The organism is Brotocaccenecus cirricatena, from assembly GCF_020687045.1.
GTDB classification, from domain to species: domain Bacteria; phylum Bacillota; class Clostridia; order Oscillospirales; family Oscillospiraceae; genus Vescimonas; species Vescimonas cirricatena.
Genome location: NZ_JAJEPW010000025.1, coordinates 1 through 43,699 on the forward strand (window position 1 = coordinate 1; position 43,699 = coordinate 43,699).

Consider the following 43,699-nt stretch of genomic DNA (forward strand, 5'->3'; position numbering starts at 1 on the left):
GACAGCGCCATGGCGGCGCTGTCCCACTTTTTAGCCTATCGCACGCTGCTGACCAGAATGATGATCAGTGCCATATATGCTGCGCTGACGGCGGCCAGAAGGCCGCACGCGATCATGCACGCCGCCCGCAGGCCCCGGCGCTGCCGCAGCCGCAGCGCACCGATGACGAACCCGGCCACAGCCAGGACGAATATCACTGCCGCACCCCAGAAGGGCATACCATCACCCCTTCAGCGCGTCCAGCAGGTCCGTGAACACACGGAGCTGGTCCACAAAGCGCTGGGTCAGACCCTCCGGGCGGCCCTTTCTGGCGTCAAACAGCAGGTCGTCCGTCTGAATGGCCGCAAACACGCGGCCGTCGGCCTTGACGCTGAGAGAGACGCTGCCCATTTTCAGCAGCTGGTCCATGACCCGGGGGGACAGCAGGGACTGCCCGGCGGTGGGATTTTCGCATCGGACATTGAACCGCCGGTCAAACTCCGGATTTTCCGAGGTGAAGCCCTCCCGGCCCAGCAGGCGGGCCAGCTTGCCCTTGGGCGCTGCCTGCACATCGCAAGGGAGAGTGCGCCCCAGGTCCGCCGCCATCCACTGGCCCTTGAAAACGGGAAGCTCCCGGTCCTCCCAGACCTCCGTCTCGGGATTCTGGTACGCCTGGGTGTTGGAAAGCTCCAGATTGCTGATCTCCAGGGGCCGGCCGTGGTACTTGCCGCAGACCAGGCCGCTGCCGCCTACGTTGTCGGCACTGGGCAGGCCCAGACCGGATTCCGCGAATTTTCCGCCGTCGATGCAGGAACCGGGGCGGTACTCCGCCTCCTCCAGCACCTGCTCCATAGCCGCCTGAGCCAGACCGCCCTGGGCCGCGCCCTGCAGCTTCTTGCCGCCGGCGGAGCTCATCAGTCCGCCGATGATCAGAAGGACGACGCCCACGACGATGACGGGCACCGCGCCGCCCAATATCGCGCCGATGGCCGCAATAACCAGGCCCAGACCGGACAGGACCTTTCCGAAGCCCTTCAGCGCCCGGCCGCTGCGTATATTCTGCACATTGTTATCCATTTGTCTGCTCCTTTTCATGCTCCGCGAACAACGCGCCGCACCGGCGCAGCGCCTCGATGATCCCCTGCAGATACCGCAGGGACACCAGATAGCTGCGGCGCAGGGCGTTCAGGTCCCGCACGTTGATATCCACCGGCAGGTCCATCACCGGCAGCGTGGATTCCAGCGCCAATTCCAGGCGGTTTTCCTCCCAGCGGACAGCCGCCGGACGGCCCAGGGTTTCCAGCAGGGGGACCAATTCCAGGGCATCCCGCCCGTATGTATCGTCCTCCCGGCGGTACAGATAGCCGCCCTCCGGGGCCTGCCGTTCCGTTTCGCAGATCAGCCACACACCGCCGAAAGCCTTCACGGACCGGGTCATGGTGTCGTTGACGTCCCGGCCCACGTGCTCCTCAAAATTGTGGGTCAGCTCCACGTTGGCCGCGCCGAACCGGACGCCCTGATGGACGCCCTGGCGGTAATTCTTGATCCGGCATTCTTCCCAGCGGCGGTCGATCATCCGACTGCGGCGGATGCCCGCCTCGTCAATGAACAGCTCCGGGAGCCTTGTGCCCGGGCCGAAGGCTTGCTCCGTCTCCGACCGGAAAAAGTCCCCCATCTGCTCCCAGATCAGCTTCCGCTGGCGGCTGTCGCACCGGCACAGGCCGATGATGCCCACAGCCAGCAGGATAAACAGCGCCAGCAGGCCCCAGCGGATATCGCCGGACCTCCACCATACAACGCCGCCCGCAACAAGGCCCAGCACCAGCATGACGGAGCACACCGTCCGCATCCGGTCCCACCGGGCCAGCCGCCGCAGCAGCTCCCGGTCCGCCAGGGACTCCTTATAGCCGCAGGAGCACGCAGTGGAGCCTTTTTTCAGCGGCTCGCCGCACATAGGACAAATATGTTTTTTCATCATCTTATCCCCAGTTGTTCATCCAGTTTTCGCCCCAGTCCTCGGCGGGATCGTAATCCACCGGGTCAAAACCGGCGGCGTACACCGGCCCGTCCTGCCGATAGGCCAGGCCGTCCTCGTGGAGGGTGTAGCTGCCGGTGATGTAGAAGGCGTCGTGTCCGTCGCTGTACCAGCGGCACAGGTCGTCCTCATCCAGCTCAAAGCTGGCTCCCGGCAGGCCGGTATAGGCCGCCACCTGGCCATAGGGGTAGAACACGCCGGAGAAGTCGCCGTCCGTTTCCCCATCCGGCAGCAGGGCAAAGCGGTCCGCCTCCAGGCCGGGGGAGATGTACGCGTGGAAGCCGTCCATGGCCAGATAGGGGCCCTTGCCGTCCCCGGCGTCCACAATGGTCCCGCTGCCGGCGGACAGGCGGGTGTAGCCCAGATATTCCATGCGCTGGGAGTCGATGACCAGAGTCTCGCCCAGGGCGTTCTGCCACACGCCGTCCAGCTGGGCAATGTCCCAGATGTCCACCCGGGCGTCGCTGCGGGTGAAGGTGAAGTGGTCGAAGGACTCCGCATCGCCGCTGCCGTTCTGGTTAGGCAGCAGCACGCCGTCATCCCGCAGGATGAAATCGTACAGGAAGTCATCGAAGTCGATCATGGGCACGTCGCCGGAGGTGTCATAGCGGCCCTGTCCCGTGCGGCCGGAGAAGGTCTGGTAGTAGTAGCACCCGTCGTCGGACACGAAATACAGGATGTTGCCGGAAGGGGAGGACCACTTGCCCTCCAGCTCGCTGGCGTCCGTCACCTGGCGCTGATCCTCCGGCACGGCAGGGGAGGGGGCCTCCCCGCCGCCGCTGCACGCCGTCAGGGACAGCAGCAGCGCCAGCACAGCCGCCAGCCAAAGCGTTTTTCTCATGAAGCAGCCTCCTCAGTCCGCCAGCGTGTCCATGAACTCGCCCCGGACCGTGTTCCAGTACCAGACGTAGGTCACATACTCGCCGTCCTGGTCGAAGGACATCTGCAGGTCGCTGTTGCCGTCGCCGTCCAGATCGCTGTAGTCCGTTCCCTGGTAGCGGCTGGCGGCAGAGTCGAGGGGCACCGGGAACTGTACGGTGGCGTAGAGCTCCTGCTCAGCCCTGTCATAGTAGAGGTCGGCGCCGGTATCGGTGATGCAGATGCACACGTCGATCATCTGGCCGTCGTGAGTCAGGGTGCCGGTGTCCTGAATGGTGCCCCAGGTGCGCCAGTCGTCGCCGACGATGTCGTCGTCAGTCGTCCCCTGATTTCCGCAGGCGGCCAGGCACAGCATCAGGGTGCACAGAAGCAAGAGAATGCTGAATTTTCGCATGGTTCGTTCCTCCTTGATAAAATGAGTCCACTGTACATCCATTGTACAGTGGACTCAGATAAAATACCATTAACCAAAGGTTAGTTTTTGGCAAAAGATGGCAGAATTGCGGAGGCCCGGATTCACACGCCCAGCCGCTGGGAGATGGCCGACAGCAGTTCGTTTTTCCCGGTGCCCTTTTCGGCGGAGAAGGGCACCAGACAGTCCTGCTCCTCCAGCTCCAGGGTGTCCCGGATCAGCTGCAGATTGGGCTCGATCTCGCTTTTTTTCAGCTTGTCCAGCTTGTTGGCCACGACCACCACCGGGCATCCGGTGCCCCGGAACCACTGGAACATGGTCACGTCGTCCGCCGTGGGCTTGTGCCGGGCGTCCACAATGAGAACACCCAGGGAGATGAGGCCCGGCTCCTGGAAATACGACTCCATCAGCCGTCCCCAGCGGTCCCGCTCCTCCTTGCTGACTTTGGCATAGCCGTAGCCGGGCAGATCGGTCAGATACACCCGGTTGTCGATGAGGAAATAGTTCACCTGGGTGGTCTTGCCGGGGGTGGCGCCCACCCGGGCGAAGTTCTTCCGGTTGAGCAGGCGGTTGATGACGGAGGATTTGCCCACGTTGGATCGCCCGGCAAAGGTCACCTGGGGCCGTCCGTCCCGGATAAAGGCCTCCGGGCGCACCGCCGAGCGGATAAATTCCGCCTTGTTATAGTTGATCGTCATGGCAAGCGCTCCTCCTTTACACTGATAGTGCGGCGGGGGATTCCGCCGATACGCGGCCACGGGGGGCGGCGTGCTCCCCGCGGGAAGGCACCAGCGCCGCCGCAAACACCTGGTCCACGGTGTCCACCGGGATGAAGTGCAGACCGGCCCGGACGGTCTGGTCGATCTCGTCCAGATCCTTGACGTTTTCCCGGGGAATCAGCACCGTATGTACGCCGTTTCGCAGGGCGGCCATGGTCTTTTCCTTCAGACCGCCGATGGGAAGCACCCGGCCCCGGAGGGTCACCTCGCCGGTCATGGCTACGCTGCCCCGGACAGGCCGTCCGGTCAGCGCCGACAGCATGGCGGTGGTGATGGCGATACCCGCCGAGGGTCCGTCCTTGGGCACGGCCCCCTCCGGGAAGTGGACATGCACGTCCTTGGTCTTATAGAAGTCCCGGGGCAGGCCCAGCTCCTCCCAACGGCTGCGCAGGCAGGTCAGGGCGGCCTTGGCGGATTCCTGCATAACGCTGCCGAGATTGCCGGTAAGCTCCAGCTTTCCGCTGCCGTCCAAGGCCTGGGCCTCCACTTCCAGAATTTCGCCGCCTACCTGGGTCCAGGCCAGGCCGTTTACCACGCCCACCTGGTCCCGGTCGCTGTGGATGGACTCGCTGTACTGCTGGGTTCCCAGCAGGTCTTTCAGATTGTTCTCTGTAATGTCAACACGCTTTACATCGCCCTCCACCAGCTGCATGGCGGCTTTCCGGCACAGCTTCCCCAGCTGGCGCTCCAGCACCCGGACGCCGGATTCCTTGGTGTAGGCGGCGATGACCCGCCGGATGGCGTCGTCGGTGATGCGCAGCTGGGTTTTCTTCAGACCGTGCTCCTTCAGCTGCTTGGGCAGCAGATGCCGCTTGGCGATCTGCAGCTTCTCCTCGTCGGTATAGCTGGTGAGCTCGATGACCTCCATCCGGTCCAGCAGGGGACGGGGGATGGTGTCCAGGGTGTTGGCGGTGGTGATGAACATCACCCGGCTCAGGTCCACCGGCACCTCCAGGAAGTGATCCCGGAAGGCGTGGTTCTGTTCGCTGTCCAGCACCTCCAGCAGGGCCGACGCCGGGTCGCCCCGCATATCGCTGGCCAGCTTGTCAATCTCATCCAGCACCAGCAGGGGATTCATGGAGCCGCTGCGGATCACCGCGTCGATGATCCGGCCGGGCATGGCGCCGATGTAGGTTTTCCGGTGTCCCCGGATGTCCGCCTCGTCCCGGATGCCGCCCAGACTCAGCCGGGACAGCTTTCGGTGCATGGCCTTGGCCACGGACAGGGCGATGGAGGTTTTGCCCACGCCCGGGGGGCCCACCAGGCAGAGGATCTTGCCCTTGGCCTGGGGGTTCAGCTGCCGCACGGCGATGAATTCCAGGATCCGCTCCTTCACCTTGTCCAGGCCGTAGTGGTCCTTGTCCAGGATCTTCCGGGCCTGTTCCACGTCAGCCCGGTCGTGGGTCTCCACACCCCAGGGCACGTCCAGGCACACATCCAGATAGTTCCGGATGACGGCCCCCTCGGCGCTGCCGAAGGGCTGCTTGGACAGGCGGTGCAGCTCCTTCATGAGCTTCTCCCGCACCTCGTCACCGGCCCGGCAGCGGTTGATCTTCTCCTCGTATTCGTACAGCTCGTCGTCGCCGTCCTCGCCCAGCTCGTGCTGCAGAACGTGCAGCTGCTCCCGCAGGACCATATCCCGCTGGACCTGGCCCACCCGCTGGCGGACCTTCTGGTCGATATCCGACTCCAGGACGGCGATATCCACCTCATGCACCAGAATTTCGTTCATCACCAGCAGCCGCCGGGCGGGATGCAGCTCCTGCAGCACCCGCTGGCGATCCTGGTGCCGGAGGTTGATGTTGGCGGCGATGGTGTCCGCCAGCAGGCCGGGGTCCCGGATGTCCAGCACGGAGGCCACCAGCTGGTCGGACAGATTCCCCACCAGCTCCTGATACTGGCCAAACAGGGCGTATGTCCGCCGGGTCAGAGCCTCGGTGCGGTCCGAGGCCCGCCAGCTCTGGTCCTCCAGCAGCTCCACATTGGCCTGCAGGAAGGGCTTGGTCTGCCACAGGCGGCGCAGGGCCGCCCGGTGCAGGCCCCCGGCGATGACCCGTACCCCGGTATCCGAGGTCTTGACGATCTGGAAAATGCGGCACACGGTGCCGATCTCGTACAGGTCCTCCTCCTGGGGGTCCTGGACGCCGATCTCCCGCTGGGTCACCAGCAGCAGCTCCCGGTCGCCCTCCATGGCGTTTTCCAGGGCCAGGATGGATATCTCACGCTCCGCGTCGAAGCTCAGCGTCTGGCCCGGGAAGGCAGTCAGCCCCCGCAGAGCCAGCACCGGCATATTTTGTGTGGTCATAAGGGTATCTCCTTTGCGATAGGGAAAGTACAATAGGGCAAGAGGGGAGAGGCGCACGCGTCTCTCCCCTTTGTGCTTGTTTCAGGACGCCGGCGCGTTCTTGGTGCCGCGGCTGGGATCCCGCAGGATCACAGGTGCTGCGCCGTCGTTGACGGCCCCGGCGGTGATGGTCACCTGTTCGATGGTGTGGTCCGAGGGAATGTCGTACATGATGGGGGTCAGGACTCCCTCCATGACGGCCCGCAGGCCCCGGGCGCCGATGTTGCGCTCGATGGCCTTGTCGGCCACGGCCTCCAGGGCCTCCGGCTCGAACACCAGCTTCACATCGTCATAGGAAAACAGCTTCTGATACTGCTTGACCAGGGCGTTCTTCGGCTCCGTCAGGATCCGGACCAGATCCTCCCGGCCCAGCCCGTCCAGAGCGGCGATCACCGGCAGACGGCCCACCAGCTCGGGAATGATGCCGAATTTCAGCAGGTCGTGGGGCTGGACCTCCTTGAGGAGCTGTCCCGTCCGACGCTCGGCCTTGCTTTCCACCACGGCGTCGAATCCGATGCCCTTGCGGTCGGTGCGCTGCTCGATGATCTTCTCCAGACCATCGAAGGCGCCGCCGCAGATGAACAGAATGTTGTGGGTGTCCACCTGGATGAACTCCTGATGGGGGTGCTTGCGGCCGCCCTGAGGCGGCACGTTGGCCACGGTGCCCTCCAGGATCTTCAGCAGTGCCTGCTGCACGCCCTCGCCGGACACGTCCCGGGTGATGGAGGTGTTCTCGCTCTTGCGGGCGATCTTGTCGATCTCGTCCACATAGATGATGCCGTGCTCGGCCAGCTCCACGTCGAAATCCGCCGCCTGCAGCAGCCGCAGCAGGATGTTCTCCACGTCGTCGCCTACATAACCGGCTTCGGTGAGGGTGGTAGCGTCGGCGATGGCGAAGGGGACCTTCAGCACCCGGGCCAGGGTCTGGGCAAACAGAGTCTTGCCGGAGCCTGTGGGGCCGATCATCAGGATGTTGCTCTTCTGCAGCTCCACATCCTCGCCGCCGCCGAAGAAAATGCGCTTATAGTGGTTATAGACCGCCACGGACAGGGCCACCTTGGCGGCGTCCTGGCCGATGACGTACTGATCCAGCACCTCTTTGATCTCCCGGGGAGTGGGCAGCTGGTCCGGGGTCTCGTACCCGGCCTCAGGGCCGGGCTCGTACCCATCGTCCAGAATGGACATGCACAGCTGGACGCACTCGTCGCAGATGCGCACGCCGGGGCCCTGGATCATGCGGTGCACCTGGTTCTCCGCCTTGCCGCAGAAGGAGCACCGCAGGGATTTCTTATCGTCTGCCATTGGTTACCTCTTGTAAATGACCTTGTCCACCAGGCCGTATTCCCGGGCCTCCTCGGCCAGCATCCAGTGATCCCGCTCGGAATCCTGCTTCACCTGCTCGGGGTCCTTGCCGGTGTTGTCGGCCAGGATCTGGTTCAGGCGCTTTTTCAGCTTCAGGAAATGCTCCACGTCGATCTCCATATCCGTGACCTTACCCTGGGTCCCGGCGGAGGGCTGGTGGATCATGATCTCCGCGTTGGGCAGGGCAATGCGCTTGCCCCGGGCGCCGGAGGACAGCAGGAACGCGCCCATGCTGGCAGCCATGCCGATGCAGATGGTGGACACGTCGCACTTGATATACTGCATGGTATCGTAGATGGCCATACCCGCGGTCACGGAACCGCCGGGGCTGTTGATGTACATCTGGATATCCTTGTCGGGGTCCTGGGCCTCCAGATACAGCAGCTGGGCCACCACCAGGCTGGCGGTGGTATCATTGACCTCTTCGCCCAGGAAGATGATGCGGTCGTTCAGCAACCGGGAAAAGATGTCATAGGAACGCTCGCCCCGGTTGGTCTGCTCCACAACATAAGGGACTAAACTCATAGAAATGACCTCCTGTACAAATAGATGAAACTCAACCCCATTATACCCGCCCGGTGAGTATCTCAAGCAGGGGACGAAAAATTATTCCTCGTCCTTCTTTTCCTCTTCCTGCTTGGCTTCTTCCTTGGTCTCCTCAACAACGGGAGCCACGGCCACGGCGGCGTCGGCCACGGCCTTGATAGCCTTGCTGCGCAGGACCTGCTCGCGGACGTCGGCCTCGGGCAGATACTTCTTGATGGTATCCAGGTCCATGCCGTACTTATCGGCCACGGACTTCATCTCGGCCTCGATCTCCTCGGCGGTGGCCTCCAGCTCCTCGGCCTTCACCAGGGCGGCCACGGCCAGATCCATGCGGACCTGCTGCAGGGCGGGCTCATGGGCCTGCTTCTTGAAGTCGTCCTCGGTGGTGTTGGTCATCTTCAGATACTGGTCAAAGGGGATGCCCTGGGCGGCCAGCTGCTGCTGGAAGTTCTCCATCATCTGCTGGGCCTGAACGTCCACCATCTCATCGGGGATGTCGGCCTGGATGCCGTCGGCCACCTTCTGCATCAGGGCGTCCTCAAAGGCACGCTGGGCGGCGGCCTCGCGGTCGTCCGTCAGCTGCTTGCGGGTGTCGGCCTTCAGCTCGTCCAGGGTGTCGAACTCGGACACGTCCTTGGCGAACTCGTCGTCAATGGCGGGGACTTCCTTGTGCTTGACCTCGTTGACCTTCACGTGGAACACCACGGGCTTGCCGGCCAGCTCGGGGTTGTAGTTCTCGGGGAAGGTGATGTCGATGTCCTTCTCCTCGCCGGCCTTCATGCCCACCAGCTGATCCTCGAAGCCGGGGACGAAGCTGCCGGAGCCGATCTCCAGGTCGAAGTTCTCGCCCTTGCCGCCGTCGAAGGCCACGCCGTTGTCGAAGCCCTCGAAGTCGATGTCGGCGGTGTCGCCCTTCTGGATCTCGCGCTCCACGCTGACCAGACGGCTGTTGCGGTCGGCCATCTCGTTCAGGCGGTTGTCCACGTCCTCGTCGGTGACGTTGACCTCGGCCTTGGGGGCCTCCAGGCCCTTATACTGGCCCAGGGTCACCTCGGGATACACGGCCACGGTGCACTTGAACACCACGCCGTCCTTGCCGCAGGACTCCAGCTCCACCTCGGGATAGCCGACGACCTTCAGCTCCTGCTCCTTCACGGCGGCCTCATAGGCGTCGGGCAGCAGGATGTTCACTGCTTCTTCATAGAAGACCTCTGCGCCGTACATGCTCTCGATCATCTTGCGGGGAGCCTTGCCGGGGCGGAAGCCGGGAACGCTGATCTTGGACCGCTGCTGCAGGTACGCCTTGTTGATGGCGGCCTCAAAGGCGGCGGCATCTGCTTCGATGGTCAGTGCGACCTTGCTCTTGTCCAGTTTTTCACAGGATTTTACACTCATTTTGATTTTTCCTCCGTTCAGCATTAAATCGTATCAATGCAATTCTATATAATAGCAGAAAACAATTTCAATTTCCACACTTTTTTGCTCTAATCACAAATTTTTTTGGGATGAAAGCCCAAATAGTCCCCGGACACCATGAAAAACGAGGTTCCGCCCCGTTCTCCCTGCAGGGCCCGGCGGTGGGAGGGACCGTGGAGATGGCCGTAGCAGCACACCTTCACGCCGTATTCCCGCAGCAGCCGCAGAATCTCCGGGCACTGGTACCCCTGGTACAGAGGCGGGTAGTGAAGAAAGCACAGCTTCTCGTGATCTCCCGCCGCCTTCAGGGAGGTTTCCAGCCGCCCGATCTCCCGCAGCAGAACCTTTTCGTTGTGGGTGCCCTGGTTATCCAGCTCATAGAACCAGCCCCGGGTACCGCACAGAGCCGTGTCCCCGTAGAACCGGCAGTTGTTGTGGAGGATCTCCATGGTGGTCAGGCCGTTTTCGGCGAAAAAGCGCTCCATTTTGGCGGCGGTGTTCCACCAATAGTCGTGGTTGCCCTTGAGCAGGTACTTCTTTCCCGGCAGGGCGTCGATGAACCGGAAATCCTCCAGCGATTCCTCCAGGCTCATGCCCCAGGACAGGTCGCCGCACAGCACGGTGACATCGTCCTCCGTCAGCACGGAGAATCCCTCCCGGATGCGGGCCACATAGTCCTTCCAGCCGTCCCCGAAGATCTCCATGGGCTTGTCGGACCCCAGGGACAGATGCAGATCGCCAATGGCATACAGCGCCATACGGCACCTCCTTCCTTATTATAGTATATCGTTATATCAGCCGCCGCAGATTGTTCCAGAACAGGTCCTTCAGCAGCTGCCGGGGATAGCCCCGGGCTGCCAGGGCCTGCCACAGGCGGGGCATGTCCTGGACGCCCTGCATTCCGGCGGCCAGCTCCTCGCAGCCGTCCAGGTCGCCGCCCAGGCACAGGATTTTCTCCCCGTCCAGGGACAGAAAGTGCTCCACATGGGCCACCAGCTCCTCCATGGTGCCCGCCGGACCCACAAACGGCCGGTACAGATTCAGCCCCACCACGCCGCCGCTGTCCCGGATGGCCCGGAACATGTCATCGGTAAGGTTGCGCCGGTGGGGGCACAGGGCCCGGCTGTTGGAGTGGGTGGCCACCACCGGCCCCCGGGCCAGGCGCACCACATCCCAGAAGCCGGGATCACTGATGTGGGACACGTCGGGATAAATATGAAACGCCTCCAGCTGCCGCAGGAAGTCGGCGCCAAGAGGGGAGAGGCCCCGATCCGTGTCCCGGCAGTTGGCGCCGGACAGGACATTGGGCCAGTTCCACACGGGGTTGAGAAACCGCACACCCCATTCCGCCGCCGTCTCCACCTGTCCCGGGTCGCAGCCTATGAGCTCGGCCCCCTCTATGGAGAGAATCGCCGCCATTTTCCCGTCTGCCGCGGCCCGGTCCACCTCTGCGCCGGTGCGGCAGTGGACAATGACGTCCCGGTTCTGCTCCATCTCCCGCAGGAACTTCTGATGCAGGAGTTGTCCCTCCCGGACCATGGTGCTGCCCCGGGGAAGCTCCTCCGGGTCCTGATACAGGGCGAACACCTGGGCGAACCGCCCGAAGCTCGACGCCCGGTGCAGATCCAGATGAGCATCGTTTTCCCGCAGCTGCGCTCCGGTCCGCAGGCACCGGTAAATGGTATCGCAATGCGCGTCAAAATAGGGAATATGTTCCATACGTCACCTCAGAATGCGTTCTCAATGTACTCTATGCGGCTGGCCTTTTGGGGATGCGGACCCTCAGCGTACACCTCCGCCACGTCGAAGCGGGCGGGGCAGTCCAGGTCCTTCACCATCAGATACCACGCCGCCGTTTTCCGCAGCCGCTGCTGCTTCTGGGGCGTCACGTACTCCCGGGGCAGGCCGCAGGACAGATTGGTCCGGGTCTTGACCTCCACGAAGCACAGCACGCCGTCCTTTCGGGCGATCAGGTCGATCTCCCCGAACCGGCAGTGAAACCCGTGGGCCAGCAGGGTGTAGCCCCGGCGGCGCAGATAGTTGGCCACCTCCGCCTCGCCCCAGGTGCCCTCGGCCCGGCTCATGACTGCCGCTCCTTCCACTTTTTCAGAAACGACTGCCGGTGCTCCGGGCAGGGACCGTATTGGTCCAGCATGGCGTAGTGCAGCTTCGTGCCGTAGCCCTTGTGCTGGGCAAACAGATACTGGGGATATTCCCGGTCCAGCACCTGCGTCACGTACCGGTCCCGGGTGACCTTGGCCAGGATGGACGCCGCCGCAATGGATACGCTGCGTCCGTCGCCGCCTACCACCGTCTCATGGGGGAGGTCGATGGAGGCGCACCGCCCATGGTCCCGGTTGCCGTCGATCAGAACGTAGTCCGGGCGGAGGGTCAGGGCCTCGATGGCCAGCGCCATGGCCCGGATCCGGGCGCTTAAAATATCCGTGGCGTCGATCTCCGCCGCGCTGACGGAGGCCACCGCCCAGGCCGCAGCCCGCTCGGTGATGAGGGCATACAGGGCCTCGCGCTTTTTCTCCGTCAGCTTCTTGGAGTCGTCCAGTCCCGGGATATTGCAGCCCGGCGGCAAAATCACCGCTCCCGCGCACACGGGACCCATCAGGGGTCCTGCACCGGCCTCGTCACAGCCGCACACAATGGCATAGCCCCGCTGCCGGGCCGCCTGCTCCAGGGATTCATCCGGCTTCATTGCGCATCCTCCACAGTCTCCAGGGTGAACCGGCCCAGCTTGCCGCCCCGGAACTCGTCCAGCAGCACCCGGGCCATGCGCTGGGTGTCCACCTGGGCCCCCCGCATAAGGAAGCCCCGCTTCCGCCCGGCCTTTTCCAGCAGGTCATACCCGCTGTCCTCCGGCTGCACGTCGATCTTGTACCGATCCTCCAGCACCGGCGCATACCGCCGGCCCAGATAGTCCATGAGATAGCAGGCCAGCTCCTCCATGTCCACCACGTCGTCCTTGATGGCACCGGTGAAGGCCAGGCGCTTGCCCACCTCCGGGTCGTCAAACCGGGGCCACAGAATGCCCGGGGTGTCCAGCAGCTCCAGAGTGCTGTCCACCGGCACCCACTGCTTGCTGCGGGTGACGCCGGGCCGGTCCTCGGCCCGGGCGGTTTTGCGGCGGGCTACCTTATTAATAAAGGTGGACTTGCCCACGTTGGGGATCCCCAGCACCATGACCCGCACGGTGCGGCCCGCCTGGCCCCGCTGGGCCCAGGCGGCCAGCTTGTCCCGCAGCAGCTCCCGGACAGCGGCGGCAAACTGGGCGGTGCCTGCGCCGCCCTTGGCATTGGCCTCCAGCACAGCATAGCCCTTTTCCCGGAAATAAGCCGTCCAGCGCCGGGTCTCGCCGGGGTCCGCCTGGTCCACCCGGTTCAGGACCACCAGCCGGGGCTTGCCCGCCGTCAGCTCGTCCACATCCGGGTTCCGGCTGGACAGGGGAATGCGCGCGTCCAGAATCTCGCACACGGCGTCCATATTTTTGATCTCCGCCGTGATCATCCGCCGGGTCTTGGTCATGTGCCCGGGGAACCAGCTCAGATTATCAACCTGCATGTCGTTCACCTCTCGTATTTCCTTCGTAACTAAGAAATTATATCATATTTTCCGCCGCTTGGCAAAAGAAAAAACGCCCGCTGTCTGCGGGCGTTCGTTCTTTTTTCGGGGGATACAGCTTACAGCTTCTCCTTGACCTTGGCAGCCTTACCAACGCGGTCACGCAGATAGTACAGCTTGGCGCGGCGCACGAAGCCGTGGCGGACCACTTCGATGGTGGCGATGGAGGGGGAGTGCACGGGGAACACCTTTTCCACGCCCACGCCGTAGGAGATACGACGGACGGTGAAGGTCTCCTCAATGCCGCCGTGCTTCTTGGCAATGACGGTGCCCTCGAAGACCTGGATACGCTCGCGGGCGCCTTCCTTGACCTTCACGTGCACGCGGACGGTATCGCCCACCTGCACCTGGGGAACTTCCTTCTCCAGCTGCTCTTTGTTCAGTGCTTTGATCAGATCCATGGATATTTCCTCCTGTTTATATAGGCGTTCGTGCCGTCATGTATGCGGCGTCCGACTCGTTCCGGACCCCGGCGGCAGAGGACCGCCCTTTTTACGCCATGATAGGATATCACATCCGAGCCGGTTTTGCAAGCTTTTTTTGCGCTTTCCCTGAAAAAAAGAGTCGTCGTCAGGGAAGCAGACGCATCTTGACGGGACGGCGTTTTTCCTGTAAAATGGGTAAGATAAAAACGTATTCTTTCAGATGAGGTAACGATATGGCAAATGGATTCATTGATAAGGCCCGCATCACCGTCCGGGCCGGAAACGGCGGCAACGGAGCCGTCGCCTTTCACCGGGAAAAATACATCGCCGCAGGCGGCCCCGACGGCGGCGACGGCGGCGACGGCGGCAGCATCATCGTCCGGGTGGACGACAATATGTCCACGCTGATGGACTTCCGCTATAAGCGCAAATATGTGGCGGCCAACGGTGTAGACGGCCAGGGCGGCCGCAAAAGCGGCAAGGACGGCCAGAGTCTGACCATCCGCGTGCCCCGGGGCACCCTGATCCGGGACGCCGAAACCGGCGAGATCATCAAGGATATGTCCGACGACCAGCCCTTTGTGCTGTGCAAGGGCGGCCGGGGCGGCTGGGGCAACCAGCATTTCGCCACCCCCACCCGTCAGGTGCCCCGCTTTGCCAAGGCGGGCCTGCCCGGCGAGAGCCACGACGTGGTGCTGGAGCTGAAGCTGCTGGCGGACGTGGGACTGGTGGGCTTCCCCAACGTGGGAAAGAGCACCCTGCTGAGCGTGGTGTCCAAGGCCCACCCCAAAATCGCCAACTACCACTTCACCACCCTGTACCCCAACCTGGGCGTGGTGTATGTGGACGAGGGCGTGTCCTTCGTCATGGCCGATATCCCCGGCATCATCGAGGGAGCCAGCGAGGGCGCGGGCCTGGGCCACGACTTCCTGCGGCACATCGACCGCTGCCGCCTGCTGGTCCACCTGGTGGACGTGTCCGGCAGCGAGGGCCGGGACCCCATCGCCGACTTTGACGCCATCAACCAGGAGCTGCGGCAGTACAGTCCGGAGCTGGCGGACCGGCCCCAGATCGTGGTGGCCAACAAGACGGACCTGCTGGCGGACCCCGCCCAGCTGGACGCCTTCCGTGTCCATGTGGAGGAGGCGGGCTACACGTTCATGGCCATGTCCGCCGCCACCCACCAGGGTACCCGGGAGCTGGTGCAGGCCATTGCCGCCCGGCTGGCGGAGCTGCCGCCGGTGGCGGTGTACGAGCCGGAGTATGTCCCCCGCCCGCCCCAGATCGACACCTCCGAGCCTCTCAACATCCAGCAGGAGGACAACACCTGGCTGGTGGAGGGCCCGTGGCTGCAGCGGCTGATGGCCAACATCAACTTCTCCGACTACGAAAGCCGTATGTACTTCGACAAGATGCTGCGCCAGTCCGGCCTGTTTGACCAGCTGGAGCGCATGGGCATCCAGGACGGCGACATTGTGTCCATGTACAACCTGGAATTTGAGTATCAGCGCTGAAAAAAGCCGCCGGTTCCTGAACCGGCGGCTTTTTTGGGGCCTCTGATGTTATTTTTGCGATGAAGCGGGATCATTATGCGCCATATGAACGAAACGACTTCATCTCGCTACCTTGTGCGAAATGCGGCAAAAGCCGGAAAATCACCGGAGGGGAATTGTTTCGGTTGCACAACGGAGCGGGATATGTTATACTGACAAAACACGGAAAGGGGGGAATTCCATGAAAAAATTGACGGCGCTTCTGCTGGCGCTGGTGATGGCGCTGTCCCTGACGGCGTGCAGCTTTGTGATGCTGCCGGAGGAGCAGGACCCGCCGGCCGACCCGAAGCAGGAGCAGCAGCTGGCCCGGGAGGATACATACACCACAAAAGAGGATGTGGCGCTGTATATCCACCTGTATGGCCGCCTGCCGGACAATTTCATCACAAAAAAAGAGGCCCAGCAGCTGGGCTGGACCGGAGGCTCCCTGGAGCCCTACGCCCCGGGCTGCTGCATCGGCGGCAGCCGGTTCGGCAATTATGAGGGCCTGCTGCCGGAGGCCGACGGCCGCACCTGGACCGAGTGCGACATCAACACCCTGGGGGCCGATTCCCGGGGAGCGGAGCGCATCGTGTTTTCCAACGACGGCCTGATCTACTACACCGGCGATCACTACAAGACCTTTGAACTGCTGTATGGAGGAGAATGACTATGCAGATCCACCTGAACGGAAATGACATCACCAACCGGGAACAGCTGCACGACGCCCTGTCAGAGGCGCTGGAGCTGCCGGAATGGTACGGCCGCAGCCTGGACGCCCTGTATGACTGCCTGACGGACCTGTCCGTGCCCACCACCATCCATGTGGAGAATTGGCCGGAGGAGGACTATATGCAGCGGGCGCTGGCGGTGCTGCGGGACGCGGCGGAGGAGAACGAGCTGCTTCAGGTGCGCTTGGAGGACTGACCCAGCTTGTGCCGGGTGTACCACAGGGCGCCCAGAATCAGCAGACCGTCCGCGATCAGCAGGGCCCAGAACACCGGATTGCGGAAATCCAGGTTGTTGCCCAGAATGCAGAAGCACACCATGCCCGGCATGATGGCCAGCCACGACGAGGCCAGATACGACCAGTAATTCAGCCGCATCATGCCGAACAGCACCCCCAGCACCTCCATGTTCAGCCCCAGCATATGGATGGCGAAGCAGGAGACGAAGCCGTATTCCTGGGTGGCGGCGAAATATTTCTGGAGCTTGGGGTGCTTGTTCAGCAGGCCCTCCAGGCTCTCGGTGCGGGTGGAGCGGCCGATCCAATAGGAGATGGACAGGCACAGGGCCGTGCCCACGGCGTTGATGGCCAGGGCCGCCGGAAGCGGGAAGATCAGCGACACAACCACCACCAGCGCGTTGTATACCACCACGCCGGAGATGCCCTTCACCGCGAACAGGGCCAGGATCACCGCCACCGCCAGACCGGGCCGGTGGTCCACCAGCTGGGGAATGGTGTTCAGGTCCAGCACGCCTGTCAGCAGCAGGATGCCGAAGCCTGCCGTGCACAGCAACATCAGCAGGATGGGCAGATAGTCCCGCAGGGTCTTTTTCATGGATGGCACAGCCTCCTTGGATAAAATATAGAAGAATTTATACCATAATTTTGTGAACAAATCAAGTATGCGGCGGGATTTTGAACAAATTCTGAATCCCGGGCAAAGGAATAGTTGACAATTTTCCGGGAATGGTGTAAAATGCCCACATATTGAAAACGGCTGTGATGGGAAGCAGTAGGCGGTCTGCGGATGCCGAGAGAGGGAGCGGTTGGTGGAAGCTCCCGTGATGCGCCGCCCAAGTCGTCCCGGAGCCTTGGGCTGAACTGACAGTAGGCTGCAACGGCATGTCCTCCGTTATCGGGACAGGGCGTTTTCCGCGCCCATGAGTGCGGGATTTCCCGAATACAGGTGGTACCACGGACTTTTTACGGTTCGCCCTGTTTTGCTATGGCAAAACGGAGCGGGCCTTTTTGTTTTGCCAAATACTCAGACAAGGAGAATAGCTATGCGAAAAGAATTACCCAAGGTGTACGATCCCCGGCAGGTGGAGCCCCGGATCTACCAGATGTGGATGGACGGCGGCTGCTTCAAGGCGGAGCCGAATCCCGACAAGAAGCCCTTTTCCATCGTGATGCCGCCCCCCAACGTCACCGGCCAGCTGCACATGGGCCACGCCATGGACGCCACCCTGCAGGACATCCTCATCCGCTTCAAGCGGATGCAGGGGTATGAGGCCCTGTGGCTGCCCGGCACGGACCACGCCGGTATCGCCACCCAGATCAAGGTGGAGGAGAACCTGCGCCAGGAGGGCCTGACCCGCTATGACCTGGGCCGGGAGAAGTTCCTGGAGCGCGTGTGGGCCTGGAAGGAAAAGTACGGCAACCGCATTGTGGAGCAGCAGAAGAAGATGGGCTCCTCCTGCGACTGGGACCGGTCCCGCTTCACCATGGACGAGGGATGCTCCAAGGCCGTCCGGGAGACCTTCTGCGAGCTGTATGACAAGGGCCTGATCTATAAGGGCAGCCGCATCATCAACTGGTGCCCCCACTGCCTGACGGCTCTGTCCGACGCCGAGGTGGAGTATACCGACAAGCCCGGCCACCTGTGGTATATCCGTTACCCCCTGGCCGACGGCAGCGGCGACATCGTGGTGGCCACCACCCGCCCGGAGACCATGATGGGCGACACCGGCGTGGCCGTGAACCCCGAGGACGAGAAGTTCAAGCACCTCATCGGCAAGACCTGCATCCTGCCCATTATGAACCGGGAGATCCCCATCGTGGGCGACGAATACTGCGAGATCGGCTTCGGCACCGGCGCGGTGAAGATGACCCCCGCCCACGACCCCAACGACTTCGAGGTGGGCCTGCGGCACAACCTGGAGGTGATCCGGGTCATCGCCGACGACGGCACCATCAACGAAAACGGCGGCAAGTACAACGGCATGGACCGCTACGAGTGCCGCAAGGCCATCGTCAAGGACCTGGAGGAGCAGGGCTACCTCATCAAGACCGAGGATTATTCCCACAACGTGGGCACCTGCTACCGCTGCCACAACGACGTGGAGCCGCTGATCTCCGCCCAGTGGTTTGTGAAGATGGCGCCCCTGGCCAAGGAGGCCATCCGGGTGGTGAAGGACGGCACCATCAGGTTCGTGCCGGAGCGCTTTACCAAGACCTATACCAACTGGATGGAGAATGTCCATGACTGGTGCATCTCCCGCCAGCTGTGGTGGGGCCACCAGATCCCCGCCTGGACCTGCGACGACTGCGGCCACATCAACGTCAGCCGGGAGGACCCCACCCGCTGCGAAAAGTGCGGCAGCACCCATCTGACCCGGGAGGAGGACGTGCTGGACACCTGGTTCAGCTCCGCTCTGTGGCCCTTCTCCACCCTGGGCTGGCCCGACAAGGACACCAAGGACCTGCAGTATTGGTATCCCACCTCCGTGCTGGTCACCGGGTATGATATCATCTTCTTCTGGGTGGCCCGCATGATCTTCTCCGGCATGGAGCAGATGAAGCAGGAGCCCTTCAAGACCGTTCTGATCCACGGTCTGGTCCGGGACGACAAGGGCCGCAAGATGTCCAAGTCCCTGGGCAACGGCATCGACCCCCTGGAGATGGCGGACAAGTTTGGCGCGGACGCCCTGCGCTTCAACCTGATCACCGGCAACAGCCCCGGCAACGATATGCGCTTCTTCGTGGAGAAGTGCGAGGCGATGCGCAACTTCGCCAATAAGATCTGGAACGCCTCCCGCTATGTGATGATGAACCTGACCATCGACCAAGTGGAGCTGCCGGAGAAGCTGGAGCTGGAGGACAAGTGGGTCCTCAGCAAGCTGAACACCCTGATCCGCGAGGTCACCGACAACATGGAGGCCTATGAGCTGGGCGTGGCCTCCGCCAAGATCTACGACTTCATCTGGGACACCTACTGCGACTGGTATATCGAGCTGACCAAGACCCGCCTGTACGGCGAGGACCAGGAGGCCAAGCTGGCGGCCCAGAACGTGCTGTGCTATGTGCTGCTGCGGGTGCTGGAGCTGCTGCATCCCTTCATGCCCTTCATCACCGAGGAGATCTGGCAGGCGCTGCCCCACCAGGGCGAGTATCTGATCCGGGCGCAGTGGCCCACCTATCGGGAGGAGTTTGCCTTCGCCCGGGAGGAGCAGGCCATGGAGGCCGTGAAGGACGCCATTTCCGCCGTCCGTGCCCGCCGGGCCGAGATGAATGTGCCGCCGTCCCGGAAGGCCAAGATCATCATCGCCAGCCAGACCCCGGAGATCTACGCCGGCGGCCAGAACTTCATCACCCGTCTGGCCTATGCCAGCGAGGTGGAGGTGGGCAGCCAGGCGCCCCAGGACCTGAACGGTATGGTGACGGTGTCCACTCACGATGCCACCATGTACCTGCCTCTGGCGGAGCTGGTGGATATTGAGAAGGAGCTGGAGCGCATCCAGAAGGAGCTGACCAAGGCCCGGGAGAACCTGGAGCGGATCGAGAAGAAGCTGCAGAACGAGAGCTTCGTGTCCAAGGCCCCCGAGGCGGTGGTCAACGCCGAGCGGGAGAAGGCCGATAAGGCCCGGGCCCTGATTGCCAAGCTGGAGGAATCCGCCCAGGCCATGCGCGGCTGATTTTTCCCGCCCCGGCGGCTTCCGACAGAAAACGAAATCCCCAATATGATATAATCACCGCAGATCGAACGATCTGCGGTGATTGTTGCTTTATCCCAAAAGCCTCGCAGAGTTCACGGCCCGCAGGCTGTGAAGAAGATTCCATTCGTTTTTCGCGGCGGCGTGTACTTCGCGAAAAACACTTTGCGCGGAGAGAGTGTGTTCCGCTTGGCCAAGGGCCAGGCGGAACGCACGGGGTGGAGCGAGAATCTCCTTGTTCCAAAAGAACAGCGTTCTTTTGGAACAAGATAATCACCGCAGATCGAATGATCTGCGGTGATTTTTTTCAGGGCCCGAGGGTCTTGGGGCCTGCGGAGAAGATCGGATTCTGAAAGCACAAAAGCCCTGGAGCACAGGGCGGATGATAAGGGAGTGAATCGGCATGGAAATGACGGTCAGACAGGAGGAACGGTGCCTGGAGATCGCCCTGATCGGGGAACTGGACCACCACGCCGCCCGGGAGATCGGGGGCCGGCTGGACCGGGCCATCGAGGCGGCGCTGCCGCTGCGGCTGGTGCTGGACTGGTCCGGGGTGACGTTTATGGACAGCTCCGGTATCGCGGTGGTCATGCGGGTCCGGCAGCGCATGCGGGACCTGGGCGGCGCCGTGACGCTGCGGGGCGTGAGGCCCCAGGCGAGGAAGGTGCTGGACGCCGCAGGCATGGACCGGTTTGTCACCGTGGAATAGGGAGGAGGTACATAAGATGAAGGCCGAAAACTATGTGACCCTGGAATTTCTCAGCCGCAGCGCCAACGAGGGCTTTGCCCGCATGGCGGCGGCGTCCTTTGCCGCCCAGCTGGACCCAACGCTGGACGAGATCGGGGACATCAAAACCGCCGTCAGCGAGGCGGTGACCAACGCCATCGTCCACGCCTATCCGGACGAGCTGGGGAAAATCGTGATGAAGCTACGCATTCTGGAAGGCGGCGTGCTGGAGCTGACGGTGCGGGACTGGGGCCGGGGCATCGACGACATCGGCCAGGCCCGGCAGCCGCTGTTCACCACCGGCGGCCAGGAGCGCAGCGGCATGGGCTTTACCATTATGGAGAGCTTTATGGACCGGCTGACGGTGAAGTCCACACCGGGGAAGGGCACCACCGTGTCCATGCGCAAGCGCATCGCCCCGCGCCTGTCCGGCCGGCGATGAGCGGCGGGCAGCTGTTCGCGCTGCTGGACCGGGCCCAGAACGGCGACAACAAGGCCTGCGAGCAGGTGCTGCTGGAAAACAGCGGACTGATCTGGAGCATTGTGCGGCGGTATTATGGCTGTGGGGTGGAGACGGACGACCTGTATCAGCTGGGATGCATTGGATTCATCAAAGCTGTAAAGGGGTTTGACCTGACATACGGAACGCAGTTTTCCACCTATGCTGTCCCGAAAATCGCCGGGGAGATACGGCGTTTTTTGCGGGACAACGGCGCGATAAAGGTGGGACGGAGCATCCGGGAAAAGGGGCAGGCCCTGGCCGCGGCCCGGGAGCGGCTGCGGCACCGGCTGGGCCGGGACCCCCGTCTGTCGGAGCTGGCGGAGGAGACGGGGCTGACGCCGGAGGAGATCGCCAGCGTGGATCTGGCCACCGGCGCGCCGGAGTCCCTGCAGCAGGAGACGGCGGAGGGGCTGACCCTGGAGTCCACCCTGGGCACCGACAGCCCGGAGGATCGTATGGTGGAGCACATCGCCCTGCGGGAGGCCATCGATCAGCTGCCGGAGCGGGAGAAAATGACCATCCTGCTGCGCTTCTTCAAGGGGCTGACCCAGGAGCAGACGGCCCGGATCCTGGGGGTGTCCCAGGTGCAGATATCCCGGCTGGAGCGCCGGGGGCTGGCAGATCTCCGGCGGCTGCTGGACGGTTGAGGCCCTCGTAGTCCACCGGAAGAAATTCCGTCATGACACCCCGATACCGCTTGGGGAGAAACGAGTTCTGACAGCGGGGGTTGGTCCGCTCCCGGATGGATACGGTGCGGAAAAACTCCTGCCACAGGGCCCGGTATTGAAGCTCCTCCGAGCCGGGCAGCTCCAGCGTCAGGCTTTCCACCGGGACGATGCGGCGCTGGCCCTTGGTGTACAGCAGCAGCTCCCGGTGGGCGCGGTCGTACAGGAAGAAGGACTCCCCGGCCATGCGGCTGCAGAAGTGGTTGGCCAGCAGAGGAAGCACCCGGTTCTTTGGCTCGATCTCGCCGCCCAGGATGCCGTTGTAATCGGAAAAACGCACGAAGCCCCGCAGCTTTTCCAGTTCACCGCCCAGGTGACGCAGGGCGCAGGCGATGGGGTAGTACACATCGTCGGCCTTGCTGCGCATAAAGCCGGGCCCCTGGTCGTACAGCTTGCGGATGAAGGCGTACAGGCGAAGCTCCTTGTCCTCCAGACAGGTCAGCCAGGCCCGGCGCAGGACCTTCAGAGCCGGAGGAGACAGGCGCTGCAAACTGTCGTACACCCGCTGGCTATGGTCCCGGCGGGTAACCACCACCCGCACCGGATACAGGGAGACGCATTCCTCATCGCTGTAAAAGGCGATGGGGAATTCTTTATGGGCATAGCTGTCGAACACGCAGCACAGGAAGCCGGGGAAGCTGCCATCATATTGAAAAATCACATCCTCCATGGCGTCACCCGGCATCGAACAGCGACAGCTGCCGGCATTCCTGGGGCGGCAGCTGGCCCCGCTCCATGGCCTCTAGCTGGCGGGACAGGGTGGCGGCAGAGAAGTGAAGCCCCGGGCGCATACGGCCGCCGCAGGTGACGAAGAACTGCGCCCGCTTCAGCACCACGCCCAGCTTGGGCAGGTCCTCCAGCCGCAGAGGAGTCTGCCGACGGGCGGAGACGATGCGCCGGGCGCTGACCGGTCCGATGCCCGGCACCCGCAGCAGAGTCTCCAGGTCCGCCTTGCGGATCTCCACCGGGAACTGCTCCAGGTGGCACAGGGCCCAATGGCACTTGGGGTCCAGCAGGGGATTGAAGTCCGGGTGGGCCTCGTCCAGCAGCTCTTGGGCCTTAAAGCCGTAAAACCGCAGCAGCCAGTCCGCCTGGTATAGCCGGTGCTCCCGCAGCAGGGGCGGCTTGGTGTCCAGAGAGGGCAGAAGGGCGTTTTCCACCACCGGAACATAGGCGGAGTAGAACACGCGTTTCAATCTGTATTTTTGGTACAGGGATTCTGTCAGGTGCAGAATATGCCGGTCCGTGTCCCGGGTAGCGCCGACGATGAGCTGGGTGCTCTGGCCCGCCGGGGCAAAGACCGGGGCGTGCTTATACTGCACCAGCTCCGCCTTGCTCTGGGCGGTCCGGTCCCGGATGAGGGCCATAGGCCGCAGGATGGCCTGCTTGTTTTTATCCGGGGCCAGGGTCTGCAGCCCCTCCTGGGAGGGAAGCTCGATATTGACGCTGAGCCGGTCCGCCAGCAGGCCCAGCTGCTGCACCAGCTCCGGGGACGTGCCGGGGATGGCTTTGGCGTGGATATATCCGTTGAACCGGTATTCCTGCCGCAGCAGGCGCAGACACTCGATCATCTGTTCGGTGGTGTAGTCGGGGCTGCGCAGGACGCCGGAGGACAGGAACAGGCCCTCGATATAATTGCGCCGGTAGAACCCGATGGTCAGCTCCGCCAGCTCCCGGGGGGTGAAGGCCGCCCGGCGGGTATCGTGGGACCGGCGGTTGACGCAGTATTTGCAGTCGTAGACACAGCGATTGGTCATCAGCACCTTCAGCAGGGTGATGCAGCGCCCGTCGGCAGAGAAGCTGTGGCAGCAGCCTGCCAGGGAGGAGCTGGTGTTGCCGATCATGCCCGGCCGGGAGCCCCGGCGAACGCCGCTGGAGGTGCAGGCCGCGTCATATTTGGCCGCATCGGCCAGGATGGCCAGCTTATCCAGCAGTTCCATGACCGGCGGCCTCAGGCGGTGCGGCGGCGAGGACGGGGCTGATCAATCCAGTCCGCCAGACGGATAACCCCGGCGGAGAAAGCACCGGCACCCAGCAGCATCACAATAAATCCAAAAGTCGTCATAGGGAACGCCTCCAAAACATTTGTTCTATCTGTATTATAAATCGAACAGACGTTCTTGTCAAGAGATAATCGAACAAAAATTCGACAAGTTTTGCGGAGCGGTTGACCGGAGACGAAAATTGTATTAAAATGAGAGACAAGAATACAGACAGGGGAAGGAACACTATGAACGACCTGGAGAAACGATTTATTGAGGCCCGGACAAGGGCCATTGCCACGGATTATGCGCACCTGAATCCCCGGCAGCTGGAGGGGGTTCTGACCACCGAGGGGCCGCTGCTGCTGCTGGCGGGGGCCGGGTCCGGCAAGACCACGGTGCTGATCAACCGGGTGGCGAACCTCCTGCGCTATGGCCGGGGCAGCGACACAGATGAGATACCGCTGCCCATTTCCCGGGACGAGGTGGAATTTCTGGAGCAGTATGCCGCCCGGCCGGACCCGGAGCAGCGGCCGCTGATGCAGTATCTCTGCGCCGTGGAGCCTGCCCGCCCCTGGGAGGTGCTGGCCATCACCTTCACCAACAAGGCCGCCAACGAGCTGAAGGACCGGCTGGAGAAGATGCTGGGGGAGGAGGCCCGGGACGTGTGGGCCGCCACCTTCCACTCGGCCTGTGTCCGCATCCTGCGCCGGGACATCGACAAAATCGGCTTCGACCGCAGCTTTACCATTTACGACACCGACGACAGCAAGCGGGTCATCAAGGACATCCTCAAGGAGATGGGGCTGGAGGAAAAGACCTTCCCGGTGCGGGAGGTGCTGTCGGTGATCTCCAACGCCAAGGACGCCATGATGATGCCCGAGGAGTTCAGCCAGCTGTGGGAACAGCGGGGCGACTGGAGACGGGTGCGGATGGGCCGGGTCTATGCCGCCTATAACCGCCGCCTGCGGGACGCCAATGCCCTGGACTTTGACGACATCATCCTGCACACGGTGGAGCTTTTGCAGTCGGACCGCCAGACCCTGGAATATTACCGGAACAAGTTCCGCTATGTCCTCATCGACGAGTATCAGGACACCAACCACATGCAGTATATGCTGGCCAGCCTGCTGGCCGGGGGACGGAAGAACATCTGCGTGGTAGGCGACGACGACCAGAGCATCTATCGCTTCCGGGGGGCCAACATCGAGAACATCCTCAGCTTTGAAAAGCAGTACGCCGGGGCCAGGACCATCCGGCTGGAGCAGAACTACCGCTCCACCCAGAATATTCTGGACGCCGCCAACGCCGTGATCCGCCACAACGTGGGCCGCAAGGGCAAGACCCTGTGGACCGAGAACGGGGCGGGGGAGGTGGTCACCGTGAAGACCTGCTTCAATGAGGGAGACGAGGCCAACTATGTGGTGGGGCAAATCATGATGAATTATCGCCGGGGGGTGAACTGGAAGGACAACGCCGTGCTGTACCGCATGAACGCCCAGTCCAACGCCCTGGAGTATGCCTTCAAGCGCAACGGCGTGCCCTATAAGATCATCGGCGGCACCAAGTTCTTCGACCGGGCCGAGGTGAAGGACATGCTGGCGTATCTGTGCGTCATCAACAACCCCACCGACGACCTGCGGCTGCGGCGGATCGTCAACGTACCCGCCCGGAAGATCGGCGCGGCCACCATGGACAAGGCCCAGGTCATCGCCACGGAGGAGAGTCTGCCGCTGATGGAGGTTCTGCGGCGGGCGGGAGACTATCCCCAGCTGAAGGCAAGCACTGGCAAGCTGACAGGCTTTACAGAGATGATCGACGAAATGCGCCGTCAGGCGGACGATATGGGCCTGGTGGAGTTCTATGAATATGTGTGCCGCCGCAGCGGCTATGTGGGGATGCTCCAGGAGAAGAACGATATGGAGAGCCGGGGCCGCCTGGAAAACGTGGAGGAGCTCAGCTCCAGCATCCAGGCCTTCCTGGAAAACGATCCGGAGAATCCCACATTGTCGGGCTTCCTGGACGAGGTGGCCCTGTATACGGACCTGGACAGCCAGGAGGCCGGGGACAACTGCGTGACGCTGATGACCATGCACAGCGCCAAGGGACTGGAGTTTCCCAGCGTGTTCGTGGTAGGCATGGAGGATGGGCTTTTCCCGGGGAATCGCGCCATGGGAGAGCCGGAGGAAATGGAGGAGGAGCGGCGGCTGTGCTATGTGGCCATGACCCGGGCCAAGGAGAAGCTGACCCTGACCAACGCCCGGCAGCGGATGCTGTTCGGCCGCACCACTCCCTGCATGCCCTCCCGGTTTCTGAAGGAGATCCCGGAGGAGAACATGGAGTGGCTGGGGAAGCCCGAGCCCCGTCCGACGTCCTCCTGGGACGATTTCGGCGATGGGCCTGCCTATGCGCCGCAGCGGGAGGCGCGGCCCGGGACGGAGCGTCCGGCACACCTGGAGCGCCCGGAGCGTCCGGCACACCCGGAGCGCCCGGTGCGTCCGGCGGCGGTCTCCGCACCGCTGCTGCAGCTGCAGCCCGGCGACGGGGTGCGGCACAGCGCCTTCGGCCAGGGGATGGTCCTGAGCGTGCGGCCCATGGGCGGCGATGCCCTGGTAGAGGTGGCCTTCGACCGGGTGGGCACCAAGCGGCTCATGCTGAAGGCCGCAGGTGCGCACTTGGTAAAGCTGTAAAGCTATTTCGCATTACAGGAAAAGCTAAAAATCCCCTGGCGCACAAGCGCCAGGGGATCGTTGAAACGGGGATTTACTTGGCCAGGATCTTCTTCAGATGGGCAAAGCGGGGCAGGGAGTCCACCTTGGGCAGGTCCGGCTCGCCCTGGATCAGGGGCAGCGCGTACTCCACAAACTGGTGGTTCACGCCGTTGCCGGCCTCGTTGATCCACTCCCGGGGAACCTTCTTTTCGGTGTTGGCCACCTCCATCAGGGGGATGAGCTTGGTCTTGCAGGCATACTTGCCATCCCGGATGCCGCGCTCAAAGCCGATCATGCGGCCGTTGATACCGTTGATGGCGTTTTCCACGGCGGCCTTGCCGGCCATGTAGGACTCCTCGATATCGGTTTCGGAGGCCAGATGTGCGCCGCAGCGCTGCAGCAGGTTCAGCTCGATGCCCCGGACCTTGGCGCCGGTTTCCTCCTTCAGCACCTGGGCCAGCATGGCGGCCAGACCGCCCAGCTGGGCATGGCCGAAGCCGTCGTTGGCGGCAACCTTGGCCTCGGAGACGAAGCCGCCGTCCTCATAGTGGATGCCCTCGGACACAGCCACGATGCAGGAGCCCTTTTCGGCGTATACGCGCTTGACATCCTCAATAAACTGGGTCATGCTGAAGTCCACCTCGGGCAGGTAGATCAGGTCGGGGCCTGCGCCGTATTCACCGGCCAGGGCGGCGGCGGCCGTCAGCCAGCCGGCGTGGCGGCCCATGATCTCCATGACCACGATCATGCCGGTGTCGTACACATGGGCGTCCAGGTTCACCTCCATCAGGGAGGTGGCGATGTACTTGGCGGCGGAGGCGTAGCCGGGGCAGTGATCCGTGCCGAACAGGTCGTTGTCAATGGTCTTGGGAACGCCCATGACCCGGCATTCGTAGCCCACGGACTGCATATACTGATTGATCTTGTTGCAGGTGTCCATGGAGTCGTTGCCGCCGTTATAGAAGAAGTAGCGGACGTTGTGCTTCTTGAACACCTCCAGGATCCGGCGATAGTCGGTGTCGTCCACCTCGGGATCGGCGATCTTATAGCGGCAGGAGCCCAGGGCGGAGGAGGGGGTGTATTTCAGAAGACGCAGCTCCTCGGGATCCTCCAGACCCATGTCGAACAGACGGTCGCTGAGAACGCCCTTGATGCCGTGCTCCGCGCCCAGCACCTGGGTGATGACGCCGGACTTCAGGGCCGTGTCAATGACGCCGTAGGCACTGGCGTTGATCACAGACGTGGGCCCGCCGGACTGACCGATGATACAGGCACCTTTTAATTCTTTCATGATTGACTACCTCCCAGTAGAATTTTCTTGTCGTGCGGAATATTTTATCATAAAAGATTGATAAAGTAAACCATCGGGGCTTGCAAAAAAGAAAAAATGTGGTACAATGCATATGTACATCTTATCCCAATCATTCCATACAAGTCAAGACCAAATTTTCAAAAGGAGCGATTTATTATGCCACTGGTTACAACAAAGGAAATGTTCGAGAAGGCCTATAACGGCGGTTACGCCATCGGCGCCTTCAACGTGAACAACATGGAGATCATTCAGGGGATTACCGAGGCCGCTGCCGAGCTGAAGGCCCCCCTGATCCTGCAGGTGTCCAAGGGCGCCCGGGCCTATGCCAACCGCACCTATCTGAAGAAGCTGGTGGAGGCCGCTGTTATCGAGACCGGCCTGCCCATCGCCCTGCACCTGGACCACGGCGACAGCTTCGAGCTGTGCAAGTCCTGCATCGAGGACGGCTTCACCTCCGTGATGATCGACGCCTCCTCCAAGCCCTTTGCTGAGAACATCGCCCTGACCCGCCAGGTGGTGGAATACGCCCATGACCACGGCGTGGTGGTGGAGGCTGAGCTGGGCACCCTGGCCGGCATCGAGGATGAGGTCAACGTGTCCGCCGAGGATTCCTCCTATACCCACCCTGAGGAGGTGGAGGAGTTCGTGTCCAAGACCGGGTGCGACTCTCTGGCCATCGCCATCGGCACCAGCCACGGCGCTTATAAGTTTAAGCCCGGCACCAAGCCCCAGCTGCGCTTCGACGTGCTGGAGGAGGTCTCCCGCCGTCTGCCCGGCTTCCCCATCGTGCTGCACGGATCTTCCTCCGTGCCCCAGGACCTGGTGGCCAAGGTAAACCAGTATGGCGGCAATATGCCCGGCGCCATCGGTGTGCCCGAGGACCAGCTGCGCAAGGCCGCTTCCCTGGCCGTGTGCAAGATCAACATCGACTCCGACCTGCGTCTGGCCATGACCGCCTCCATCCGGGAGCACTTCGCTCTGCATCCGGCGGACTTTGACCCCCGGCAGTATCTGAAGCCCGCACGCCAGGCCATCAAGGAGCTGGTGGCCCACAAGCTCGTGGACGTTCTGGGCTGCGACGGCAAGGCGTTCTGAGAGATAAGACGACCCCATTTGCGTCCCCCCTGTGACCCCACCGGTGCCCAGGGGGGCGCATTTTCAGGATTGCCACCCCAACAGAGCAGAGAGGAAAGACCATGAGAAAGACAAAAATCGTATGCACCCTGGGTCCGGCCACCGACAGGGAGGGGGTGCTGCGGCAGATGCTGCAGGCGGGCATGAACGTGGCCCGGTTCAACTTCTCCCACGGCAGCTATGACGAGCATCAGCGCCGCCTGGACCAGCTGGCGGCCCTGCGGGAGGAGCTTCATCTGCCGGTGGCCGCCATGCTGGACACCAAGGGGCCGGAGGTGCGGCTGAGGAGCTTTCAGAACGGGCCGGTGCAGCTGAAAACCGGCCAGAGCTTTACCCTGACCACCGACGACGTTCCCGGCGACGAGAGCCGGAGCTCCATCACCTATGCCCAGCTGCCCCAGGACGTGAAGCCCGGTAACACCATCCTGCTGGACGACGGACTGGTGCGGCTGACGGTGCTGGAGACCACCGAACGGGAGATCCGGTGCCGGGTGGAGAACGACGGCGTGATGAAGGACAAGAAGGGCGTCAACGTTCCCGGCGTGTCCCTGTCCATGCCGTATATGAACCAGCGGGACCGGGAGGATATCCTGTTCGGTATCCGGCAGGGGTTCGATTTCATCGCCGCCAGCTTTGTCCGGTCTGCCGCCGATATCCGGGAGATCCGGCACATTCTGGATAAGAATCACTCCAGGATCCGGATCATCGCCAAAATCGAGAACCAGGAGGGCGTCAGCAATCTGGCGGACATCCTGTCCGTGGCTGACGGCATCATGGTGGCCCGGGGGGACATGGGCGTGGAGATCGACTTCACGGAGATCCCTGCCATTCAGAAGAACATCATTGCCCAGTGCGTGGCCGCCGGGAAGCCCGTGATCACCGCCACCCAGATGCTGGATTCCATGATCGAAAATCCCCGGCCCACCCGGGCGGAGATCACCGACGTGGCCAACGCCATCTATGACGGCACCAGCGCCATTATGCTCTCCGGCGAGACGGCGGCAGGGAAGTACCCGGTGGAGGCCGTTCAGACCATGGACGCCATCGCCCGGAAAACCGAGAGCAACATCGACCGCATCTGTCCCACCAAGACGCCCAAGCGCACCCGGCTGTCCATCACCGCCGCCACGGCCCACGCCGCCTGCACCACGGCGGAGGACATCGGCGCGGACGCCATCCTGACCGTCAGCCAGCGGGGCATTACCGCCCAGATGGTCAGCCGGTTCCGGCCTGCCGCCACGGTGGTGGCCTTGCTGCTGGACCCCCAGGTCCAGCGCCAGATGGCCCTGTACTGGGGCCTGGTGCCCATTACCATGCCCCGGGCCAGCAGCACCGATCAGCTGGTGGACCTGGCCATCCAGTCCGCCCAGGAGGCGGGGCTGGTGAAGCACGGGGACCTGGTGGTGGTCACCGCAGGCGTGCCGGTGGGAATTTCCGGCACCACCAATATGATCCGCATCGCTCAGGTGGGCGGCTCCCTGGTCAACGCCATCGGCGTGGGCAGTCAGATCGCCTCCGGCCCGCTGTGCGTCTGCCGGACGCTGGAGGATATTCCGGAGAAATTCCACCCCGGCGATGTGCTGGTGGTGCCCTATACCAACAACGAGGTGCTGCCCTGGCTGCGGCAGGCTGCGGCCATCGTCAGCGAGGAGGCCAGCGCCGACTGTCACACGGCCACCGTGGGACTGCTACTGAATAAGCCCGTCATCGTGGCGGCCTCGGACGCCACCCGCCGCCTGAAGGACGGCACCTTCGTGTCCGTGGACTGCGCCCGGGGAATCGTGCAGGTCATTCCCCAATAATCATATCAGGACAGAAAAATCGGGAGAAATCAGACGATTTCTCCCGATTTTTGCATCGAATGAGGTTACAGAGTCTCCCGGATGCGGTCGGCGATCTGGTCGGCGGTGAGTCCATACTCCCGCAGAACGTCGGCAGCCTTGCCGGACTGGCCGAACTGATCGTTGACGCCGATCTTGCGGAACTTGCAGCTGACCTTGCCCATGAGCACGTCGGCCACGGCGTCGCCCAGGCCGCCGATGACGCTGTGCTCCTCCACGGTGACCACATTGCCGCACTTTTCGGCCCACTGGGTGACGCAGGCGGCGTCAATGGGCTTGATGGTGTGGACGTTGATGACCGCGATGCGGATGCCCTGGGCCTCCAGCAGCCTGGCGGCCGCCAACGTCTCGCTGACCATCAGGCCGCAGGCAAACACGGCGGCGTCGGTGCCCTCCCGCAGGACGTTGGCCTTGCCGATCTCAAAGGGATAATCCTCCTCGAACACGGGGGTGGCCAGACGGGCCAGACGCATATAGGCCGGACCCCGGAACTCCGCCAGGGCCAGGGTGGCCTTCCGGGCCTCCTTGGCATCGGCGGGAACGATGACGGTCATGCCGGGGATCAGGCGCATAAGACCGATGTCCTCGATGGCCTGGTGGCTGCCGCCGTCCTCGCCCACGGACACGCCGGCGTGGGAGCAGCAGATCTTCACGTTGAACTTGGGATAGGCGATGGAGTTGCGGATCTGTTCATAGGCCCGTCCTGCGCCGAACATAGCAAACGTAGAGCAGAAGGGAACCAGCCCCATGGTAGACAGGCCTGCGGCGATGTTCATCATGTCCGCCTCGGCAATGCCGCAGTCGAAGAAGCGCTGGGGATAGGCGGCCTTGAAATGCTTGGTCATAGTGGCGCCGGCCAGGTCGGCGTCCAGCACCACCACCTGCTCATTGGCGGCGCCCAGCTCTACCAGAGCCTTGCCGTAGGCTTCACGGGTTGCGATTTTTTCACTCATGGTCTCAGTCCTCCAATTCCTTCAAAGCCTGCTGGCGCTGCTCCTCGTTGGGGGCCTTGCCGTGCCAGCCCACCTGGTTCTCCATGAAGGAGACACCCTTGCCCTTGACGGTGTGGGCCAGGATGCACTTGGGCTTGCCGGGGACGGCGGGGGCGCTGAGGGCCGCCTCAATGGTGTCCATGTCGTGGCCGTCGATCTCATGCAGGTCCAGGCCGAAGGCCCGGAGCTTGGCGGGCAGGTCGCCCAGGGACATGACCTCATCGTTGGTGCCGTCGATCTGCAGGCCGTTGTTGTCGATGATGATGGTCAGGTTATCCAGATGATAGTGGGCCGCTGCCATGAAGGACTCCCAAATCTGGCCCTCCTGGCACTCGCCGTCGCCCAGCAGGGTATAGACCTTGCAGTCCTTATGCTGCACCTTGGCACCCAGGGCCATGCCCACGGCGATGGAACAGCCCTGGCCCAGGGAGCCGGTGGCGGCGTCCACGCCGGGGACCTTCTTGCTGTCGGGGTGACCCTGGAGAATGCTGTGGAGCTGGCGGAAATTCTTGAACTCATCCCGGCTGATGAAGCCCATCTCCGCCAGGACCGCATAGTAGCAGGGGGCCGCGTGGCCCTTGCTCAGCACGAAACGGTCCCGATTGGGGTCGTCCGGGTGCTTGGGATCCACATGCATGTGGTTGAAAAACAGGCAAGTCATCAGGTCTGCCGCAGACAGGGAACCACCGGGGTGGCCGCTGCCGGCGTTGGCGGTCATGTTGATGATATCCCGCCGGACCTGCTTGCTCATGCTGGAAAGCTCTGCCGTATTCATGAGAAACCTCCATATAAAATAATTACCTCTCGTTAGGGTATAGCATTCCGGGCAGAATGTCAATGGCCTGGCCGGAAAAATTCCCGGTTCTCCCCGGAAATTGCCGCAAAAAGGGGAGAGGGTCCACACGGACCCTCTCAGTTGTCGTCATCCTTGATTTTCCCTTTGGTCTTCACCTGTGACAAGGGATTTGCCTTTGCAGCCACCCGCAGGGCCTCGTTGTCGATATGGGTGTATATTTCCGTGGTATTCAGGTGCTCGTGGCCCAAGACCTCCTGCACCGCCCGCACGTCCACGCCGTTTTGCAGCATCAGGGTGGCGGCGGTGTGGCGCAGCTTGTGGGAGGAATACTGGGTGCTGTCCAGCCCCGCCTGGGACAGGTGCTTTTTCACCAGGGCGTTGACCATGGAGCGGCTGATCCGTTGGTTGCGGGCCGACAGGAACAGGGCATCCCGGTCCGGCCCGGTTATGGGCCGCCGCACCGCCAGATAGTCCCGCAGCGTGTCCAGGCACGCCTGGTTCAGGTACACCATGCGCACCTTATTGCCCTTGCCCAGGACCCGCAGGGCATCCTCGTGAATGTCCGACAGGTTCAGCCCGATCAGCTCCGAAATACGCAGTCCGCAGTTGAGAAACAGCGTCAGGATGCACAGATCCCGCTCCCGGTTGGGCCCGTCCACGGATTCCAGCAGGGAAATGCTCTCATCCAGCGTCAGATAGCGGGGCAGGGTCTTTTTCAGCTTGGGCGCGTCGATGTCCTTCACCGGGTTGCGGTCCAGCCTGTGGACTTTGTTGCACAGATACCCGTAAAAGGAGCGGATGGTGGCCAGCTTCCTGGCCCGGGAGGTGGGGTTCAGTCCCTTGGCGGACCGGTCGCTGTTGGGGTGAAGCACCCGGTCCCGGCTGAGGTAGGACATGTAGGCGTAGATTTCCGTCAGGGTCACGGAGCCCACGAAGGTCAGGTCCACGTCCCGGACGTCCACGGACTCCATGGGCTGCTCCTGCAGCGCCGGATCCCGGGTCCACTTCAGATAGCGGAAAAAATTCCGCAGGTCCAGATAATATTCGTCCACTGTCCGCTGGGAGTGGGCCTTGATGGTCTCATGATACGACAGGAAATCCAGCAGAATTTCCGGGGAATCCTCCCGGTAGTCCATGGCTTCGCACCTCGCTTTCTATGGCTTAATCATACCGCAATCCGACCCGGCTGTAAACCCCTACAGGCTCAGCGCCGCCAGCAGAATTGCCAGGAAGCCGAAGCTGACCAGGGTAAACAGGCCCAGGAACCGGCCGGTCTGCTCCGGGCAGCGGCGGGTGTATTCCCGGAAGGTGATGAGGCTGGCCAGGGACGCAATCAGCGTTCCGGCGCCGCCGATGTTGACGCCGATCAGCAGCTCCCGAAAGCGGTCCGTGAACTGGCTCAGCAGAATGGCGGCGGGGACGTTGCTGATCACCTGGCACGTCAGCGCCGATACCGGCAGGACGCCATGGGCCAGCAGTCGGCCGAACAGCTCCCGCACCGGCTGAATCCGGGCCATGTTGCCGGAGAACACGAAAAACGCGGCAAAGGTCACCAGCAGCCCCCAGTCTACGCTTTTCAGCGCCCGAGGATCCATAACGGCCAGCGCCGCCGCGATGACCGCCAGGCCCACAGGGTAGGGGACCGCCCGCAGGACCATCCCCACGGCCAGACAGAACAGCAGTCCGTATGCGATGGCCCGGGGCTTGTCCAGCGTCAGCTCCCGCTGGGGCACCGCCAGCACCTGCCGGGGGATCAGCAGGCAGCACAGCAGGATCAGCCCCGTGGATAGGGCAAACGGCAGCAGCATAATGGACAGGAACTGGCCCACGGGAATGTGATAGTGGTCGAACAGATATAGGTTCTGGGGATTCCCGAAGGGGGTCAGCATACCGCCTAAGTTGGCGGCGCAGTTTTGCAGGATAAAGACATAGGCGGTCAGCTTTTCCTGTCCCGCCTCCTGCAGGACCATCCAGCTCAGAGGCAGAAAGGTCAGAAGGGCCGTGTCGTTAGTCAGCAGCATGGAGCCCACCAGCGTGATGAGCACCAGGGCCGTGCCCACGCTGCGGGCGGTTCCGAACAGCTGCAGCAGCTGCCGGGCGATCACCGGGAACAGGCCCACACTGCGCAGGGCGCACACCACCGCCAGCACGCAGAACAGGCAGGATAGGGTTTTCCAGTCGAAATATCCGGCATAGGCCGCGTCCGGCGGCACAAAACAGGCCGTGACCGCCGCTGTCAGCACAGCAATCAGGGGCATGGCGTTGGCCCGGCACCAGGAAGCGATTTTCATGGGAGTCTCCTTATTGAATGGCATAGCCGGACAACGGCCCGGCGTCTGATACGATACCACAGGCGCGAAAAAATAGCAAGGGGCGGTTCACGGAGAGAAGAACTCCCGGTGCTTTTGTCATTCACGGAACCAGCCAGGAAGGGGGGGCATTTTTTTGGTGCAATCAAGATTGAACAAAATGTAAATTTTGTTCAATTGCGAGTAGGCGTAGAGCGCATTTGGGCTGAATGGGCATCCGGATCAAAGATTGCGCTTCCGGGGTCCCCTGTGCGGCCCCGGTGCAGAGTTTGCGGGTTTTAGTCACAGTGTGTTTACGCACGCTGTGCGTGCGCGCTCAGTATGAGTCAGTACTGCACCTATTTGAAAACAATTCCGGCCCGGGTAGCGTGTACCGGCTGCGTTTGCAGTCAGCGCACAAGCCACCCGGGCCGCCGTTATTATTGCATCCGGTACCTGAAGCGATCATAGGTGTTTGTCCATTGTTTTTTCCACTCTTGCCGCATGAGCCAGTGTCTTACTTTCCCCATTGCTCCAGATACTGCTCCAGGCAGAGACCCTTCTTGTAGATGTCCTGGGCGTACTCCTTACCGACATACCGATAATGCCACGGTTCATACACGATTCCAGTGACATCCGTCTGGTCCGTGGGATAGCGCAGGATGAAGCCATAGCGCCAGCTGTTTTCCAGTAGCCACTTCTGCACGGCGGTGTTCTCCTGGTTGGTGTCCAGCAGCTGATAATTGACGTCCACAATGTCCACCGCCAGCCCCAGCTGGTGCTCGCTGGTGCCGGGGACCGCCACCTGATGCCCGGCCTTCTCCCGGGCCTCCTCCCGGCTATAGCCCTGCTCCATCCACTTGGACACCTTGTTGTCATACAGGGTCTGCTGGAAGTCCTGAGTCCGGTAGGCAGAGCAGATCACCGGCGTCAGGCCGGCGTCGTAGCATCCGTCGATCATGTCCATCAGCGCGTCATAGCAGCGCTTGTCGATCTCCAGTCCGTTGGGCAGGGTCACTAAGTCCACCGTCCAGTCCTCCGGCACCTGATTCCAGGGGTTCACCAGAGTCAGAAGCTCCGGTATAGGCTCTGGGTCCGGCTCCGGTTCGGGGTCCGGAGTCGTGGGCTGGTCATGGGAAACGGGAGTGGTGTTGGAGTTGTCCGGCAGCACCTGGGGCTGTTTGTTCAGCTCCACAATCAGCACCACCGCCAGAATGACGGCGGCGCACAGGGCCGGGATCAGTAGCCAACGGCGGCTATTTTCTCGCTTTTCCAGTCGCCGGGACGGCTGTTTTCTGCTGCTTTGCATGTGAAGTGATTCTCCTTTTCAGTTCCGCAGCGTAGCGGGATATGTACCGTTTTCGTGGAGCCGGGCCAGCTCCTGGGCCACGGCCTGGCGGTCCTCGTGATAGGTCATGCCGAACCAGCGGTCCGCCGAGTGCAGCACGGACACGGACAGCTGCCCCTTCTTCAGCAGGTCCCCTACCATGTTGGGCAGCAGGCACTCGGCCTTCAGCTCCTCCGGCGGCAGGGCGCGGAGGAAGTCCTCCAGATAAGTCTCCATCTGGTCAAAAATCGACGGCATGAAGCCCCAGAAGTTCATGGACACCGGCGTATCCGCCGCCAGCTCACGGCGCTGGCCGTCGGCCACGTCGGCAATGCTGCCGTCGGGGAACAGCTGGATCTTCAGAGCCTCGTGAATCCCGGCCAGGTGGCCGTTTTCCACCTGGCACACGCCCCGGGACACGGTACCGTGGGCGCTGACGGTGTTGCGCAGCAGATAGCCCACCATGGTGGCCTTCCCCTGCTGCGGCAGACGGCCCAGCTCCTCATAGATGGCCCGGTAGGCGTCCACGCCGTAATAGTCGTCGGCGTTGATGACGCAGAAGGGCTCCTGCACATAGGGCCGGGCGCACAGCACGGCGTGGGTGGTGCCGAAGGGCTTGGTACGCCCGGCGGGCACGGTATAGAAGGCCGGCAGGCTGGAATAGTCCTGCACGGCGTAGCATACCTCCACCGGCTCCCCGTCCCGGGCCGTCAGCCCGGCACTCCGGTTGCCGCAGAGGCTGCGCATCAGGTCCTGCATATCGTTTTTGATAATGAACACGATCTTGGTGAAGCCCGCCCGGATGGCGTCGTGGATGGAGTATTCCATCAGAATTTCGCCGCCGGGGCCTACGCCGTCCACCTGTTTATTTCCGCCATAGCGGGAGCCAAGCCCGGCCGCCATGATAACAAGAGCTGCCTTCATATCTGTTTTCCTCCTCATATTCCGGACCCGGTGTTCCGCGCCGGGTCCGACAGTGTAGTTCATCATACCACATTTTTTCCGCCGCTTCAACCGTTTTACCGTATGAAACCGGGGAGCAGGCTGGTAAATATGGGGAAATTCATATAATTGTTACAATTTGGGATGGAAATTTGCGGCCGCAGGATATATAATAGGAGACTGTTATAATAGGTGTGCTTTGCGAAGCGGCGCACCGGCGACTTATCCCATTGCAAAGGAGACACGCTATGACAACCGAAAAGACCTCCTCCCCCCGCCGCAGCGGGGCGGATTGGTTCGGCCTGGTCGCCTTCGCCGTGCTGGTGATCTGCAGCGCGGTGCTGGTGGTGCGGCTGATATCCACCAAGTTCCTGCCCACCGGCCAGCTGCTGCTGGCAGTTGGGGCGCTTCTGGTGCTCAGCGGTCTGCACGGCTGGGTCCAGCTGCCCCACCGGGAGAAAACCGGCGGAAAGATCGCCTGCGGCATCGTGGCCCTGGTGCTGGCCGCCGCCATGCTCTATGGCGCGGTGGCTCTTGGTTCCGTGCAGCACGCCATCACCGATGTGGCGGACAAGTCCGTGGAGACGGACATCACCTGCGTCATCGTCAACGCCGATGACCCGGCCCAGAGTCTGGACGACGTCAAGGGCTACCGGTTCGGCATTCTGGAGGACCGGGATACCGAGAACACCCAGTCCCTGCTGCAGCAGCTGCAGGAGAAGCTGGGAGCGGCAGAGCACACGGCCTACGCCTCCCCTGCCCTGCTGACCGACGCTCTGTACGACGACCAGGTGGGGGCCATCCTGCTGAACAAGGGGTATATCCCCCTGCTGGAGGAGCAGGAGGGCTATGCCGACTTCTCCGACCGCACCCGGATTCTGTATGAATACACCACCACCAAGACCGTGGAGCCCGCCCCGGCGGATACCAACGCCCAGGTGGACGTGACCAAGGACCCCTTCGTGGTCTATTGCAGCGGCATCGACGCCCGCAGCAGCAACATCAACATCACCAGCCGCAGCGATGTGAACATTCTGGCGGTGGTGAACCCCACCACCCGGCAGATCCTATTGGTGAACACCCCCCGGGACTACTATCTGCCCCTGGCCCACAACGGCCAGCTGGACAAGCTGACCCACGCCGGGATCTACGGCACCGGCGAGTCCATGCAGACCCTGGACAATCTCTACGGCACCCACACGTCCTTCTATATGCGGGTGAACTTCGCCGGTCTCACCAAGCTCGTGGACGCTCTGGGCGGCGTGGACGTATATTCCACCAAGACCTTCTCCATGGGTGGCTATAACTTCACCGAGGGTGTCAATCATCTGAACGGTGAGGCGGCCCTGTGCTTCTCCCGGGAACGGTACGCCTTCGCCGACGGCGACAACCAGCGGGGCAAAAACCAGATGGCCGTGATTCAGGCCATTATCAGCAAGGCCTCCTCCCCTGCCGTGCTGAAAAATTATCAGACGCTGCTGTCCTCCCTGTCCGATGCGTTCATCACCAGTCTGAGCTATGACGACATCGCCTCCCTGGTGCAGATGCAGCTGCAGGATATGTCCGGCTGGCACGTTACCAGCTACGCCGTCTCCGGCTCCGGCGATACCTCGTATTGCTATGCTCTGGGCGATGCCGCCTGGGTCATGCGCCCCAATATGGACACCGTCAATACCGCAAAAGAGCTCATCCGCCAGGTCATGTCCGGCGAAACGCCTCAGATCCCCTGAGCGGCACACGCAAAAAGATATAGAGAAAAAACAAGGAGAAAACCCATGAGTTATCGTCGCAGAAATGCCTATTCATCCTATTACGGTTCCCGGGGCGGAAGCCGGGGCCCGGCAGATTGGCTGGGACTGCTGGCCCTGGTGTGTATGCTGGTGTGCAGCGTGATCCTGCTGGTGCGGGTGCTGGACGCCGGAGTGCTGACCACGGCGCTGACCGTCGTGTTCATCCTGGTGCTGGTGCTTCTCAACGGACTGCACGCCTTTGTGCAGCTGCCGGTGCGCCGCAGCGTGGCCGGGAAGCTGATCTGTTCCGTGGTGGCCCTGGTGCTCTCCGCCGCCATGATCTTCACCTCCACCGCCGCAGGCTCCTTTATGAAGTTCCTGTCCAACATCACCTCCGGCGGCTCCGCCAAGACCACCGTTTCCGTGGTGGTCCGGGCGGATGACAAGGCCGAAACCGTCAACGACACCTTCGGCTATACCTATGGCATCCTGGAGGCCCTGGACCGGGAGAACACCGACGCCCTGCTGTCCCACATCGAGGACGGCATGGGCCAGGTGCAGACCGAAACCTTCGGCACCCTGCCCCAGCTGGCCGATGCTCTGCTGAATAAGCAGGTGGACGCCATCATCCTCAACAACAGCTATTTCTCCGTCCTGAAGGGCACGGAGGGGTATCAGAATTTCTCCAAGGACACCAAGGTCATTTACCGGTTCTCCATTGACAACCCGGATGCAGAGCCCATTGCCCCCAACGCCAATATTTCCCGGGAGCCCTTCGTGGTGTATTGCAGCGGCACCGATGAGCGGGTGGATTATATTCCCCTGAACAGCCGCAGCGATACCAATATTCTGGCTGTTGTGAACCCCTCCACCCACCAGATTCTGTTGGTCAGCACCCCCCGGGACTACTACCTGACCCTCCCCTCCAAGGGCCAGAAGGATAAGCTCACCCACTTCGGCCTCTACGGCATCGAGGAGTCCATCAAGGGCCTGGAGCAGCTGTATAACGTGGACGTGAACTATTACGCCCGGGTCCACTTTGCGGGGCTGGTGGGCGTTATCGATGCCCTGGGCGGCATCGACGTGAACTCGGACGTGGCCTTCAACACTGTGGGCATGGAGGTGCCCGACGAGGACGGCAGCGGCAACTTCCACTTCGCCGCCTACTCCTTCCAGCAGGGGCTGAACCACCTGGACGGCCGCCAGGCCCTGGCCTTCGCCCGGGAGCGGGACGCCTTTGACGACGGCGATATGCAGCGGGGCCGCAACCAGATGCTGGTGATCCAGGGCATCGTCAATAAGGCCGCCTCCCCGGCCATTCTCAAGAGTTATCAGGACGTTCTGGCCGCCGCCTCCGACTCCATCGCCACCAATATGCCCAAGGAGGACATCATCTCCCTGGTGAAGATGCAGCTGCAGGATATGTCCGGCTGGAACATCACTACATACGGCCTTGCCGGCGAAAACAGCGCCGACTATTGCTACAGTCTGGGAAATGACGCCCGGTACGCCGTGGTCCTGCCCAATGAACGGATGGTCGCCACTGCCCAGGACCTGATCCAGCAGGTTCTCCGGGGCGAGACGCCTGTTGTGAACCCGTAACACAGAAAGGACGGAACGCTTATGAACGAACAAGAACAGCCCCGCCGCAGACGGCACCGGCTATACCGCACCAGTGCCGACTGGTTCGGTATAGCGGCCATGGGCCTGCTGATGATCTGCAGCCTGGTGCTGCTGGTGCAGCTGATGTCCACCAAGCTGCTGACGGACCTCTATCTGATTCTCATCGAGATCGTGCTGCTTCTGATCAACGCGGGCCATGTGATCATCCAGCTGCCCATCCGCCGGGTCAAGACCAGCAAGCTGGTGTGCGGCCTGCTGGCGGTGATCCTTTCGGGTCTGATGCTGTATGGCTCTGTGGCCGCCGCCTCCGGCAAAAGTGCCCTGCTGGCCATCGCCGGCAAGAACCTGCAAAAAACTACCTCCTATGTGGTGGTCATGGCGGATGATCCCGCCCGCAGCATCGGCGATACCGTGGGCTACACCTTCGGCATCCTCAGCGAGGACGCCGACATCAGCGCCAACAATACCCAGGCCCTGCTGGACGACATCAAGGACGGCCTAGGCGGCCGTGTGGATACCAGCACCTACGCAGACCTGACCTCCCTGGCGGACGCCCTGTACGACGGAAACGCAGGGGCCATCATCCTCAATTCCGGCTATCTCACCGCCCTGGATTCGCTGGACGATTACAGCACCTTCACCCAGGACACCCGCATCATCTATGAGTTCAGCACCACCAAGGAGCTGGAGCCCATCAAGCCCAACGCTTCCATCACCTCCCAGCCCTTCGTCGTCTATTGCAGCGGCATCGACGCCCGCAGCTCGGACATCAATATCCAGAGCCTCAGCGACGTGAACATTCTGGCGGTGATCCATCCCCGGACCCACCAGATCCTGCTGATCAATACCCCCCGGGATTATTATGTGCCCCTGGCCCGCAACGGCCAGCGGGACAAGCTGACCCACGCCGGTATGTACGGCATCGACGAGTCCGCCGCCGTTCTGGGGAATCTCTACGGCGTGAAGGCGGACTACTACGCCCGGGTGAACTTCGCTGGGCTGAAGAAGATCGTGGACGCCCTGGGCGGCGTGGACGTGAACTCCGACTATGAGTTCACCACCGTGGGCATGGAGGTGCCCAACGAAAACGGCGACGGCATCCACATGGCGGGCTACACCTTTACCAAGGGTATCAACCACCTCAACGGCGAGCAGGCCCTGTGCTTCGCCCGGGAGCGCCACGCCTTTGACGACGGCGACAACCAGCGCGGCAAGAACCAGATGGCCGTGATCCGTGCCATCGTGGATAAGGCCTCCTCCCCCGCCATCCTCAAGGGCTATCAGAAGGTGCTGGACGCCGTGTCCACCTCCTTCATCACCAGCCTGACCTATGAGGACATCAGCAGCCTGGTGCAGATGCAGCTGCGGGACAACGTTCACTGGAACATCACCAGCTACTCTGTCAGCGGCGAGGGCGGCATGGAGCCGTGCTATTCCGCCGGAGGCGAGGAGCTGTGGGTCATGTGGCCCGACGCCACACAGATCAACACCGCCAAGGGCCTGATCCAGCAGGTTTTGAACGGCGAGACCCCCACCCTGCCCCAGGATTGACACAGGTAATCTAAACCCAAGCAAAATGCCCGGCAGTGCCGGGCATTTTGCGGGTCCGCAAACCAAACGCGAGGATAGAAAGAGGAGAGAAGAACCATGAAAGAGAAAACCCTGGGGCATATTTATGCCCTGTTCACCATCCTGGTCTGGGGCAGCTGCTTCGTGCTGACCAAGGTCATGCTGACGGCCTACACCCCCACCCAGATCATCCCCCTGCGGATGGGGCTTGCATACCTGACCCTGTGGGCCCTGCGGCCCAAAACCATGAAGCTCCCCTGGAAGGATGAACTGATGTTCATCCTCATCGGCATCACCGGCGGCAGCTTCTACTTCTTCCTGCAGAACACCGCCGCGGCCCACACCTCCGCCGCCAACGTCAGCATTCTGGTGTCCATGTCCCCCATCCTGACGGTGATCCTGGCCCAGCTGTTCTCCCGGAAGGGCGAAAAGCTGGGAAAGCTGGTATACATCGGCGCGGTGGTGGCCATTGCCGGTGTGGTGCTGGTGGTGCTCAACGGCACCCTGTCCTTCCACCTGAGCCCTCTGGGGGACCTGCTGGCCCTGGCCGCCGCCCTGATGTGGGCGGTATACTCCATCCTGGTGAAGAAATATACCGAGCGGTACGACAACTTCCTGGTGACCCGCCGGGTGTTCCTGTGGGCCTTCCTGACCTCCCTGCCTCTGGTGCTGCTGACGGACGGTCTGCCCAGCCTGACGCCCCTGTTCACCCAGCCCAATATCCTGATCTCCTGGCTGTTTCTGGGCGTATTCGGCAACGCCGTGTGCTTCGCCATCTGGAACATCGCCTTCAAGCGCCTGGGCGTGGTGGTCACCAACAACTACCTGTATGCCTCCCCCTTTGTCACCGTGGTGGTGGGCTGGCTGCTTCTGGACGAGAAAATCAGCTGGATGAGCATCCTGGGGGCGGTGCTGATCACCCTGGGCGTCATTTTCGCCAACAAGAGCACGGAGCAATAACGCCATGGAGATCCGAAAGAGCACGACCGATGACGTCCCCGCCATTCTGGAGATCTTCCGGGCCGCCAAGGCGTACATGGCCGCCCACGGCAACCCCACCCAGTGGGGCGGCGACTATCCGGGGCTTCCCGAGCTGCTGCCGGACATTGCCCGGGGCGACAGCTATGTGCTCACGGAGAACGGAACCGTTGTGGGGACCTTTTCCTTCATCATCGGCGACGAGCCCACCTATCAGGTGCTGCTGAACGGACGGTGGCACGCGGACCGGCCCTACGGCACCATCCACCGCCTGGCCTCAAGCGGCACGGTCCGCGGGGTGTCCCGGGCCTGTTTCGACTTTTGCACCGGCCTTTCCGACTATGTGCGGGTGGACACCCACGCGGATAACCGCGCCATGCAGGCCGCCATTGAGGGCTACGGCTTCCGGAAATGCGGGAATATCTACGCCTCCAGCGGCACCCTGCGCACGGCCTATGACTATGTGCGGGAGGGCTGATACCCGACTTGAAGTAAAAAGCGGCTGTCCACCGAGGTGGACAG

At 62.4% G+C, this 43,699-nt stretch carries 41 protein-coding genes and 1 other annotated feature; of the genes, 15 read left to right on the top strand and 26 right to left on the bottom strand.

From position 1 onward, the window contains the following. Positions 1 to 35: 35 nt before the first annotated feature. The 16 genes from LKD37_RS09350 to rplS form a co-directional block, all read right to left on the bottom strand. Positions 36 to 218 (bottom strand): hypothetical protein, encoded by a 183-nt coding sequence (locus LKD37_RS09350; protein WP_302928955.1) that lies wholly within the window; start codon positions 216 to 218, stop codon positions 36 to 38. Between the two features lie 4 nt (positions 219 to 222). Beyond that, positions 223 to 1,056, bottom strand: a complete 834-nt coding sequence (locus LKD37_RS09355; protein WP_302928956.1) for a DUF3137 domain-containing protein — start codon at positions 1,054 to 1,056, stop codon at positions 223 to 225. Beyond that, on the bottom strand, positions 1,049 to 1,954 hold the full coding sequence (locus tag LKD37_RS09360) for a hypothetical protein (protein ID WP_302928957.1): 906 nt from the start codon (positions 1,952 to 1,954) through the stop codon (positions 1,049 to 1,051). Before LKD37_RS09360 ends, LKD37_RS09355 begins: the two co-directional genes overlap by 8 nt. Positions 1,955 to 1,958: 4 nt before the next feature. Further along, positions 1,959 to 2,855, bottom strand: coding sequence for a hypothetical protein (locus LKD37_RS09365; RefSeq protein WP_302928958.1), 897 nt, complete (start codon positions 2,853 to 2,855; stop codon positions 1,959 to 1,961). A 12-nt stretch (positions 2,856 to 2,867) separates the two neighbouring features. Then, a complete protein-coding gene (locus tag LKD37_RS09370) occupies positions 2,868 to 3,287 on the bottom strand; it encodes a hypothetical protein (protein WP_302928959.1) in 420 nt (139 codons plus the stop codon). 122 nt (positions 3,288 to 3,409) lie between these two features. Further along, complete coding sequence (gene yihA / locus LKD37_RS09375) at positions 3,410 to 4,003, bottom strand: ribosome biogenesis GTP-binding protein YihA/YsxC (protein WP_302928960.1); 594 nt, start codon at positions 4,001 to 4,003, stop codon at positions 3,410 to 3,412. Between the two features lie 16 nt (positions 4,004 to 4,019). After that, a complete protein-coding gene (lon, locus tag LKD37_RS09380) occupies positions 4,020 to 6,389 on the bottom strand; it encodes an endopeptidase La (protein WP_302928961.1) in 2,370 nt (789 codons plus the stop codon). Between the two features lie 81 nt (positions 6,390 to 6,470). Beyond that, entirely contained in the window at positions 6,471 to 7,730 is a 1,260-nt protein-coding gene (clpX, locus tag LKD37_RS09385; RefSeq protein ID WP_302928962.1) for an ATP-dependent Clp protease ATP-binding subunit ClpX, read from the bottom strand. A gap of 3 nt (positions 7,731 to 7,733) precedes the next feature. Continuing rightward, positions 7,734 to 8,315, bottom strand: a complete 582-nt coding sequence (gene clpP / locus LKD37_RS09390; RefSeq protein ID WP_022177684.1) for an ATP-dependent Clp endopeptidase proteolytic subunit ClpP — start codon at positions 8,313 to 8,315, stop codon at positions 7,734 to 7,736. Positions 8,316 to 8,396: 81 nt separating this feature from the next. Beyond that, positions 8,397 to 9,731 carry a trigger factor gene (tig, locus tag LKD37_RS09395; protein WP_302928963.1) on the bottom strand — a complete coding sequence of 445 codons (1,335 nt, stop codon included), beginning with the start codon at positions 9,729 to 9,731 and terminating at the stop codon, positions 8,397 to 8,399. 89 nt (positions 9,732 to 9,820) lie between these two features. Beyond that, positions 9,821 to 10,510, bottom strand: a complete 690-nt coding sequence (locus tag LKD37_RS09400) for a metallophosphoesterase (protein ID WP_302928964.1) — start codon at positions 10,508 to 10,510, stop codon at positions 9,821 to 9,823. A 31-nt stretch (positions 10,511 to 10,541) separates the two neighbouring features. Beyond that, entirely contained in the window at positions 10,542 to 11,471 is a 930-nt protein-coding gene (locus tag LKD37_RS09405) for a dipeptidase (protein WP_302928965.1), read from the bottom strand. Positions 11,472 to 11,479: 8 nt separating this feature from the next. Then, positions 11,480 to 11,836 carry a YraN family protein gene (locus LKD37_RS09410; protein WP_302928966.1) on the bottom strand — a complete coding sequence of 119 codons (357 nt, stop codon included), beginning with the start codon at positions 11,834 to 11,836 and terminating at the stop codon, positions 11,480 to 11,482. Beyond that, positions 11,833 to 12,459, bottom strand: coding sequence for a ribonuclease HII (rnhB, locus tag LKD37_RS09415; RefSeq protein ID WP_302928967.1), 627 nt, complete (start codon positions 12,457 to 12,459; stop codon positions 11,833 to 11,835). Before rnhB ends, LKD37_RS09410 begins: the two co-directional genes overlap by 4 nt. After that, a complete protein-coding gene (gene ylqF / locus LKD37_RS09420) occupies positions 12,456 to 13,322 on the bottom strand; it encodes a ribosome biogenesis GTPase YlqF (protein WP_302928993.1) in 867 nt (288 codons plus the stop codon). The genes rnhB and ylqF overlap by 4 nt, the downstream gene beginning before the upstream one ends. Positions 13,323 to 13,441: 119 nt before the next feature. Continuing rightward, on the bottom strand, positions 13,442 to 13,783 hold the full coding sequence (gene rplS / locus LKD37_RS09425) for a 50S ribosomal protein L19 (protein WP_022177693.1): 342 nt from the start codon (positions 13,781 to 13,783) through the stop codon (positions 13,442 to 13,444). A 257-nt stretch (positions 13,784 to 14,040) separates the two neighbouring features. Between rplS and obgE the strand changes: the two genes are divergently transcribed. From obgE to LKD37_RS09440, 3 genes are all read left to right on the top strand, one after another. Next, positions 14,041 to 15,321, top strand: a complete 1,281-nt coding sequence (gene obgE, locus LKD37_RS09430) for a GTPase ObgE (protein ID WP_302928968.1) — start codon at positions 14,041 to 14,043, stop codon at positions 15,319 to 15,321. A gap of 220 nt (positions 15,322 to 15,541) precedes the next feature. Beyond that, on the top strand, positions 15,542 to 16,009 hold the full coding sequence (locus LKD37_RS09435) for a ribonuclease domain-containing protein (RefSeq protein WP_302928969.1): 468 nt from the start codon (positions 15,542 to 15,544) through the stop codon (positions 16,007 to 16,009). Between the two features lie 2 nt (positions 16,010 to 16,011). After that, complete coding sequence (locus LKD37_RS09440; protein ID WP_302928970.1) at positions 16,012 to 16,266, top strand: barstar family protein; 255 nt, start codon at positions 16,012 to 16,014, stop codon at positions 16,264 to 16,266. On the opposite strand, the gene LKD37_RS09445 is transcribed toward LKD37_RS09440, so the two are convergent. Further along, entirely contained in the window at positions 16,245 to 16,901 is a 657-nt protein-coding gene (locus tag LKD37_RS09445) for a VTT domain-containing protein (RefSeq protein WP_302928971.1), read from the bottom strand. The genes LKD37_RS09440 and LKD37_RS09445 overlap by 22 nt on opposite strands. A 155-nt stretch (positions 16,902 to 17,056) precedes the next feature. Next, positions 17,057 to 17,287, top strand: a binding site (T-box leader). A 62-nt stretch (positions 17,288 to 17,349) separates the two neighbouring features. On the opposite strand from LKD37_RS09445, the gene LKD37_RS09450 reads away from it, so the two are divergent. The 4 genes from LKD37_RS09450 to LKD37_RS09465 all read left to right on the top strand — a co-directional run bounded on the left by LKD37_RS09450 (position 17,350) and on the right by LKD37_RS09465 (position 21,874). Next, positions 17,350 to 19,980, top strand: a complete 2,631-nt coding sequence (locus LKD37_RS09450; protein WP_302928972.1) for a valine--tRNA ligase — start codon at positions 17,350 to 17,352, stop codon at positions 19,978 to 19,980. Between the two features lie 421 nt (positions 19,981 to 20,401). After that, positions 20,402 to 20,707, top strand: a complete 306-nt coding sequence (locus tag LKD37_RS09455; protein ID WP_302928973.1) for an STAS domain-containing protein — start codon at positions 20,402 to 20,404, stop codon at positions 20,705 to 20,707. A gap of 16 nt (positions 20,708 to 20,723) precedes the next feature. Then, positions 20,724 to 21,167 (top strand): anti-sigma F factor, encoded by a 444-nt coding sequence (gene spoIIAB, locus LKD37_RS09460; protein ID WP_302928974.1) that lies wholly within the window; start codon positions 20,724 to 20,726, stop codon positions 21,165 to 21,167. Then, positions 21,164 to 21,874, top strand: coding sequence for a sigma-70 family RNA polymerase sigma factor (locus tag LKD37_RS09465; protein ID WP_302928975.1), 711 nt, complete (start codon positions 21,164 to 21,166; stop codon positions 21,872 to 21,874). The genes spoIIAB and LKD37_RS09465 overlap by 4 nt, the downstream gene beginning before the upstream one ends. Here the strand turns inward: LKD37_RS09465 and LKD37_RS09470 are convergent. Both LKD37_RS09470 and LKD37_RS09475 read right to left on the bottom strand, forming a co-directional pair. Further along, complete coding sequence (locus tag LKD37_RS09470) at positions 21,762 to 22,622, bottom strand: TIGR03915 family putative DNA repair protein (protein WP_302928976.1); 861 nt, start codon at positions 22,620 to 22,622, stop codon at positions 21,762 to 21,764. The genes LKD37_RS09465 and LKD37_RS09470 overlap by 113 nt on opposite strands. Positions 22,623 to 22,626: 4 nt before the next feature. Further along, positions 22,627 to 23,892, bottom strand: a complete 1,266-nt coding sequence (locus LKD37_RS09475; protein WP_302928977.1) for a putative DNA modification/repair radical SAM protein — start codon at positions 23,890 to 23,892, stop codon at positions 22,627 to 22,629. A gap of 290 nt (positions 23,893 to 24,182) precedes the next feature. On the opposite strand from LKD37_RS09475, the gene LKD37_RS09480 reads away from it, so the two are divergent. Further along, positions 24,183 to 26,624, top strand: coding sequence for an ATP-dependent helicase (locus tag LKD37_RS09480; RefSeq protein ID WP_302928978.1), 2,442 nt, complete (start codon positions 24,183 to 24,185; stop codon positions 26,622 to 26,624). 73 nt (positions 26,625 to 26,697) lie between these two features. Here LKD37_RS09480 and LKD37_RS09485 read toward each other — a convergent pair whose 3' ends face one another. Further along, on the bottom strand, positions 26,698 to 27,936 hold the full coding sequence (locus tag LKD37_RS09485; protein ID WP_302928979.1) for a 6-phosphofructokinase: 1,239 nt from the start codon (positions 27,934 to 27,936) through the stop codon (positions 26,698 to 26,700). Between the two features lie 177 nt (positions 27,937 to 28,113). On the opposite strand from LKD37_RS09485, the gene fba reads away from it, so the two are divergent. Further along, entirely contained in the window at positions 28,114 to 29,052 is a 939-nt protein-coding gene (gene fba / locus LKD37_RS09490) for a class II fructose-1,6-bisphosphate aldolase (RefSeq protein ID WP_302928980.1), read from the top strand. A 101-nt stretch (positions 29,053 to 29,153) separates the two neighbouring features. Continuing rightward, complete coding sequence (gene pyk / locus LKD37_RS09495; protein WP_302928981.1) at positions 29,154 to 30,893, top strand: pyruvate kinase; 1,740 nt, start codon at positions 29,154 to 29,156, stop codon at positions 30,891 to 30,893. Positions 30,894 to 30,958: 65 nt separating this feature from the next. Here pyk and LKD37_RS09500 read toward each other — a convergent pair whose 3' ends face one another. The 6 genes from LKD37_RS09500 to LKD37_RS09525 all read right to left on the bottom strand — a co-directional run bounded on the left by LKD37_RS09500 (position 30,959) and on the right by LKD37_RS09525 (position 37,259). Then, complete coding sequence (locus LKD37_RS09500) at positions 30,959 to 31,885, bottom strand: transketolase family protein (protein WP_302928982.1); 927 nt, start codon at positions 31,883 to 31,885, stop codon at positions 30,959 to 30,961. Positions 31,886 to 31,889: 4 nt separating this feature from the next. Beyond that, complete coding sequence (locus tag LKD37_RS09505; RefSeq protein WP_302928983.1) at positions 31,890 to 32,699, bottom strand: transketolase; 810 nt, start codon at positions 32,697 to 32,699, stop codon at positions 31,890 to 31,892. A 137-nt stretch (positions 32,700 to 32,836) separates the two neighbouring features. Then, positions 32,837 to 33,856, bottom strand: coding sequence for a tyrosine recombinase XerC (locus tag LKD37_RS09510; RefSeq protein ID WP_302928984.1), 1,020 nt, complete (start codon positions 33,854 to 33,856; stop codon positions 32,837 to 32,839). A 60-nt stretch (positions 33,857 to 33,916) separates the two neighbouring features. Further along, entirely contained in the window at positions 33,917 to 35,011 is a 1,095-nt protein-coding gene (locus LKD37_RS09515; protein ID WP_302928985.1) for an SLC13 family permease, read from the bottom strand. 514 nt (positions 35,012 to 35,525) lie between these two features. Next, entirely contained in the window at positions 35,526 to 36,317 is a 792-nt protein-coding gene (locus LKD37_RS09520) for a M15 family metallopeptidase (RefSeq protein ID WP_302928986.1), read from the bottom strand. Between the two features lie 18 nt (positions 36,318 to 36,335). Further along, positions 36,336 to 37,259, bottom strand: a complete 924-nt coding sequence (locus LKD37_RS09525) for a nucleotidyltransferase family protein (RefSeq protein ID WP_302928987.1) — start codon at positions 37,257 to 37,259, stop codon at positions 36,336 to 36,338. Positions 37,260 to 37,525: 266 nt separating this feature from the next. Here LKD37_RS09525 and LKD37_RS09530 point away from each other — a divergent pair, with 266 nt between their 5' ends. The 5 genes from LKD37_RS09530 to LKD37_RS09550 all read left to right on the top strand — a co-directional run bounded on the left by LKD37_RS09530 (position 37,526) and on the right by LKD37_RS09550 (position 43,655). Continuing rightward, positions 37,526 to 39,007, top strand: coding sequence for an LCP family protein (locus LKD37_RS09530; RefSeq protein ID WP_302928988.1), 1,482 nt, complete (start codon positions 37,526 to 37,528; stop codon positions 39,005 to 39,007). 45 nt (positions 39,008 to 39,052) lie between these two features. Beyond that, on the top strand, positions 39,053 to 40,609 hold the full coding sequence (locus LKD37_RS09535; RefSeq protein ID WP_302928989.1) for an LCP family protein: 1,557 nt from the start codon (positions 39,053 to 39,055) through the stop codon (positions 40,607 to 40,609). A 21-nt stretch (positions 40,610 to 40,630) separates the two neighbouring features. Further along, positions 40,631 to 42,181, top strand: coding sequence for an LCP family protein (locus tag LKD37_RS09540; protein WP_302928990.1), 1,551 nt, complete (start codon positions 40,631 to 40,633; stop codon positions 42,179 to 42,181). A gap of 96 nt (positions 42,182 to 42,277) precedes the next feature. Then, complete coding sequence (locus tag LKD37_RS09545; protein WP_302928991.1) at positions 42,278 to 43,159, top strand: DMT family transporter; 882 nt, start codon at positions 42,278 to 42,280, stop codon at positions 43,157 to 43,159. Between the two features lie 4 nt (positions 43,160 to 43,163). Further along, positions 43,164 to 43,655 (top strand): GNAT family N-acetyltransferase, encoded by a 492-nt coding sequence (locus LKD37_RS09550; protein WP_302928992.1) that lies wholly within the window; start codon positions 43,164 to 43,166, stop codon positions 43,653 to 43,655. Positions 43,656 to 43,699: the final 44 nt, after the last annotated feature.

Coding starts and splice junctions, on each gene's coding strand:
- LKD37_RS09355 (WP_302928956.1), bottom strand. CDS start 1,056: ATGGATAACAATGTGCAGAATATACGCAGCGGCCGGGCGCTGAAGGGC.
- LKD37_RS09480 (WP_302928978.1), top strand. CDS start 24,183: ATGAACGACCTGGAGAAACGATTTATTGAGGCCCGGACAAGGGCCATT.
- LKD37_RS09525 (WP_302928987.1), bottom strand. CDS start 37,259: ATGAAGGCAGCTCTTGTTATCATGGCGGCCGGGCTTGGCTCCCGCTAT.
- LKD37_RS09455 (WP_302928973.1), top strand. CDS start 20,402: ATGGAAATGACGGTCAGACAGGAGGAACGGTGCCTGGAGATCGCCCTG.
- LKD37_RS09550 (WP_302928992.1), top strand. CDS start 43,164: ATGGAGATCCGAAAGAGCACGACCGATGACGTCCCCGCCATTCTGGAG.
- LKD37_RS09535 (WP_302928989.1), top strand. CDS start 39,053: ATGAGTTATCGTCGCAGAAATGCCTATTCATCCTATTACGGTTCCCGG.
- LKD37_RS09510 (WP_302928984.1), bottom strand. CDS start 33,856: ATGGACTACCGGGAGGATTCCCCGGAAATTCTGCTGGATTTCCTGTCG.
- LKD37_RS09530 (WP_302928988.1), top strand. CDS start 37,526: ATGACAACCGAAAAGACCTCCTCCCCCCGCCGCAGCGGGGCGGATTGG.
- spoIIAB (WP_302928974.1), top strand. CDS start 20,724: ATGAAGGCCGAAAACTATGTGACCCTGGAATTTCTCAGCCGCAGCGCC.
- LKD37_RS09505 (WP_302928983.1), bottom strand. CDS start 32,699: ATGAATACGGCAGAGCTTTCCAGCATGAGCAAGCAGGTCCGGCGGGAT.
- LKD37_RS09405 (WP_302928965.1), bottom strand. CDS start 11,471: ATGGAACATATTCCCTATTTTGACGCGCATTGCGATACCATTTACCGG.
- tig (WP_302928963.1), bottom strand. CDS start 9,731: ATGAGTGTAAAATCCTGTGAAAAACTGGACAAGAGCAAGGTCGCACTG.
- LKD37_RS09440 (WP_302928970.1), top strand. CDS start 16,012: ATGCAGATCCACCTGAACGGAAATGACATCACCAACCGGGAACAGCTG.
- LKD37_RS09435 (WP_302928969.1), top strand. CDS start 15,542: ATGAAAAAATTGACGGCGCTTCTGCTGGCGCTGGTGATGGCGCTGTCC.
- LKD37_RS09520 (WP_302928986.1), bottom strand. CDS start 36,317: ATGCAAAGCAGCAGAAAACAGCCGTCCCGGCGACTGGAAAAGCGAGAA.
- LKD37_RS09500 (WP_302928982.1), bottom strand. CDS start 31,885: ATGAGTGAAAAAATCGCAACCCGTGAAGCCTACGGCAAGGCTCTGGTA.
- LKD37_RS09465 (WP_302928975.1), top strand. CDS start 21,164: ATGAGCGGCGGGCAGCTGTTCGCGCTGCTGGACCGGGCCCAGAACGGC.
- LKD37_RS09350 (WP_302928955.1), bottom strand. CDS start 218: ATGCCCTTCTGGGGTGCGGCAGTGATATTCGTCCTGGCTGTGGCCGGG.
- LKD37_RS09515 (WP_302928985.1), bottom strand. CDS start 35,011: ATGAAAATCGCTTCCTGGTGCCGGGCCAACGCCATGCCCCTGATTGCT.
- clpX (WP_302928962.1), bottom strand. CDS start 7,730: ATGGCAGACGATAAGAAATCCCTGCGGTGCTCCTTCTGCGGCAAGGCG.
- clpP (WP_022177684.1), bottom strand. CDS start 8,315: ATGAGTTTAGTCCCTTATGTTGTGGAGCAGACCAACCGGGGCGAGCGT.
- ylqF (WP_302928993.1), bottom strand. CDS start 13,322: ATGCAGGTTGATAATCTGAGCTGGTTCCCCGGGCACATGACCAAGACC.
- lon (WP_302928961.1), bottom strand. CDS start 6,389: ATGACCACACAAAATATGCCGGTGCTGGCTCTGCGGGGGCTGACTGCC.
- LKD37_RS09365 (WP_302928958.1), bottom strand. CDS start 2,855: ATGAGAAAAACGCTTTGGCTGGCGGCTGTGCTGGCGCTGCTGCTGTCC.
- LKD37_RS09445 (WP_302928971.1), bottom strand. CDS start 16,901: ATGAAAAAGACCCTGCGGGACTATCTGCCCATCCTGCTGATGTTGCTG.
- rnhB (WP_302928967.1), bottom strand. CDS start 12,459: ATGAAGCCGGATGAATCCCTGGAGCAGGCGGCCCGGCAGCGGGGCTAT.
- rplS (WP_022177693.1), bottom strand. CDS start 13,783: ATGGATCTGATCAAAGCACTGAACAAAGAGCAGCTGGAGAAGGAAGTT.
- LKD37_RS09400 (WP_302928964.1), bottom strand. CDS start 10,510: ATGGCGCTGTATGCCATTGGCGATCTGCATCTGTCCCTGGGGTCCGAC.
- LKD37_RS09450 (WP_302928972.1), top strand. CDS start 17,350: ATGCGAAAAGAATTACCCAAGGTGTACGATCCCCGGCAGGTGGAGCCC.
- LKD37_RS09545 (WP_302928991.1), top strand. CDS start 42,278: ATGAAAGAGAAAACCCTGGGGCATATTTATGCCCTGTTCACCATCCTG.
- LKD37_RS09410 (WP_302928966.1), bottom strand. CDS start 11,836: ATGAGCCGGGCCGAGGGCACCTGGGGCGAGGCGGAGGTGGCCAACTAT.
- yihA (WP_302928960.1), bottom strand. CDS start 4,003: ATGACGATCAACTATAACAAGGCGGAATTTATCCGCTCGGCGGTGCGC.
- obgE (WP_302928968.1), top strand. CDS start 14,041: ATGGCAAATGGATTCATTGATAAGGCCCGCATCACCGTCCGGGCCGGA.
- pyk (WP_302928981.1), top strand. CDS start 29,154: ATGAGAAAGACAAAAATCGTATGCACCCTGGGTCCGGCCACCGACAGG.
- LKD37_RS09360 (WP_302928957.1), bottom strand. CDS start 1,954: ATGAAAAAACATATTTGTCCTATGTGCGGCGAGCCGCTGAAAAAAGGC.
- fba (WP_302928980.1), top strand. CDS start 28,114: ATGCCACTGGTTACAACAAAGGAAATGTTCGAGAAGGCCTATAACGGC.
- LKD37_RS09470 (WP_302928976.1), bottom strand. CDS start 22,622: ATGGAGGATGTGATTTTTCAATATGATGGCAGCTTCCCCGGCTTCCTG.
- LKD37_RS09540 (WP_302928990.1), top strand. CDS start 40,631: ATGAACGAACAAGAACAGCCCCGCCGCAGACGGCACCGGCTATACCGC.
- LKD37_RS09485 (WP_302928979.1), bottom strand. CDS start 27,936: ATGAAAGAATTAAAAGGTGCCTGTATCATCGGTCAGTCCGGCGGGCCC.
- LKD37_RS09370 (WP_302928959.1), bottom strand. CDS start 3,287: ATGCGAAAATTCAGCATTCTCTTGCTTCTGTGCACCCTGATGCTGTGC.
- LKD37_RS09475 (WP_302928977.1), bottom strand. CDS start 23,892: ATGGAACTGCTGGATAAGCTGGCCATCCTGGCCGATGCGGCCAAATAT.